Source organism: Pseudomonas cichorii (genome assembly GCF_015471405.1).
Classification (GTDB): domain Bacteria; phylum Pseudomonadota; class Gammaproteobacteria; order Pseudomonadales; family Pseudomonadaceae; genus Aquipseudomonas; species Aquipseudomonas serbiensis.
On record NZ_BLVZ01000025.1, the window covers coordinates 1 to 57,671 of the forward strand.

General features: G+C 57.7%; 45 protein-coding genes (1 of these 45 running past the window's edge). 24 read left to right on the plus strand and 21 right to left on the minus strand.

Features of this window, described 5'->3' with window-relative positions:
* The 5 genes from JL015_RS27030 to JL015_RS27050 all read left to right on the plus strand — a co-directional run.
* Positions 1-1,962 (plus strand): Tc toxin subunit A-related protein (locus JL015_RS27030; RefSeq protein WP_445177113.1); only part of this gene is annotated, 1,962 nt, incomplete at its 5' end.
* Positions 1,963-1,980: 18 nt separating this feature from the next.
* A complete protein-coding gene (locus JL015_RS27035; protein WP_025261655.1) occupies positions 1,981-6,291 on the plus strand; it encodes a SpvB/TcaC N-terminal domain-containing protein in 4,311 nt (1,436 codons plus the stop codon).
* Positions 6,291-9,182 carry an RHS repeat domain-containing protein gene (locus tag JL015_RS27040; protein ID WP_201020626.1) on the plus strand — a complete coding sequence of 964 codons (2,892 nt, stop codon included), beginning with the start codon at positions 6,291-6,293 and terminating at the stop codon, positions 9,180-9,182. The genes JL015_RS27035 and JL015_RS27040 overlap by 1 nt, the downstream gene beginning before the upstream one ends.
* Positions 9,183-9,369: 187 nt before the next feature.
* On the plus strand, positions 9,370-12,147 hold the full coding sequence (locus tag JL015_RS27045; RefSeq protein WP_025261657.1) for an RHS repeat domain-containing protein: 2,778 nt from the start codon (positions 9,370-9,372) through the stop codon (positions 12,145-12,147).
* Between the two features lie 166 nt (positions 12,148-12,313).
* The gene (locus tag JL015_RS27050; RefSeq protein ID WP_201020627.1) at positions 12,314-15,097 is read left to right on the plus strand and encodes an RHS repeat domain-containing protein; all 2,784 of its coding nucleotides are present in this window, start codon (positions 12,314-12,316) and stop codon (positions 15,095-15,097) included.
* A 68-nt stretch (positions 15,098-15,165) separates the two neighbouring features.
* Here JL015_RS27050 and JL015_RS27055 read toward each other — a convergent pair whose 3' ends face one another.
* The 3 genes from JL015_RS27055 to JL015_RS27065 form a co-directional block, all read right to left on the minus strand.
* Positions 15,166-16,323, minus strand: a complete 1,158-nt coding sequence (locus JL015_RS27055; RefSeq protein WP_201020628.1) for a phospholipase D-like domain-containing protein — start codon at positions 16,321-16,323, stop codon at positions 15,166-15,168.
* Between the two features lie 138 nt (positions 16,324-16,461).
* A complete protein-coding gene (locus JL015_RS27060) occupies positions 16,462-16,800 on the minus strand; it encodes an amidase (RefSeq protein ID WP_201020629.1) in 339 nt (112 codons plus the stop codon).
* The gene (locus JL015_RS27065; RefSeq protein ID WP_201020630.1) at positions 16,797-17,903 is read right to left on the minus strand and encodes a serine hydrolase domain-containing protein; all 1,107 of its coding nucleotides are present in this window, start codon (positions 17,901-17,903) and stop codon (positions 16,797-16,799) included. The genes JL015_RS27060 and JL015_RS27065 overlap by 4 nt, the downstream gene beginning before the upstream one ends.
* A 355-nt stretch (positions 17,904-18,258) precedes the next feature.
* On the opposite strand from JL015_RS27065, the gene olsB reads away from it, so the two are divergent.
* Positions 18,259-19,014 carry an L-ornithine N(alpha)-acyltransferase gene (gene olsB, locus JL015_RS27070; RefSeq protein WP_201020631.1) on the plus strand — a complete coding sequence of 252 codons (756 nt, stop codon included), beginning with the start codon at positions 18,259-18,261 and terminating at the stop codon, positions 19,012-19,014.
* Positions 19,014-19,805: a lysophospholipid acyltransferase family protein gene (locus JL015_RS27075; protein WP_201020632.1), complete on the plus strand. Its 792-nt coding sequence runs from the start codon at positions 19,014-19,016 to the stop codon at positions 19,803-19,805. The genes olsB and JL015_RS27075 overlap by 1 nt, the downstream gene beginning before the upstream one ends.
* Here the strand turns inward: JL015_RS27075 and JL015_RS27080 are convergent.
* Entirely contained in the window at positions 19,763-20,362 is a 600-nt protein-coding gene (locus tag JL015_RS27080) for an acyl carrier protein phosphodiesterase (protein ID WP_201020633.1), read from the minus strand. The genes JL015_RS27075 and JL015_RS27080 overlap by 43 nt on opposite strands.
* 156 nt (positions 20,363-20,518) lie before the next feature.
* Here JL015_RS27080 and JL015_RS27085 point away from each other — a divergent pair, with 156 nt between their 5' ends.
* The 3 genes from JL015_RS27085 to JL015_RS27095 are packed head-to-tail and all read left to right on the plus strand — an operon-like array spanning position 20,519 to position 23,097.
* Positions 20,519-20,833 (plus strand): ArsR/SmtB family transcription factor, encoded by a 315-nt coding sequence (locus tag JL015_RS27085; RefSeq protein WP_201020634.1) that lies wholly within the window; start codon positions 20,519-20,521, stop codon positions 20,831-20,833.
* A 26-nt stretch (positions 20,834-20,859) separates the two neighbouring features.
* Positions 20,860-22,026 carry an MFS transporter gene (locus tag JL015_RS27090; protein ID WP_201007200.1) on the plus strand — a complete coding sequence of 389 codons (1,167 nt, stop codon included), beginning with the start codon at positions 20,860-20,862 and terminating at the stop codon, positions 22,024-22,026.
* 21 nt (positions 22,027-22,047) lie between these two features.
* Positions 22,048-23,097: an alkene reductase gene (locus JL015_RS27095; RefSeq protein ID WP_201020635.1), complete on the plus strand. Its 1,050-nt coding sequence runs from the start codon at positions 22,048-22,050 to the stop codon at positions 23,095-23,097.
* Positions 23,098-23,162: 65 nt separating this feature from the next.
* Here JL015_RS27095 and JL015_RS27100 read toward each other — a convergent pair whose 3' ends face one another.
* From JL015_RS27100 to JL015_RS27115, 4 genes are all read right to left on the minus strand, one after another.
* Complete coding sequence (locus JL015_RS27100) at positions 23,163-23,900, minus strand: hypothetical protein (protein ID WP_201020636.1); 738 nt, start codon at positions 23,898-23,900, stop codon at positions 23,163-23,165.
* Positions 23,901-24,174: 274 nt separating this feature from the next.
* The gene (locus JL015_RS27105) at positions 24,175-25,029 is read right to left on the minus strand and encodes an ATPase (RefSeq protein WP_201020637.1); all 855 of its coding nucleotides are present in this window, start codon (positions 25,027-25,029) and stop codon (positions 24,175-24,177) included.
* A 67-nt stretch (positions 25,030-25,096) separates the two neighbouring features.
* Positions 25,097-26,095, minus strand: a complete 999-nt coding sequence (locus JL015_RS27110; RefSeq protein WP_201020638.1) for an NAD-dependent epimerase/dehydratase family protein — start codon at positions 26,093-26,095, stop codon at positions 25,097-25,099.
* A gap of 36 nt (positions 26,096-26,131) precedes the next feature.
* A complete protein-coding gene (locus JL015_RS27115; protein WP_201020639.1) occupies positions 26,132-27,031 on the minus strand; it encodes a LysR family transcriptional regulator ArgP in 900 nt (299 codons plus the stop codon).
* Positions 27,032-27,127: 96 nt separating this feature from the next.
* Between JL015_RS27115 and JL015_RS27120 the strand changes: the two genes are divergently transcribed.
* The 10 genes from JL015_RS27120 to JL015_RS27165 all read left to right on the plus strand — a co-directional run bounded on the left by JL015_RS27120 (position 27,128) and on the right by JL015_RS27165 (position 42,154).
* Positions 27,128-27,730 carry a LysE/ArgO family amino acid transporter gene (locus JL015_RS27120; protein ID WP_201020640.1) on the plus strand — a complete coding sequence of 201 codons (603 nt, stop codon included), beginning with the start codon at positions 27,128-27,130 and terminating at the stop codon, positions 27,728-27,730.
* Between the two features lie 193 nt (positions 27,731-27,923).
* Positions 27,924-28,505, plus strand: coding sequence for a superoxide dismutase (locus JL015_RS27125; RefSeq protein ID WP_201020641.1), 582 nt, complete (start codon positions 27,924-27,926; stop codon positions 28,503-28,505).
* A 242-nt stretch (positions 28,506-28,747) separates the two neighbouring features.
* The gene (gene ptaA, locus JL015_RS27130; RefSeq protein WP_201020642.1) at positions 28,748-29,854 is read left to right on the plus strand and encodes a pyoverdine biosynthesis transaminase PtaA; all 1,107 of its coding nucleotides are present in this window, start codon (positions 28,748-28,750) and stop codon (positions 29,852-29,854) included.
* Positions 29,855-30,185: 331 nt separating this feature from the next.
* Entirely contained in the window at positions 30,186-32,237 is a 2,052-nt protein-coding gene (locus JL015_RS27135) for a putative bifunctional diguanylate cyclase/phosphodiesterase (protein ID WP_201007187.1), read from the plus strand.
* Positions 32,238-32,502: 265 nt separating this feature from the next.
* A complete protein-coding gene (locus JL015_RS27140) occupies positions 32,503-33,855 on the plus strand; it encodes an imelysin family protein (protein WP_201020643.1) in 1,353 nt (450 codons plus the stop codon).
* A gap of 246 nt (positions 33,856-34,101) precedes the next feature.
* The gene (locus tag JL015_RS27145; RefSeq protein WP_201020644.1) at positions 34,102-35,529 is read left to right on the plus strand and encodes a di-heme oxidoreductase family protein; all 1,428 of its coding nucleotides are present in this window, start codon (positions 34,102-34,104) and stop codon (positions 35,527-35,529) included.
* A 30-nt stretch (positions 35,530-35,559) separates the two neighbouring features.
* Positions 35,560-36,624 (plus strand): imelysin family protein, encoded by a 1,065-nt coding sequence (locus JL015_RS27150; RefSeq protein WP_201020645.1) that lies wholly within the window; start codon positions 35,560-35,562, stop codon positions 36,622-36,624.
* Between the two features lie 17 nt (positions 36,625-36,641).
* Positions 36,642-37,739, plus strand: a complete 1,098-nt coding sequence (locus tag JL015_RS27155) for a DUF1513 domain-containing protein (RefSeq protein ID WP_201020656.1) — start codon at positions 36,642-36,644, stop codon at positions 37,737-37,739.
* 177 nt (positions 37,740-37,916) lie between these two features.
* Entirely contained in the window at positions 37,917-39,068 is a 1,152-nt protein-coding gene (locus JL015_RS27160; protein WP_201020646.1) for an efflux RND transporter periplasmic adaptor subunit, read from the plus strand.
* A 14-nt stretch (positions 39,069-39,082) separates the two neighbouring features.
* Complete coding sequence (locus JL015_RS27165; protein ID WP_201020647.1) at positions 39,083-42,154, plus strand: multidrug efflux RND transporter permease subunit; 3,072 nt, start codon at positions 39,083-39,085, stop codon at positions 42,152-42,154.
* A 39-nt stretch (positions 42,155-42,193) separates the two neighbouring features.
* On the opposite strand, the gene JL015_RS27170 is transcribed toward JL015_RS27165, so the two are convergent.
* From JL015_RS27170 to colR, 5 genes are all read right to left on the minus strand, one after another.
* Entirely contained in the window at positions 42,194-42,421 is a 228-nt protein-coding gene (locus tag JL015_RS27170; RefSeq protein WP_201020648.1) for a hypothetical protein, read from the minus strand.
* Positions 42,421-43,116, minus strand: a complete 696-nt coding sequence (locus JL015_RS27175) for a lipopolysaccharide kinase InaA family protein (RefSeq protein WP_374063558.1) — start codon at positions 43,114-43,116, stop codon at positions 42,421-42,423. Before JL015_RS27175 ends, JL015_RS27170 begins: the two co-directional genes overlap by 1 nt.
* Positions 43,117-43,149: 33 nt before the next feature.
* Positions 43,150-43,830, minus strand: coding sequence for a class I SAM-dependent methyltransferase (locus tag JL015_RS27180; protein ID WP_201020650.1), 681 nt, complete (start codon positions 43,828-43,830; stop codon positions 43,150-43,152).
* 132 nt (positions 43,831-43,962) lie between these two features.
* On the minus strand, positions 43,963-45,249 hold the full coding sequence (locus tag JL015_RS27185) for a sensor histidine kinase (protein ID WP_201020651.1): 1,287 nt from the start codon (positions 45,247-45,249) through the stop codon (positions 43,963-43,965).
* Positions 45,239-45,922, minus strand: coding sequence for a two-component system response regulator ColR (gene colR / locus JL015_RS27190; RefSeq protein WP_201007169.1), 684 nt, complete (start codon positions 45,920-45,922; stop codon positions 45,239-45,241). Before colR ends, JL015_RS27185 begins: the two co-directional genes overlap by 11 nt.
* Positions 45,923-46,083: 161 nt before the next feature.
* Between colR and JL015_RS27195 the strand changes: the two genes are divergently transcribed.
* Positions 46,084-46,824 carry a phosphatase PAP2 family protein gene (locus JL015_RS27195; RefSeq protein ID WP_201020652.1) on the plus strand — a complete coding sequence of 247 codons (741 nt, stop codon included), beginning with the start codon at positions 46,084-46,086 and terminating at the stop codon, positions 46,822-46,824.
* On the opposite strand, the gene uvsE is transcribed toward JL015_RS27195, so the two are convergent.
* The 6 genes from uvsE to JL015_RS27225 form a co-directional block, all read right to left on the minus strand.
* Positions 46,821-47,840 (minus strand): UV DNA damage repair endonuclease UvsE, encoded by a 1,020-nt coding sequence (gene uvsE / locus JL015_RS27200; RefSeq protein WP_201020653.1) that lies wholly within the window; start codon positions 47,838-47,840, stop codon positions 46,821-46,823. The genes JL015_RS27195 and uvsE overlap by 4 nt on opposite strands.
* A gap of 99 nt (positions 47,841-47,939) precedes the next feature.
* A complete protein-coding gene (locus JL015_RS27205) occupies positions 47,940-49,223 on the minus strand; it encodes an arsenic transporter (RefSeq protein ID WP_201020654.1) in 1,284 nt (427 codons plus the stop codon).
* A gap of 229 nt (positions 49,224-49,452) precedes the next feature.
* Positions 49,453-51,096, minus strand: coding sequence for a chaperonin GroEL (gene groL / locus JL015_RS27210; protein WP_201007155.1), 1,644 nt, complete (start codon positions 51,094-51,096; stop codon positions 49,453-49,455).
* Between the two features lie 48 nt (positions 51,097-51,144).
* Positions 51,145-51,438 (minus strand): co-chaperone GroES, encoded by a 294-nt coding sequence (locus JL015_RS27215; RefSeq protein ID WP_004881479.1) that lies wholly within the window; start codon positions 51,436-51,438, stop codon positions 51,145-51,147.
* Positions 51,439-51,692: 254 nt separating this feature from the next.
* Positions 51,693-52,184 (minus strand): FxsA family protein, encoded by a 492-nt coding sequence (locus JL015_RS27220; protein WP_025261689.1) that lies wholly within the window; start codon positions 52,182-52,184, stop codon positions 51,693-51,695.
* A gap of 67 nt (positions 52,185-52,251) precedes the next feature.
* Positions 52,252-52,983: a HugZ family pyridoxamine 5'-phosphate oxidase gene (locus JL015_RS27225; RefSeq protein WP_122321383.1), complete on the minus strand. Its 732-nt coding sequence runs from the start codon at positions 52,981-52,983 to the stop codon at positions 52,252-52,254.
* Between the two features lie 125 nt (positions 52,984-53,108).
* On the opposite strand from JL015_RS27225, the gene JL015_RS27230 reads away from it, so the two are divergent.
* Positions 53,109-53,867 (plus strand): SDR family oxidoreductase, encoded by a 759-nt coding sequence (locus JL015_RS27230; RefSeq protein WP_025261691.1) that lies wholly within the window; start codon positions 53,109-53,111, stop codon positions 53,865-53,867.
* Positions 53,868-53,921: 54 nt separating this feature from the next.
* Here the strand turns inward: JL015_RS27230 and JL015_RS27235 are convergent, their stop codons facing one another.
* Positions 53,922-54,929: a DUF481 domain-containing protein gene (locus JL015_RS27235; protein ID WP_025261692.1), complete on the minus strand. Its 1,008-nt coding sequence runs from the start codon at positions 54,927-54,929 to the stop codon at positions 53,922-53,924.
* Between the two features lie 118 nt (positions 54,930-55,047).
* On the opposite strand from JL015_RS27235, the gene JL015_RS27240 reads away from it, so the two are divergent.
* Both JL015_RS27240 and JL015_RS27245 read left to right on the plus strand, forming a co-directional pair.
* Complete coding sequence (locus JL015_RS27240) at positions 55,048-55,428, plus strand: MGMT family protein (protein ID WP_051427746.1); 381 nt, start codon at positions 55,048-55,050, stop codon at positions 55,426-55,428.
* 54 nt (positions 55,429-55,482) lie between these two features.
* The gene (locus JL015_RS27245; protein WP_025261694.1) at positions 55,483-57,036 is read left to right on the plus strand and encodes an AmpG family muropeptide MFS transporter; all 1,554 of its coding nucleotides are present in this window, start codon (positions 55,483-55,485) and stop codon (positions 57,034-57,036) included.
* A gap of 33 nt (positions 57,037-57,069) precedes the next feature.
* On the opposite strand, the gene JL015_RS27250 is transcribed toward JL015_RS27245, so the two are convergent.
* Positions 57,070-57,671: the 3' portion of a permease gene (locus JL015_RS27250; protein ID WP_201020655.1), read on the minus strand. The gene runs 97 nt beyond the window's last position; 602 of the gene's 699 nt are visible here — the last part of the coding sequence; its start codon lies off the right edge, out of view; the stop codon is at positions 57,070-57,072.

Consider the following 57,671-nt stretch of genomic DNA (forward strand, 5'->3'; position numbering starts at 1 on the left):
ATCCTCGACCTGCTCGGCCCGCGGCCCGATGCCGTGATCACCAGCCAGTGGACACCGATCAAACTGGGGGATCTGGCCGGAGCCAGTAACCCTGGCCTGCGCGAGTTCGAGACGCAACTGATCGAACAGGAGCAACAAGTCCGCGCCAGCGCAGCGGCCAACGAAGGCAAGGCAGTGATCAGCTTCACTCAGCCGTCGCTGCGCCTGAGCACCTTTGGCAGCGACCCGACACTGGTGGAGGAAGACAACGGCCACTTCATCGTGCCCATGAATGCCGAGCTGACCAGGTACTGGGACATGGTCGAATCGCGTCTGTACAACCTGCGCCACAACCTGACCCTGGATGGCAAACCCTTGTCTCTGCCGCTGTTTGCCGCGCCTCTGGACCCTCGCGCCCTGCTCGCCGCCTACGCCAATGGCGCCACCGAAGGCGGTGCGGGCAGCCTGCTGGCCCAGGAAACGCCGCACTACCGCTACGCGGTGATGTTCAACCGGGCAAGTAGCGCAGTGGATAACCTGATTCAGTTCGGCAATACCCTGCTGTCGATCATCGAACGCAAGGAACAAGGGCAACTGATAGAACTGCAACAGCAGCAAGCGTGGAAGTTTGCGCAGTACGCCATCGACTTGCAGTTGGAAGCTCAAAAGGTCGAAATCGAAGCGCGCAAGGCGCTGCAAGCCGCCAAGGCCATAGCCGATGCCCGGGCCAGCTTCTACGGCAAGCTGGCGGATGAGAATGTCACTGACATTGAGATCGATGCGGCTGTTTCTCATATGAAGGCCAGAGTGGCAAGCGGCAGCGCATCGGTCTCGAAGGCTGTTGCTGCAGCACTGAAACCCGTCCCCAACCATCTGGGAGTTCATTCAGGCGCAGTTGCCGGGTACGTATGCGGGGCCGCAACCGGCATGGCAGGAGGAGGATTCCAGCTTGAAGGTATTCCTCAAATGGTTGCCATCGGCGCAGAGGGTCTCGCCACACTCGAAGACAGCATCGGCACCGCTCTGGAACATACGGAGTTTTTCCGGCGTCGTTTGCAGGAGTGGGAAAACTCTCGTGATCAGGCCAGGCTGGAATCGGAGCACATCGACACGCAACTGGCCGTGCATGACGCACAGACCCGCATCACCGCCCTGCAACTTCGTCAGGCCCAGGAAGCGAAGAAACAGGCCGAAGTCATTTATGCATTCCTCAACAAGCGCTTCACCCACAGCCAGCTGTACCAATGGCTCAACGGCCAGTTCTCGACCTTTTACTATCAGGCTTACGACGCCACTTTCTCTCTATGCCTGGCAGCCCAAGCCTGTTGGCAATACGAAATTGCCGACTACGCGACCACCTTCATCAAGCCCGCCGCGTGGAAAGACGCCTGGCGTGGCCTGACCGCTGGCGAATCGCTCAAGCTGAACCTGTTGCGCATGGATGCGGCGTATCTGACGCGCAACGACCGCAAGCTGGAAATCATCAAGACGGTTTCAGTGAAGCAATTGCCTGTCTCCACCGAAGAGGCCCCCAGCATCAATCCTGGCTGGGACGCCGTGGTCGCTCGCCTGGCAGAGGAAGGCATCGCCGAATTCGAGATCACCCAGGCGATGCTCGACGCCGACTATCCCGGCCACTACCTGCGCCGCATCAAGCGCGTCAGCGTTTCGCTGCCGGTGACAGTAGGCCCTTATCAGGATATCCGCGCCATCCTCACGCAAACCTACAGCGCCGTACAGATGAATGGTCCGCAAGGGGCGCTGAAGGAAAACATGCGCGCCAGCCAGCAGATTGCGGTTTCAACCGGCGTCGATGACGACGGCATATTCGTTTTCAACTTCGATGACGAGCGCTATCTGCCCTTTGAAGGCACCGGAGCGATTTCCCGTTGGGCCTTGCAGTTCAGTGCCAGCCAGGAGGGCATGATCGCCTCGATCACCGACATCATCGTACACGTGCGCTACACCGCGAAAAGCAGCTGACAACGGAGAGCCAGAGCCATGGACGCTCAAGCACAATCGCAACAACCATCGCAGCCGGCAGTCGCGACGCCCTCGCTGCCCAAAGGGGGTGGGGCCATTCAAAGTATTGGCAAAAGCTGGGGGGCCGTTGGCAGCAACGGTTCGGCGTCTCTGGAAATCGCCTTGCCTGTAAGCCCTGGTCGAGGCTATGACCCTGCGCTCTCGCTCAGATACCAAAGCACCATCGGCAATGGCCTGTTCGGTATTGGCTGGAGCCTGAACCTCGGCTGCGTGGCGCGGCGGGCCAGCAAAGGCGTGCCCGGCTACAACGACGATGATCTGATCCTCGGCCCCAATGGCGAAGCCTGGTTGCCGGAGCGCGACGCCAATGGTGTCATCCAGTTCACCAGTGCCAGCAGCTATAACGGCCATGATCTGGGCAAGACGTATCAAGTGGTTCGCTATTTCGCCAGGATCGAAGGCGCGTTCGAGCGAATAGAACACTGGCGCATCGACCCGGTCGATCCGGGTTTCTGGCTGATTCACGGTGCCGACGGCAGCCTGCATTTCTACGGCAAGAAATCCAGTTCACGCAGCACCGACCCGGCCGACGCCAACCGGGTCGCCGAGTGGCTGCTGGAAGAAAGCATGAATGCCACGGGCGAACATATTCTCTACGAGTACAAGGCCGAGGACGAAGCCGGCCTGCCCGATGATTATCCTCGGGACTTCATTGCCCAGTGTTATCTGTGGCGGGTGCGTTATGGCAACGCCAAGGCCCATCCGGTGCTGTACCTGTGGGACGAAGACTCGCTGGAAAACCTGGAGTGGCACTTCGACCTGCTGTTCGACTATGGCGAACGCAGCATCGATCCAAAGACCATACCGACCTATGCGGAGCAGGCTGAATGGCCGGTGCGCAGCGACCCGCACTCCAGCTTTGCCTATGGCTTCGAGCTGGGCAACCTGCGGCTGTGTCAGCAAGTCCTGATGTTTCATCACTTTGCGGACGAACTGGAGGAGTCACCCTTGCTGGTCCAGCGCCTGCTGCTGGAATACAAACAGACCACTCTCAAATACAACGCGCTGGTCGGTGCGCATTCACAGGCCTGGGACGGGACAGCAATGCATCAACTCCAACAGCAGCCCACCCTGCAATTTACCTACAGCGAATTCGATAGCAAAAACGACATTTACAAACCAATGGATTCGATGCCGGGCCTCAATGACGGCCAGCGCTATCAGATGGCCGATTTGTACGGCGATGGCTTGCCCGGCGTGCTCTATAAAGAGGACAAGAGCTGGCGCTATCGGGAACCGGTACGCGCTGATACAGGCGGTGCGGATGCCGTAGCGTACGGTCCGTGGCAGGAGTTGCCCAAAATCCCGACTGCCGACTCAAACACACCGGTACGCCAGGCGCTCACCGACATGACCGGCGACGGACGGCTGGACTGGATCGTTGCCCAGCCCGGCATGTCCGGTTTCTTCACACTCAAGCCGGACCGGAGCTGGTCAAGCTTTGCGAGCTTCGCGGCCTTCCCGCCCGAGTTCTTTAATCCTCAGGGGCAGATGGCCGATCTGGTGGGTAACGGGCTTTCGGATCTGGCCTTGATCGGCCCACGCAGCGTTCGGCTGTATGCCAATCGCCGGGCGGCGGGCTTCGCAGCACCGACTGACGTCACACATGACGATGACCGCTTGCCACTGCTCAGCGACAGCCCCAATGAACTGGTGGCATTCGCCGACTTGCTGGGCACCGGGCAGCAGCATCTGATCCGCATTCGGCACAATGAAGTCCGCTTCTGGCCAAATCTGGGGCATGGGCGTTTCGGCAAGGGCCAGCTGTTCGCCAGCTTGCCGTTCAGCTATGAAGCATTCGATTCGAGCCGGATTCTACTGGCCGACATGGATGGCTCCGGAGCCAGCGACCTGCTTTACCTTGAACCTGACGGTATTCAGGTTTTCATGAACGAAGGCGGCAATGCTTTTGCAGCACCCTTCCAGCAAGTCTGGCCCGATGGGATGCACTATGACCGCTTCTGTCAGGTCAGTGCCGCCGACCTGCAAGGCCTGGGTTTTTCCAGCCTGGTCATCACCGCACCGCACATGCAACCGCGCCACTGGACCATACACTACGCCGCAAACGCGATGGGCACGCAGCATAAGCCCTACATGCTCAAAGCCACGGACAACCATATGGGCGCGACAGGTGAAGTGACTTATCGCAGCTCGGCCCAGGAATGGCTGGATGAGAAAAAGGACTTGCTTGCGGAAGGCAAGGCCGCTGTCTCGCATCTGCCATTTCCGGTTCATGTGGTGGTCAAACAAACCCAGAAAGACCTGGTGACGGGCAACACACTGACCCAACTGTTCCAGTATCGACATGGCTTTTACGATCCTCGCGAACGGGAGTTCCGTGGTTTCGGCCGGGTCTTGCAGACCGACACCGAAACACCGCCCCAGCAGCAGGAAGGCTTTACCGCGCCAGTACTGAGCAAAACCTGGTTTCATACCGGACGCGACCCACAGCAGTCTTACGACGACTACGACACCCGCGATCCGCAGGCAGTGCCGCTGGGTGAACATCTGCTGTCCCGCTACGACTCTGCGACCCAGACCGAGCAACTGATCAGTGAACCTGACCAGGCCGCTCGCTGGGCAATGGCCCGCGCACTCAGCGGTTCGCCATTGCGCACAGAAGTCTCAAGCACGGACGGCGTGCTGTATTCCGTACAAGCGCAACGCTATCTGGTACGCCAGCTTCAGCCACGATCACCACATCAGCCTTACGCCTTGATGATGCCGATGGCGCTGGAATCCATCACTTATCAATACGAGGCCGAGCAGCTTGATGACCCTATGTGCCAGCATCAGTTGAACCTGGCCTGGGACCATTACGGCACCGTGACTTACGCCGTAACGGTGAGCTATGCACGGCGCAAGAAGCCGCAGGATACGCCACCTTTCGAAGACCCCTGGCAGCAACAATGGTGGCAGGCGTCCCATGACGAAGCGCAGCAGAACTTCTACCTGAACGAGGCTCGCAGCGCAGTCATTCATCTGGACAGCCCGCAAAGCTGGCGCCTGGGGTTGCCCTACAGGATGCGCGGCAACGCCATGGTCGTTCCGGCAAGCGTACTGGCACCGTCGCAGATCAGCTACGAGCACTTCATCGACCCGCAAGGCACATTCGCCGCCCTGCCCCGCACACTCATCGGCCTGTCGGTACAACGCTACATCGGTGCAGGCGATGGGGAGGCGACTTTTCAGGCGCTGGCCGACGCCGTCGAAAACGCAGAACTGGACGATCACGCGCTCAGCGCCTACGAGCGCGTCATGGATGCCGATCAACTGGCCATCAGACTCGCAGAAGTGGGCTACCAACAGATGCCCTCGTTCCTGCCCGATGACGGTTTGAACCTCTGGTCGGTCAAGCAGGGATTCTTCACCTACGCCGGGCCTGAAGCCTTCTATCGCATCACCACATTCAGGCCGACGCGCAGCCATGGCTGGACCAGCGTTGAATACGACCCCTACAGCTTGTTCGTGAACAAGATCACCGACCCGGTGGGTTGCATCACCACAGCGACTTACAACTACCGCGTGCTGCAAGTGTTCCGGATTGTCGATCCCAACCACAACACCCAGGAGGCGGACTACGATGCATTCGGTCGGTTATGGGCCAGCAGTTTCTACGGCACCGAGCTGGGCCAGGAGGTCGGCTTCGATCCGCTCGATCCCGAGACCCGCGTCTGGGGTGGCAGCAACGAGGCAATCAATTCGCCTGCAAGTGCCCTGAGAAATTCGGCAGCCGTTTATTACTACGACGGCAATGTCTCATTTGGTACGGGCAGCATCCCCTTTGCCAGTGCGGTCCTTCAGGCAGACCGCTACCCGGGCGATCCGCAGAAACAGATCCGCATCAGCCTGGTTTCAGTGGATGGCTTCGCACGCACCTTGCAGACCCGGCAACTGGTCGAGGATGGCGACGCCTATGCGGTCGACGAATACGGCAAGCTGATACTGGAAGGCGGCAAACCGAAAATCGTCCACGCCTCGCCCCGCTGGCGGATAAGCGAGCGTGTGGAATACAACAACAAGGGGCTGGCGGTGCGGGTCTATCGCCCATACTTCGCCAACCGTCATGTCTATGTGAAAGACGAATCGTTGCGTGAACATGGTTATTTCGACCGACAGTTCTACGACCCGCTGGGGCGCCCGACCATTACCCTCACCGCCAAGGGCTGGATGCGACGTCAGACTTACCGCACCTGGTACAGCATCAGCGAGGACGAGAACGACACAGCTGAAGAAATGCTGGCATTGAAGGCGTCAGGAGAGCACTGATGAGCAATGCACTGCACTCCCACACCCCGATTGTCACTGCTATTGACGGGCGGGGCCTGACGGTGCGCGCAACCGAATATCGCAAACTTCAGGACCAGGACGAACCGCTCACCCTGACGTCGCGCATGGCCTATGACGCAGCGGGCCGCCTCACTGCGCTCTGGGACCCACGCCTGTGGGCACTCGCGCAACAGGATGCAGCATCACCCACCACCCGTACTTACCGTTACAGCCTTACCAGAGTCCCGCTGTTGACCGAGAGCGTGGACGCTGGCTGGGAACTGACCTTATCGGCTGAGGCCAGCAATGTCGTTGAAAGTTGGGATGCACGCGGCAGCACACGGCAGATCAAATACGACCCCTACCTCAGGCCAGTGGCGACAGTGGAAATCGACGCACAGCAGAATGCCCGCACGATCATCCGCTCGGTGTATGCCGACAGCAGCGATGATTCGGCCGAACACAACCGGTGCGGTCAACTGGCTCGCCTGGATGACACCGCAGGCTCGCTGCATTTTCCCGATTACGGGGTTCTGGGCCAGCTTCTCAGCCAGCCCAGGCAATTCCTGAAAACCCCGGAACTGCCTGACTGGACAGACGCAACGGACTATCTCGACCTGGTGGAAACCGAAGCATTCACCACGCACTGGCAGTACAACGCTGTCGCAGAGCCGACACTGCAAACCGATGCAAGAGGCAATGCCCAACGTGCGGCCTACTCGGTTGCAGGCAACCTGAGCGGCGTCTATCTACAACTGAATTCACAGGACGAAACCACGCTTGTGGATGGCATGGTCTACAACGCATTCGGCCAGGTAGAAAAACAGACAGCGGGAAACGGCGTGGTCAGCCAGATCGTTTATGAGGCATCCACCGGCCTGCTGCAAAGCCTGACCGCTGGCCGCGCAGGCAGTGAAGCCTTGCAGTCGCTGCATTACGGTTACGACCCGGTCAGCAATATCCTGATGATCGAAGACAACGCCCAACCGATTCGCTTCTTCGCCAACCAGCGTATCGAACCCATCAGCCACTACCGCTACGACACGCTTTATCAATTGATCGAAGCCACAGGCCGTGAAGTCAAAACCGGTGCCAGCCATGGCCCCGCCTTGCCCGTCCTGCAAAACCTGCCGCCCGACCCGAATCAGGTCAGCAACTACACCCAGAGTTACAGCTACGACAGCGCCGGCAACCTGTTGCAGATGCGCCATGTCGGCGCACAAGCCTTTACCCGCACCCTGCGCGTGGCACCGGACAGCAACCGCAGCCTGCCCGAAGGTGAAGTGGAGGTGGATTTCGACACCGCCTTCGACGCCAATGGCAACCTGTTGCAACTGGTGCGCGGCCAGACGCTGGAGTGGGATTTACGCAATCAGTTGCAGCAGATCACCACCGTCACCCGCGCCACCGCAGCGAGCGATAACGAGCATTACATCTACGAAGGCCAGGGCCAGCGCTGCCGCAAGATCCACAGCGCCCAGACCTCCAGCCGCACGTTGAGCAATGAAGTGCGCTACCTGCCAGGCCTGGAAATCCGCACTACCGCCGATGGCGAAATCCTGCATGTCATTACGGCCCAGGCCGGTCGCAGCAACGTGCGGGTTCTGCACTGGCAGGCCGGCCAGCCGAACGACATTGACAACGATCAAATGCGTTACAGCCTGGACGATCATCTGGGGTCGAGCACCCTGGAGCTGGACCAGCAAGGAGGCCTGATCAGCCAGGAAGGCTACTACCCGTTTGGCGGCACGGCCTGGTGGGCAGCGCGCAGTGCCGTGGAAGCGAAGTACAAGACGGTGCGTTACTCGGGTAAGGAACTCGATGCCAGCGGGCTGTATTACTACGGTTTTCGCTATTACGCACCATGGTTGCAGCGCTGGATCAATCCGGACCCGGCGGGCGATATCGACGGTTTGAATTTATATCAGATGCTGGGTAACAACCCCATCAGTCGATTCGATCTGGATGGAAGAATGGATTCATCCGGACAGCAAGATCGAAGCAAAGCCAAAAGGAGACTTATCCACAATACGGTTGTTCATCTGGCAGCGCTGAAACTTATTAAAGAGCGGGTCAATGCAGTCATACAGCAGATAGAAAACTATCTGGACCATGAGGAGCGTGGTATCTCGGCTGTCAAACGCAGCACTTCCCTGATGGGCCAGACTACCGCAAAAATGGCCGGCTCTACAGGCGGTGGCGCTGCAGCGGGAGCCTTGGTTGGGGCAATCGCATGCGGAGCATGCGGCCCCCCCGGGTGGGTGGCGGGCGGAGCTGTACTCGTCGGTGGGTTCGCAGCCGCGAAGGCATCAGGGTACATAGCGGAAAAAACCACTGGCAGACTGAAATGGAACACGGCCATCAATTTGAAAAACAGCGAACTGGACCCTGAAAAGATATTTGATGAAGCTTCGCAAACAGCCCACTCACTGCATGGGACGGTGATACATGCGGCCCGTGAATATACCGATCTAAGAGATCAAAAAGCACGCAACAACATGATGAAATTGATGGCTGGAACAGCATTGGAGCAAACACCAGTGGTCGGTATTGCCATAAAACACGCTCCGGAATTCGTGGAGCTGACATACGAAATACAGCACAGCGAAAAACAGATAGAACCTGAGAAATGGGGGGAGCTGGACACCCATCTGAATACACTGGAGACGGACTTGCTAGAAAGGATGAACGCTCTCAAAGATGAGTTTGAAAGAATCGGCATAGAGTCGGTAAAGGTCAGTGTAATACCGTTGAAAGAAAGAGCATCGGTTGAAACCTTGAACAAAAAGATGAGAACGGTAATGGGCATTATTAAAAACGCCCGAGACCTGTCCATTGAAGCAAGGAAACCGAGTCGACAAAACTCAAAGTTCAAGATGACTAGATTGTGAAAACGACAGGTGAAGCGAATTCGCGCAGACCTGCTGATGCTGTAGATACCGCTCGTGGCCAAGGTCCCTCCCATATGGCCCTGTGGGAGGGGCCTTGGCCGCGATCAGGGGGGATGTGACATACGGCCAAACCGGCCAATGTCACTGAACTAAACTCATGTCAGACCGCAAACAGGGACGCTTGCGAATGAACATGGCACTGCACACTCACACACCCAGGCTGCTCGTTATCGATCCGCGTGGATTGGCGCTACGCAGCGTTGAGTTTTGTCGCCGCGAGCAGGATCAGCCTGTCGATGAGCGTGTGACCTGCCAGGCCTACAATGCGGCTGGACATCTGGTCAGCCAGCGTGATCCTCGTCTTGCACTTCCCAACCTCAGCACGGCTTACAGCCTCAGCAATCAGGCGTTGCTGACCGAAAGCGTCGACGCCGGCTGGCGGCTCGGGTTATTGAACGAAGCAGGCTTGCCGGTTGAAGGGTGGGACAGTCGCGGTAGCCAACGCCAGGTTGAATACGATGCTGTGTTGCGTCCGTTGGCAATCACCGAAGACGGGCAAGTAACCGAGCGGCTTGATTACGGTGGGCCAGATGGTTTTGAGCACAACCAGTGTAACCGGCCAGTTCGCCATGACGATACGGCGGGGACTCGCCATCTACCGGATTACGGTGTGCTCGGGGCTGCACTGATCGAAGCCCGGTATTTTTTGCTTGATCCAGAAGCACCGGATTGGCCACTGGACGAAGCAGAGCGCGATGCCCTTCTGGAAAGCAATCGCCTGGAAACACAATGGGCCTTTAATGCCTTGGGCGAGCCTCTTCTACAGACCGACGCCATCGGCAATGCGCAGTCCTTCAAGCAGACCGTGGCCGGGCAATTGAAAGCCGTCGATCTGACGTTATCCGGTGCAACGCAAACGCTGGTCAGCGATATCCGTTACAACGCCTTCAATCAGATCGAGCAGGAAACGGCGGGCAATGGTGTGATCAGCCACTCGATCTACGATCCTCAAGATAGTCGTTTGATAGAAATCCGGGCGGGCAGCCCGGCGTTGCAGCACCTCATCTACGCTTACGATCCGGTCGGCAATATCCAGCAGATCGAAGATGCTGCCCAACCGATTCGTTACTTCGCCAACCAGCGCGTCGAGGCGATTAATCAGTACCGCTACGACACGCTCTATCAGTTGATCGAAGCAACGGGCCGTGAGGTCAATATCGGTGCCAGTCACGGTCCTGCCCTGCCCGGTTTGCAGCCGCTGCCGCCTGATCCGAACCAGATCAGCAATTACACCCAAAACTACGACTACGACGCGGCGGGCAATCTGTTGCAGATGAGGCATGTCGGCGCGCAGTCTTTTACCCGCACCATGCGCGTAGCCCCGGACAGTAACCGCAGCCTGCCCGAAGGTGAAGTGGATGTGGATTTCGACACAGCCTTCGATGCCAACGGCAACCTGCTGCAACTGGTCCGCGGCCAGACGCTGGAATGGGATCGACGCAATCAATTGCAGCAGATCACCACCATCACTCGCGCGGCAAAGGCCAACGATCACGAACGCTATATCTACGACGGCCAGGCCCAGCGCTGCCGCAAGATCAACAGCACCCTGACCTCCAGTCGCATGCTGAATAACGAGGCTCGCTACCTTTCGGGCCTGGAAATCCGCACCAACGCCGATGGCGAGATCCTCCATGTCATCACCGCTCAGGCGGGGCGCAGCAGCGTGCAGGTATTGCACTGGCAGGCAGGCCTGCCGAGCGGCATCGCCAACGACCAGGTCCGCTACAACCTGGGCGATCACCTGGGATCGAGCACTTTGGAACTGGATCAACAAGGCGACCTGATCAGCCAGGAAAGTTATTACCCGTTTGGTGGCACGGCATGGTGGGCGGCTCGCAGTGCATTAGAAGCGAAGTACAAGACGGTGAGGTATTCGGGCAAGGAACGCGATGTCAGCGGATTGTATTATTACGGCTTCAGGTATTACGCACCGTGGTTGCAGCGGTGGATCAATCCGGACCCGACGGGTGATGTGAACGGGTTGAATCTTTTTTGTTTTGTGGGTAATTCCCCCGTCTGTCATAAGGATATGGACGGCAGGATTTATATAGGGGTACGAGACCCAGTCGAAGAAGAGATACTGAACGCCGGAAACGTTATCATGTTTCGGGGCCTGGATGAGTTCCCGGATGATTTAAAAGAAAATATAAAAAGAGCCTTAGTCAGCAATCAAATCACCTACCAGCATGCAGGCGAAATGATAAGGTATTACCCAAACGAAAGCGCCGACATTATGCGCAGCTTCTTTGGCTACCAATATTCTGATGTCGTACACGACGTTACCCACTCGTGGGAATCCTCTTATATACGGGCCTCTGAATACCTGAGCGATGATGGAGAAGGAAAGTTTCTTGGAATTAGAACCCCTAACGAGAAGCTCAGCGCCTTTATTTTCCCCGAAGACCCTCTAGGCCGGATAGCCATAGATACCAGACATGCCTATACAAAAAAGCTGCCTCATACCATAGGCCACGAGCTGACGCACATAGACGACGTACTGGAAAGTGCAGTAAAAGGCCCTTCCTCAACGGACAATTACTATATCTTCGCAGAATACATCTCCCTATTGACAGGGGGAGGAAATATAACCCAGAAACCCCCATACCAAGCCGTTTCCGAAATCATCACCAGTGGAGGTTTGAACTTGAACTATTTCTCATACATCTTACCGGCCGCCAACAATTTCATAGAACGGGTCAAGACTTTTTATCCTGCCCCTGAGTTCATCACAGATTTAAATACTGCAATCACTCAATTTAATCAAAACCCCGGTATTGCTGCCAGGGTTTCCGCCAATAATGCTGACAGCCTAATGCATGCAGCCCATCACTTACACGAGTATTACATGAAAAACATCTTGACGCAGACTGCCCCTACAACACAGAGACGCGGTCAGCCATAAAAAGAGATACGAAGTTGACGGCATTCGCAAAAAAGTATTCCGGCCTGCAAGAATACAGGAGGCCTATTCCCGGATAAATCCGGTCCTACATGATTCGATATATGGACAAGCCATCCAATCGCCTTGAACTAAACTCATGTCAGACCGCAGACAGGGACGCTTGCGAATGAATATGGCACTGCACACTCACACACCCAGGCTGCTCGTTATCGATCCGCGTGGATTGGCGCTACGCAGCGTTGAGTTTTGCCGCAGCAAGCAGGATCAACCTGCCGATGAGCGGGTAACCTGCCAGGCCTACGATGCCGCGGGACGTCTGGTCAGCCAGCGTGATCCTCGTCTTGCACTTCCCAACCTCAGCACGACTTACAGCCTCAGCAATCAGGCGTTGCTGACCGAAAGCGTCGACGCCGGCTGGCGGCTCGGGTTATTGAACGAAGCAGGCTTGCCGGTTGAAGGGTGGGACAGTCGCGGTAGCCGACGCCAGGTTGAATACGATGCTGTGTTGCGTCCGTTGGCAATCACCGAAGACGGGCAGGTAACCGAGCGGCTTGGTTACGGTGGGCCAGATGGTTTTGAGCACAACCAGTGTAACCAGCCAGTTCGCCATGACGATACGGCGGGGACTCGCCATCTACCGGATTACGGTTTGCTCGGGGCTGAACTGACCGAAGCCCGACATTTTTTGCAATCCGTGGAAACACCGGATTGGCCACTGGCCGAAGCAGAGCGCGATGCCCTTCTGCAAAGCGACCGCCTTGAAACGCACTCGGCGTTCAATGCCGTGGGCGAAACGCTTCGGCAGACCGATGCCATGGGGCATGCGCAGTCCTTCAAGCAGACCGTGGCCGGGCAATTGAAAGCCGTCGATCTGACGTTATCCGATGCAACGCAGGCGCAAACGCTGGTCAGCGATATCCGTTACAACGCCTTCAATCAGGTCGAGCAGGAAACAGCTGGCAATGGCGTCATCAGCCACTCGCTATACGACCCTCAAGATGGTCGTTTGATGGAAATCCGGGCGGGCAGCCCGGCGTTGCAACACCTCATCTACGCTTACGATCCGGTCGGCAATATCCAGCAGATCGAAGATGCTGCCCAACCGATTCGTTACTTCGCCAACCAGCGCGTCGAGACGATTAATCACTATCGCTACGACACGCTCTATCAGTTGATCGAAGCAACGGGCCGTGAGGTCAATATCGGTGCCAGTCACGGTCCTGCCCTGCCCGGTTTGCAGCCGCTGCCGCCTGATCCGAACCAGATCAGCAATTACACCCAAAACTACGACTACGACGCGGCGGGCAATCTGTTGCAGATGCGCCACGTCGGCGCGCAAAACTTTACCCGCACCATGCGCGTGGCGCAGAACAGCAACCGCAGCCTGCCCGAGGGTGACGTGGATGTGGATTTCGATACAGCCTTCGATGCCAACGGCAACCTGCTGCAACTGGTCCGTGGCCAGACTCTGGAATGGGATCGACGCAATCAGTTGCAGCAGATCACCACCATCACCCGCGCCACCGAAGCCAGCGATAACGAACGCTACATCTACGACGGCCAAGGACAAAGATGCCGCAAGATCAACAGCACCCTGACCTCCAGTCGCACGCAGAATAACGAGGTTCGCTATCTGCCTGGGCTGGAAATCCGCACCACGGCCGATGGAGAGGTTTTGCACGTCATCACCGCCCGAAACAGTCGGGTTTTGCACTGGCAGGCAGGTCAACCGAGCGGTATTGCCAACGATCAAATCCGCTACAGCCTGAGCGATCATCTGGGGTCCGGCACCCTGGAACTGGACCAGCAAGGCAACCTGATCAGCCAGGAAAGTTATTACCCGTTTGGCGGCACATCGTGGTGGGCCGCGCGCAGTGCTGTGGAAGCGAAATACAAGACAATTAGATATTCAGGTAAGGAACGCGATACCAGCGGGTTGTATTACTACGGATTCAGGTATTACGCGCCATGGCTACAACGCTGGATAAACCCGGACCCGGCGGGTGATGTGGATGGGTTGAATATTTTCCGTTTTTCAAGAAATTCGCCCATGGTGTGGGTAGATCCGTCGGGCTCAATCCCTTTTCATTTTACTGATCTAGAGAATGCACTCCTTAAAAAGGGGGATCCGGTTCAGGCAAAGGGGCTTGAAGGTATTGGCCGGTGGAACCTGACTTTTGGGTCTTCTCTGGCGATAGGGCTGTCGTCCAGCAGAAAGGGACTGGCCTTTGCACATAAAACCATCAATCAACTGATGCTGCCTTTTGCGCCCCAGGCAGATCGCGAAACACTACTGAGTTACTACCGAACCTCGTTTGAAGCCAGCCCTCAGACCGACATTCAAATTCTAAAGATGGCAAGCCAGCGTATCGGCACCCTTTCTTCGTCCCTTCAAACCTGGGACAGCGCCAGACTGGTCGGCATGCGTGAGGACCAGACCACTAAAGAAGTAGCCTGGCAATATATCAATGATCCTGAACACCATTTATTCATGCGGGTCGGCCCTATCAATGAAGTGCCTCATCAGGCAGCCTGGAATATCATTCATGAGGCATCTCATATGTTCCTGGATACAGAAGACCTCTGGTACATAAACATGCCCGGTGCAACGGCTAAACAAGCCATGGGGGATGACTCATACGGCGGAAGAGTCGAGATTCTCGCTCAAGTACAAAGGCTTCAGAGACGTTACGCAAACCTGATATGGGATGGACCTGACGCAGCAAACTTTGACAGCACAGCCTTCAGCGAAGACCCGTTGCAGCGCACCCGGATAATGTTGAAAAACGCCGATTCCATTTCTCTGGCGGTTTCGGTTATCAATCAACAATTCAATGGTCCGATGGCCAGCCTTACCGTGCTTGATGAACCATCATCCCGCATCCAGGCCTTGAATCTCGCCATCACCAAGGCCCCTGTGCGGGTTGAGCGTCGACGTTTATCCCTATGAGAAATAGTCGCCCTTCAATGACTTGAGCTTATGGCCTGTTTGCGAATGAGTTTGCACAACATCATCGCTCAGTTGCGCCGATCCAGCAGATTGACCACCAACCGGTCAATCCAGCCCCAAAGCCGCTGCTTGACCCTGCGCCACAAAGGTCGGGCCTTCCAGGCGTCCAGAGTGATTTCGGTGCTCTGGGCGAAATCCTTGTCGAAGCTGGCAACCACATCACGGGTCAAGGCAGGGTCGATGGCTTCAAGGTTCGCTTCCAGGTTGAAGCGCAGGTTCCAGTGATCGAAATTGCAGGAGCCAATGCTGACCCAGTCATCGATCAGCACCATTTTCAGGTGCAGGAAGCGCGGTCGGTACTCGAAGATTTTCACCCCGGCCCTGAGCAGACGCGGGTAATAGCGATGCCCGGCGTAACGCACCGAGGGGTGATCGGTGCGCGGGCCGGTAAGCAGCAAGCGAACATCAACGCCCCGCAAAGCCGCCTTGCGCAGTGAACGGCGAACTTTCCAGGTGGGCAGGAAATACGGCGTCGCCAGCCAGATACGTTTCTGGCCACTGTTCAGCGTACGAACCAGAGACTGCACGATATCGCGATGCTGACGCGCATCTGCATAGGCGACGCGCCCAAGGCCTTGCCCGGACTCAGGGGCTCTGGGCAGATGCCTGAGGCCAAAGTCTTCCATGGGCCGCCATGCCGTGCGACGCAGGTTGGCGTGGAACTGGCGATCAAACAGCGCCTGCCAGTCGATCACCAGCGGGCCAGTGATTTCCACCATCACTTCATGCCACTGGCTGACCGGATGACTCGGCTCCCAGAACTCATCCGTGACACCCGTACCGCCCACTACCGCCAATGCCTTGTCCACCACCAGCACCTTACGATGATCGCGGTAAAAATTGCGGATACCCCGTCGCCAGCGAATGGGGTTGTAGAAACGCAGGATCACTCCGGCGTCGGTCAGTTGCCTGCGTAATCCAGTGCTGAAAGCCTGAGAGCCGAAGTCGTCAAACAGGCAGCGCACGATCACACCGCGTCGTGCGGCTTCGGCCAACGCTCGAACGATGGCGTCCGCACAGGCGCCTGCTTCGACCAGATACAGCTCCAGATCGACCTGCTGCTCGGCGCGGTCGATGGCGGCGATCATGCGCGGGAAAAATGTCGGGCCATCAATCAGCAGTTGAAAGTGATTGTCCGGGCGCCATGGAAAGATCGCTCCCGCCACGTCAGCGTGCCGTGAAGATCAAAACAGCGATAGCGAGAGTGGCGCGGGCCAGCAGCGTGGGCATGAAAACTCCGTATGCACATTCGAGGACAACCTTATCCGGCTGTCAGACCGCTGGCAAACGACTCCGTTCGTCCATCAAGGCTCCTCAGGCAATAAACGACAGCCCTGACGTGCGCCCTGCCACGCCGCAACGCTGCTGCGTCCCAACCCGCTGGCACTGACCGATTTGTTGAGGGTGTCGTCCGTAAAGGTTGCAGGAATGTATTGCTTGACGTAACTGCGGCAGTAATCGGCAGGGTTGTTCATCACATAACGACACGAACAATATTCCTTGGCCGTGTAGGCACTGATGATGATGGGGAACGCCTGCAAGGCAACACGGTATTGCCAGGCCAGTACCGCGATCATGAAGACCACCAGCAAGAGCAGGCTGCTGAAAGGACGACGCAGGATAAACATTCGACGTTCGCTCATTGCCCGCCCTCCTTGCCGAAGGCCACTCGCAGCAGTTTGAGCATCCGGTTGTGATCGTAGCTGCCGTCGCGGTCATCGGCATAGCGCACGATCACCAGCCTTTCAGCAGGAATCACATACAGCGCCTGCCCCCAGTGCCCGAGCGCCGCGAAGGTATCGGGCGGCGCATCCGGCCACGGGCCATGGCCACCGTCATGGGTCCGATTGAGCCACCAGTGTCCGCCCGGCACCTCGGCGTTCGCTTGCACGTTCTGGCCAGCAAAAGGAGTCAGGACAAAATCCATCCAGGCAGTTGGCAGCAACTGCTTTTGCTGCCAGCGCCCGCCACGCTGCATCAACAGGCCTATACGCGCCAGATCACGGGCGGTCATGTAGGTGTAGGAAGAGCCGACGAAGGTGCCGCTGCCATCGGTTTCCCATGTGGCACTGCCAATGCCAAGCGGGTCGAACAGCGCGGTCCATGGGTAGTCCTTGTAAGCCTGTTCACCCACCATGTTTTTCAAGGCGGCGGACAGAACATTGCTGTCGCCGCTGGAATATCGATACGACGTGCCCGCAGCGCTGGCAATCCCATGGCTGGCCGTAAAACGGGCCATATCGTCACGACCTCGGGTGTAGAGCATGGCCACGACCGATGAGTTGAGCGGCGCGTATTCATAGTCCTCCTGCCAGTCGAGGCCCGACGCCCAGTGCAGGAAGTCTTGAACGGTAATGTCTGGATGCGTCTTGAGCGGGCTGTAGAACTTCGCGACGGGATCATTCAACTGGAAGCGCCCTTGCCCGAATGCTACCCCCAACACAGTGGCCAACACGCTTTTGCTGATCGACCAGGTCAGGTGCGGCGTCTGGGCGGTGGTAACTCCGGCATAGCGTTCATAGACGATGCGACCGTCACGAATCACCAGCAGGGCATCGCTGCGAATCCCTGTGCGGGCCACATCGTCGCGAGGCGGGAAAGCGTAATCCTCCAATGCTTTGAGAGCACTGGTCGGCCTGGCTGGCTCAACGCTCCATTGCTCATTCGGCCAGTCTTCGGCCAGGGCCGGGAAGATATTCAGGCTCAGCAAACACAACAGGCACAAGCGAACAAAACGGCGGGGCATGGCCAGAGTCTCTGGAGGATAACCGGCCAACATTAGCAGGGATTCATGACAGAACCGGGTAGCCCGGTAGGAGTAATGCTGATCAGTTAAGGCATACACAAAACTTGTGGGAGGCAGCTTGCTGGCGAAAAGGCCTGTGAAGTGCGGAAATTCTGCGCCTGTACGCTGAAGTCGCCAGCAAGCTGCCTCCCACAAAGTGGTTTATGACCTTAACTGATCGGCATTACCCGTCACACAACCATCACCAAAGCTTCACCTCCATGACACGACTGCTCCCTAGCCTGCACATACAGCAAGCGCTTGGACAATTCAGTCAACCGGCCGCACTTGCATGGCTGGCTTATGGAGACTTCGCATGACCCAGATTGCCCGCATCCGTGACAACACTTCTGACCGTCGTCTTCAGGCCGAGCGCCTGATCGGTACACACGCCCTGCAGGAAGCTCAGGCGTTGCGTTTCAGCGTGTTCAGCGAAGAATTCAACGCCCGTCTCAAAGGCGCTGAACTGGGTCTGGATATTGATGACTACGATGTCCACTGCTCGCATATCGGTGTTCGCGACCTCAACACCGGTCGCCTGGTCGCCACCACCCGTTTGCTCGATCACAAGGCCGCAAGCTCTCTGGGCCGTTTCTACAGCGAAGAAGAATTCAGCCTGCACGGCCTGCTGCACCTGCAAGGCCCTATCCTGGAGCTGGGCCGCACCTGCGTTGACCCGGCCTACCGCAACGGTGGCACCATCGCCGTGTTGTGGAGCGAACTGGCAGAAGTCCTCAATGAAGGCGGTTACAGCTACCTGATGGGCTGCGCCAGTATTCCGATGCAAGACGGCGGCATTCAGGCTCACGCGATCATGCAGCGCTTGCGCGAACGCTATCTGTGTACCGAGAACCTGCGGGCTGAACCCAAGAACCCGCTGCCGACACTCGACATTCCCGGTAACGTGATCTGCGAGATGCCACCACTGCTCAAGGCGTACATGCGCCTGGGTGCGAAGATCTGTGGCGAGCCTTGCTGGGATGAAGATTTCCAGGTCGCCGATGTGTTCATCCTGCTCAAGCGCGACGAGTTGTGCCCGCGCTATGCCCGTCACTTCAAGGCAGCCGTGTGATGAGCCGCCTGCGCAGCCATGCGCGTGTTGCACGGGTGTTGCTGGTGATTGCTGTGGGGCTGACAATTGCCGCAGCCTTTGCGGTGATGGAGCGTCTGAAAGTCGGCAGTTCCATGGAGCGCCGACAACGCTGGACTCGCTGGTTCATGGCACGCTTGACCAACGCCCTGCCCTTTCGGGTGACGGTCAGCGGCAAGCTGCCGACTCAGCCAATGCTGTGGGTCAGCAATCATGTGTCATGGACGGATATTCCGCTGCTGGGCATGCTCGCTCCGCTGTCGTTTCTGTCCAAGGCCGAGGTACGGACCTGGCCGGTTGCAGGCTGGCTGGCGCTCAAGGCGGGAACCCTGTTCATTCGTCGTGGCTCGGGCGACAGCCGCCTGATCCAGCGGCAGATGGGCAGCCATCTGCAACACGGCACGCCATTGGTGATTTTCCCGGAAGGCACCACCACCGATGGCCGCGCCCTGCGCACCTTCCACGGTCGCCTGCTGTCCAGCGCCATCGAAACCGGTGTGGCCTTGCAGCCAGTGGCGATTGCTTACTCGCGTAACGGCAAGCCTGATCCGATTGCGCCGTTCATTGGCGATGACGATCTGCTGTCACACTTGCGTCGCCTGTTCGCCAACGATCAGGGTGATGTGCATATCCATCTGCTGGAGCCGATCCCCACTGCCGGCCTGGAACGTGCAGCCCTGGCCTTCAAGGCACAACAGGCGGTTCAAGTGGCGTTGTTCGGTGAGGCCGTTCAGCCGAACGAAGTGGTATCGCGCCCAGCCAGGGCTGCTTGAGCGAAGTCCTGCAACAGCGGATAGAACTCGTCGAAATCCGCACTCAAGGGTTGGTACAGCGCCTGCAATTCCTGCATGGCGCCCGCCAACCCTTCAGGCCGTGACAGACGCCTGGAAATCCCGCCCAGCACTTGTTCCAGCACTTCGAAATCCCGGTATGAGCCCAGCCAGTCCTGTGCCGCCATGCGAGGCGCAATCAGTGCCAGCCGCTCGGGCAATTGGCGCTCGGCGGCCAATGCGCCGTACACCTTGCGGGTGAAGGCTTCCAGAGGAACGTCGGCATAGCGGTGCCAGTCCCGTGCCAGGCAATGGTCGAAAAAGACATCCAGCATGATCCCCGCATAACGCCGCCGCTGCGCCGGGAAACGAGCCATCGCGTCCTTGATCAGCGGGTGGTTGTCGGTGAATGAATCGATGCTGCGATGCAGTCGGATCGAGGCTTCAAGTTCCGCAGGAAAACGCCCCGGCAAAGGCCCTTTGACGAAGTCGCCATACAGGCTGCCGAGCAATTGGGCGGGCCGCTGGCCGCCAAGATGAAGGTGCGCGAGGTAATTCATGGAGCAAAGCCTACGCCGTTTTCAGGGGGCAGGTCCATATATCGTTATAACCCGATATACCGATTCGATCCTTGCTTAGCGCAATTCCATATTTGTATATCGCGAAATACAGATATAAGGTTCGCTCCATCGCGATATACCGTTAGTGAGAACGACATGACCATCGACCTCGACGAAATAATAAAAGCCCTGGCGCACCCCTTGCGCCGCGAGATCCTGACCTGGCTAAAAGATCCACGAGCCAGCTTCCCGACTCAAGAGTACTCCATCGAACACGGCGTCTGCGCCGGTCAGATCGATCAGCGTGCGGGCCTGTCGCAATCCACGGTTTCTGCCCACTTGGCCACCCTGCAACGCGCAGGCCTGATCAGCAGCAAAAAGGTCGGCCAATGGCATTTCTTCAGACGTAATGAAGAAGTCATCGCAGCCTTCGTCAAAGCCCTGGTGCAAGAACTGGACAACCAGCCTTGAAGCCCGGCCCCAACAGGAGAAGCTACGTGCCCTTACCTCTACTTATTCTGGCCCTGAGCGCCTTTGCCATCGGCACTACCGAATTCGTCATCATGGGCCTGCTGCCCAATGTTGCCGCCGACCTGGGGGTTTCGATCCCCGGTGCCGGCTGGCTGGTGACCGGTTATGCCCTCGGGGTCGCCATTGGTGCCCCGTTCATGGCACTGGCCACGGCCAAGCTACCGCGCAAGGCCGCACTGGTCACGCTGATGGGAATTTTCATCATCGGCAACCTGCTTTGCGCTGTCGCCAGCGACTACAACGTGCTGATGTTCGCCCGTGTCGTGACAGCCCTGTGCCATGGCGCATTCTTCGGGATCGGTTCGGTGGTTGCCGCAGGCCTGGTCCCGGCCAACCGCCGCGCCTCTGCCGTGGCCTTGATGTTCACTGGCCTGACTCTCGCCAACGTACTGGGCGTACCGCTGGGCACCGCGCTGGGCCAGTACGCCGGCTGGCGTTCGACCTTCTGGGCCGTGACCGTTATAGGCATCGTGGCTTTCATCGGCCTGATCCGCTTTCTGCCGACCAACCGCAATGAAGAAAAGCTCGACATGCGCGCCGAACTGGCAGCGCTCAAAGGTGCCGGCATCTGGTTGTCATTGAGCATGACCGCGCTGTTCGCAGCCTCGATGTTCACTCTGTTTACCTACGTCGCACCGTTGCTGGGTGATGTCACGGGTGTCTCGCCCAAAGGCGTGACCTGGACCTTGCTGCTCATTGGCCTGGGCCTGACCGTGGGCAACGTCATTGGCGGCAAGATGGCCGACCGTCGCGTCTCGACCACCTTGATCGGCGTATTCATTGCCATGGCCGTGGTGTCCACCGCTCTGAGCTGGACCAGCGTGGCGCTGATCCCGACCGAGATCACGCTGTTCCTCTGGGCGGTTGCCTCCTTTGCTGCGGTGCCTGCCCTGCAGATCAATGTCGTGACCTTCGGCAAGGCCGCGCCGAATCTGGTTTCAACCCTGAATATCGGTGCCTTCAACGTCGGCAATGCGCTGGGCGCCTGGGTCGGTGGCAGCGTCATCGCCCATGGCCTGGGCCTGACCAGCGTGCCACTGGCCGCCGCTGTGCTGGCCGTGCTCGCACTGCTGGTCACCCTGATTACTTTCCGCCAGACCGCCAATCCCGATCTGGCTCCTGCTACCAATTGATCACTTAAGAGGGTTCGACGCATGACAACTATCTTTGACCCGATCACCGTAGGCGATCTGCAACTGCCTAACCGCATCATCATGGCGCCACTGACGCGCTGCCGTGCCGACGAAGGCCGGGTACCAAATGCGATGATGGCCGAGTACTACGTACAGCGCGCCTCGGCAGGCCTGATCATCAGTGAAGCCACTTCCGTCACGCCGCTGGGCGTGGGCTACCCGGACACACCCGGTATCTGGTCCAACGATCAGGTTCGTGGCTGGAGCAATATCACCAAGGCAGTTCATGGTGCTGGTGGCCGTATCGTCCTGCAACTGTGGCACGTAGGGCGTATTTCCCACCCTTCGTATCTGAACGGCGAAACACCTGTTGCGCCGAGTGCGATCAAGCCAGCGGGCCATGTCAGCCTGCTGCGCCCGATCTCCGACTTCGTGACACCACGCGCACTGGAGCTGGCGGAAATCGGTGATGTGATCGAGGCCTACCGTATTGGTGCAGAAAACGCCAAGGCTGCCGGTTTCGATGGTGTGGAGATCCATGCCGCCAACGGTTACCTGCTCGATCAGTTCCTGCAAAGCAGCACCAATCAGCGCAACGATCAGTACGGTGGCTCTCTGGAGAACCGTGCCCGTCTGCTGCTGGAAGTGACCGACGCAATCATCGAAATCTGGGGCGCCGGCCGTGTCGGTGTGCATCTGGCACCACGCGCAGACTCCCATGACATGGGTGATGCCAACCTGGCCGAAACCTTTGGCTATGTGGCGACCGAACTGGGCAAGCGTGGCATCGCGTTCCTGTGCGCACGTGAGAAGGAAGCAGGCGACAGCCTTGGGCCAAAACTGAAGAAAGCGTTCGGTGGCGTGTACATCGTCAACGAAAGATTCACCAAGGCCAGCAGTAATGCGTGGCTGGCAGAAGGCAAGGCCGATGCCGTCGCCTTCGGCGTGCCTTATATCGCCAACCCGGATCTGGTGGAACGCCTGGAAAAGGATGCCCCGCTGAACCCGGCCAATCCGGAAACCTTCTACGGTAAAGGCCCGGTCGGTTATATCGACTATCCGCGCCTTTAACAGCAATAAGCATCACAAGACCCTGACTCGAAAGAGCCAGGGTTTCTTGCATCGAAACACTTTACTTACTTTGTACTTTCAACCACGCCCTGCACATTACCGTCTGCATCCGTGATCGTGCCATCGGCCAACTTCCAGCGGCCATCGGGATACTTCACAGAACCATCGGCCAGTAACCAGGTGCCATCTTTATACAGATAGCTACCATCCGCATATTGTGTGGTTCCATCGGCATGCACGATAGTACCGTCCACTTTCTGCACCGTGCCGTCAGGACTGGTGACCGATTGCCCTTGTGCATCGGCAACACTCCCATTGGGATAAGTGACGGTCCCGTTGGGGTTGAATACGCTATTGAGCGGATGGACCAATTGCAGAACGCCCGTTGCCGTATTGATCACGTTCAATGTTGTTTCCAGACGCGATGGGCGTGCAGGCACAGGCGGCAGACTTGAAGCGCCGACAGTGGGTGCAGAGCCACTGGATACAGGTTTTGGCGGGACAGGCTTTGCAGGTGTCGGCTTGACCGGCGGCTTTGGAGGAAGTACCGGTTTGACCGGTGGTCTGGGAGGTGCCACAGGCTTGACTGGAGGCCGCTGCGGCCGGACGGGAAACTTGGGTGGCTTGGTTGGCGGTATGACCGACTTGGGTGGCTTTACTCCCACGGGCGGCCTTTGTTGCAACTCCGCAAACTTGCCGGAATCCGCGTGTACATCCGCCACATCGCCATAACTTTCGGCACTGTCCTCGACAGCATTGAACATTTCATTCTCTACATCTTTCATATTCTTGATTCCATTCATTATTGAAACTCCTGTTTAAAACCGCACCTCCACAGTAATGCCTGCGCCTGTCTATTTCGTATATTTATTTATCGAGTTAACTTTTATTTAACAGCCTGGAACAGGCTTTATTAAAAAAAAAATCAATCACCTGTAAAAAACAGTCTCATTACAATAGAAACGTGCATGGCAGAGTATCTTTTCGCACTGTCCAGGCGAATATCACTGTACCAAGGCGAGAAACCTGAAAATGGGCCAGCCCGCAACAGAGTTGCTGCGGGCCGGGCTTTACGTCTTACCGACTGGCGTTGATCTGCTGCGACAACGTCTGGATCTGGCTGGTCAGGGTGTTGATGTTGCGGGTCACCTGAGCACGAAAGGCATCGAACTCGGCAGTATTGCCAGCCGCCGAAGGAGCCGGTCGATTTTCCTGCTCGCTCTTGAGCACCACCAGATCCTGCTCAAGACGCTCGATGGCCGCCGAGGGGTTACCCTGTTTTTTCAGGGTCGCCACATCGGTACTCAGGCTCTTGAGCTGGGCATCGAGTCTGGCCTGATCGCTCTGTGCGGCTTTCAGATCCGGCAATGCCGTCTTGAGGGCCGTCAGTTCGATCGCAACGTTCTTGAGCTGCTCCTGCAACTGCGCGTTGTCGTGCTGTTGTTGCGCAGCTTGCGAGGATATCTGCTCCAGGCGCTTGTCCAGGCTGCTTTGCTGCCCTTCGACACCTTCGCGCTGCTTGTCCTGATCTTCCAGTTGCGCCTCAAGCAGCTTGATGCGCTGCTTGAGCGCCTCGCCATCGCTGCTCAGCGATTCGGTCGCAACCACCTTGCCGGAAATGTCCTGCAGGCGGCCTGCCGCTTCTTCACTGATGCGTGCAAAACTTTCCTGGGTGGCGACCAGTTGCTGTTCCATCAGGGAAACCTGCTGGAAACTCCACCAGCCCAGGCCACAGAACGCAATGAACAAGGCGCCCACCAAAGCCCAGAGCGGCCCGGTACTCGGCCCTTTGACCTTGGCCACCGGCGTGCTGCGCGAGTAGACCGTCGTACGCTCACGGGCGCCCTTGGTCGGGACGAAATCATCGTCATCGTCGTCCTTGGCGCTGAGGTTCGGAACGTCATCGACGTCGTCGTATGGATCGTTACGCATGGGTAACCCTTTAAAAGGAAACTGTTGAAACCAAAGGTGCGCAGTATAACCGGGCTCTGTTGCCGTTTCAGCGCGAACCACCTTGCTGAGCCGACCACCAGCCACAGAACTCATCCAGCGCAGCCCAGAGGCTGACCTTCGGCTGGTAATCCAGATAATGCCTGGCACGGCTTATATCAAGCGTGAAGTCCTTGTTCATGACCTGCATTCCCAACCTCGACAGGGTGGGTTCAGGTCGGCCAGGCCACAACAGGCATGCGCCCTCGTTGATAGCAGCTGCGGCATACGCCAGCCGGTATGAGCGATAGCGCGTGACCTGCGGCAACTGCATCTGACGCATGACATAGTTGATGGCATCCCACAGCGGAACCGGCGCGCCATTACTGATGTTGTAGGCCTTGCCCAGCGCCGAGCCCGTTACCAGCAAACTGCTTGCCATGGCCTCGTTGAGATTCTGCATGCTGGTGAAGTCCACCACGTTCAAGCCATTGCCCACGATTGCCAGGCGTTTCTTGCGTTGCATGTGCAGCAGGCGCGGGAAAATGCTGGTGTCGCCCGCGCCCGTTACAAAACGCGGCCGCAAGGCGATGACTTCAAGCCCGAACTCTTCAGCGCCAAACACCTTTTGTTCAGCCAGATACTTGGTGCTGGCGTAGTGATTGTGCAAGCGCCTTGGCACTTGCTCTTCCTTGATGTCGCGGTGCGAACGTCCGTCGAAATAGATCGACGGTGACGAAAGATGGACAAGCCTGCGCACTCTTTGTTTCAGACAGGCCTCGACAATGTTCTCGGTGAGCTGCACATTGCCCTGGACAAAATCCTGCCGAGTGCCCCATACACCGACCGCGCCGGCGCAATGCACCACGGCTTCCACGTCATGACACAAGGCCTTGACCAGTTCCGGGTCCGCCAGATCACCCTGAATGAATTCGGCTCCGCGTCGTACCAGATGCTCGACACCTGTGGCCCGACGACCATTGATGCGCACGCTCATGCCCTGCTCCAGAGCAAAACGCGCAAAGCGTCCGCCGATGAAGCCGCTTGCGCCGGTGACCAGAATCTTCATTTACCGCTCCCACATTTCATATGTCTTCACTGACGCTCACTTGTCGTCCAGCGGCACCAACCACTGGCTCGCCTGTTGCGCCAGATGCGCCGTGAGGCGGGTCAGCAATTGCCCGCCATTACGCCAATGGTGCCAATACAAGGGCACGTCGATGTAGCGATCAGGCACCAGCTCGCGCAACGACCCTCGCTGTAATTGCGCCTGCACCTGCAACTCGGGCACCAGCCCCCAGCCGACTCCAGCCTCAATCATCCGCACAAACCCGTCGGACGAGGGGCACAGATGATGCTCGAAACCGCCCTCGCCCCCAAGCAATGCAAGGTAGCGATGCTGCAAAAAGTCATCGGGGCCAAATACCAGCGCAGCAGAGTGCATCAGCTTTTCGGGGCTGATGCACTCGGCAAAATGCCGCTCGATAAAGGCCGGGCTGGCCAACGCACGATAACGCATGGCACCGAGCAACTGACTGCGCGCACCGGCCACCGGTCGCTCGCTGCCACACAGGCAGGCGGCCACCTCACCGGCACGCATACGTTTGAGGCCCACGTCCTGATCCTCGACCACCAGATCCAGCAACAGACGCTGCTCGGCACAGAAAGCCCCCACCGCCGGAGCCCACCAGGTCGCCAGGCTATCGGCGTTGAGCGCGATGCGCAGCCGCTCGGGCATGCCTTCTTCGTCCAGCGCGGGCACCTGACTTTGCAGATCGCGCTCCAGCAGACGCACTTGCTGCACATGGTTGAGCAAGCGTCTGCCGATATCGGTCGGCGTGGGGGGCGTGGCCCGAATCAGCACCGGCTGGCCGACCCGGGCTTCAAGCAGCTTGATCCGTTGCGAGACGGCGGACTGGGACAACCCCAGAACCTGTGCCGCACGTTCAAAACCGGCTTGTTCAACAACAGCCGCCAGGGCTGAGAGTAATTTGTAATCGAACATCAGTTTTCCTAATGAGCAATCAGGAATATTGGTTTTTCTTATACACCCACAGCTCAGACAATCGCCACCTCTCCCCTGCATTCTGGAATTCATTTCATGTGGCACAGTTATTTCAACGGCCTGTTGGTCGCAGGCGGCCTGATCATGGCCATTGGTGCGCAGAACGCTTTTGTCCTGGCCCAAGGCCTGAGACGCGAACATCACGTGCCGGTGGCGATGCTGTGTATTGTCTGCGATGCAATTCTCGTGGCCGTTGGTGTGTTCGGCCTGGCCAATATCCTGGTACAGAATCCGGCCTTGCTGGCGGTCGCACGCTGGGGCGGCGTGATCTTCCTGACCTGGTATGGCGTGCAGGCACTGCGCCGCGCCTGCTCGCGCCAAAGCCTTGAGCAAAGCGCAACGGCGGGCCAGAGGTCGCGTCGTGCGGTGCTGCTCAGCGCCCTGGCGGTCACGCTGCTCAACCCGCATGTCTATCTCGACACGGTCTTGCTGATCGGCTCGCTGGGGGCGCAACAAAGCGTACCCGGCGCCTATGTTGCCGGTGCCGCCAGCGCTTCACTGCTGTGGTTCTCGACTCTGGCTATCGGCGCGGCCTGGCTCGCTCCATGGCTGGCACGTCCCGCCACCTGGAGGCTGCTGGATCTGATGGTGGCAGTCATGATGTTCAGTGTCGCAGCACAACTGATCAGGGCGAGTTGAGAGTTTGTCCCTTTTAATGAGAAAAGGCTTTGGAACCTTTATCCCACACACTTGTTGCGTGGTTAAGGCGCAGGGCCGGTGCTATGATCCGGGGTCTGCGCCGAAAAAGAGTAAAACTCCCGGTGCATGCTGTATCTGGCCGCCCGTGATCGGCCTTGCGATTACCGCAACTGACCTGATAAGGAGATAAACCATGGCTTTTGAATTGCCACCGCTGCCCTACGAAAAAGACGCTCTGGTGCCGCACATTTCCGCTGAGACACTGGAATATCACCACGACAAGCACCACAACACCTATGTCGTGAACCTGAACAACCTGGTGCCAGGCACCGAGTTCGAAGGCAAGACTCTGGAAGAAATCATCAAGACTTCTTCGGGCGGTATCTTCAACAACGCCGCTCAGGTCTGGAACCACACATTCTACTGGGAATGCCTGTCGCCAAAAGGCGGCGGCGAGCCAACCGGCGCTCTGGCCGAGGCCATCACCGCAGCATTCGGCTCTTTCGAGAAGTTCAAGGAAGAGTTCAGCAAAACCACCATCGGCACTTTCGGCGCTGGCTGGGGCTGGCTGGTGAAGAAAGCTGACGGCTCCCTGGCACTGGCCAGCACCATCGGTGCAGGCAACCCGCTGACCAGCGGCGACACTCCGCTGCTGACCTGCGACGTCTGGGAACACGCTTACTACATCGACTATCGCAACATGCGTCCAAAATACGTCGAAGCGTTCTGGAACCTGGTGAACTGGGACTTCGTGGCCAAGCAATACGCTGCCTGATTCCTGCTTCATACAAGAAACCCGGCAATGCCGGGTTTTTTATTGCTCGCCGTTCAGACCTTTGATTTAAAAAGAAATCCTGCACCGTGCCGACACCCCCTCCTGCCCTCCCGAATGCCTCCCGGTAAATATCCTTCGCTTGCTATCGTTTTCATCAACGAAGACCCCGCCACTCAAGGCCTGCATCACATCAATGCGCCATTACGAGTGCAGACGTTCGCAACCAACAAGGGACTTACTCCATGTCATCGGTCAGCCGTCGTTCTTTCGTTACCCTCTCCGCACTGGCATCTGCGAGCCTGGCGCTGCCAGGAATCAGTTCAGCCGCACCACGGACAAACAACCCCGCCAGCAATGACAAGATTCATCTCAACTTCAATGAAAGCCATTTAGGCCCATCTGCTCTGGCCCTGGAAAAGATGCAGGACGGTGCGGCTTCGACAGGACGCTATCACTATGGCGCGCAATTGAAGCTGATCGAACTGTTCGCCAGACAGAATCAGATACCCAGCGATTACGTACATGCTTACAGCGGCTCGCGTGAACCCTTGCAGTACGCGATTGCAGCGTTCACCGATGAGAACCGAAGCCTTGCTCTCGCCACGCCATCCTACGATGCGCCTGTCGAAGCCGCGAACAGTCAGCAGGTCGCGTTCCATGAAGTGCCCCTGCTGCCCGATGGCTCGCATGATGTCGAGGCCATGCTCAAGGTCGACACGACGCCAGGCCTGATTTACATCTGCAACCCCAACAATCCCACCGGAACCGTGACAGCGCAGCATCAGATAGAGAAAGCCATCATCGCAAAACCCGAAGGTTCGGTGGTGTTGATCGATGAGGCGTACATTCATTTCTCGGATGCCCGCAGCCTTATTCCGCTGGCAGCCAAGCGCAAGGATGTGCTGGTTCTGCGAACCTTCTCCAAGCTCTACGGCATGGCTGGAGCCAGGCTGGGTCTGGCAGTGGGGCATCCTGAACTGCTGGAGAAAATCGAAGTATGGGGCGGCAATAATTTTGTCTCGTTGCCTGCCGCCATGGGGGGTATGGCCAGCCTTGAAGACCCCGATCTGGTGAGGCAGCGCAAGCAGCTCAATACCCGGGTGCGCGAACAGACCCGGGCCTTTCTCGCCAGCCATGGATTCACCTGCACGCCTTCGCAGGCCAATTGCTTCATGATCGATACGGGCCACCCGGCCGAGCGTGTCATTGAGGGGTTGGCCAGGCGCAAGATTCTGATTGGCAGGAAGTGGGATGTCTGGCCGACCTGGGTGCGGGTCAGCATCGGCACAGAGGCAGAAATGCAGGCATTTCGCCAAGCCTTCATCGAAGTCGTACAACAACTGGCCTGACTAACTCTGGCAGGCAACGCTCTAGTACGGGCATCTTCCCCCGCTTCGTGCAAGCGGGGGCATTCAATCGTTAACCTGACACTAATGTTTTGTATGTTGCCAGAAAGCAATAGCAGACTAATATTACTTCTTGTATTTACAGAGTCATGCTCAAGTTCCATGCATACTTGTCCGACATAGTAGAATCGCCCCGGATCCAATCTTGCGGGTAAGCAGGACAAGAGAAGCAGAAATCGGCCAGATGAGCGCGCGCTCGTCACGAGGCTGACACAGCTGGTTTTTCGATGGTTGTAGGGTTGCACGCTCCCGGCACGAATTAAGGAATGACCATTTGAAGCTGGAACTCAAACACAGCTTGTCGGTTAAGTTGCTGCGCGTGGTACTACTGTCAGCGCTGTTCGTAGGCGTTGTGTTGAGTTGCGCGCAAATCGTCTTCGATGCTTACAAGACTCGCCAGAACGTGGCCAGCGATGCCGAACGTATTCTGGACATGTTCCGCGATCCTTCGACCCAGGCGGTGTACAGCCTGGACCGGGAAATGGGCATGCAGGTCATCGAAGGATTGTTTCAGGACAACTCCGTTCGCATGGCGTCCATCGGGCACCCGAACGAAACGTTGCTCGCGGAAAAAGAGCGCCCTCTGAAAATCTCTTCCACTCGCTGGCTGACAGACCTCATTCTCGGCCAGGAGCGCAGCTTCACGACCCAACTGGTCGGCCGCAGCCCTTACAGCGAATACTACGGCGATCTGCGCATCACTCTGGATACCGCCAACTACGGCGAGAGCTTCATCATCAATGCCGTGATCATTTTCATCTCCGGGGTGTTGCGCGCACTGGCCATGGGGCTGGTGCTGTATCTGGTCTATCACTGGCTGCTGACCAAGCCGCTGTCCAAAATCATCGAGCATCTGACCAGCATCAACCCGGATCGCCCCAGCGAGCATCAATTGCCATTGCTCAAGGGCCATGAAAAGAACGAACTGGGTATCTGGGTCAATACCGCCAATCAGTTGCTGGCCTCTATCGAACGCAACACGCACCTGCGTCACGAAGCCGAAAACAGCCTGCAACGCATGGCCCAATATGACTTCCTGACCGGGTTGCCCAACCGCCTGCAATTACAGACTCAACTGGACAAGATTCTGGTGGATGCCGGGCGCTTGCAACGTCGCGTTGCGGTGCTGTGTGTCGGCCTGGATGACTTCAAGGGCATCAACGAACAATTCAGTTACCAGACGGGCGACCAGTTGCTTCTGGCTCTGGCGGACCGGCTGCGCGCCCACAGCGGCAGGCTCGGCGCTCTGGCGCGACTGGGTGGCGACCAGTTCGCTCTGGTTCAGGCCGATATCGAACAGCCTTACGAGGCCGCGGAACTGGCGCAGAACATTCTTGATGATCTCGAAGCGCCGTTCGCGCTGGATCTTCAGGAGATCCGCCTGCGCGCGACCATCGGCATCACGCTGTTCCCGGAAGACGGCGACAGCACCGAGAAGCTGCTGCAAAAAGCCGAACAGACCATGACCCTGGCCAAGACGCGCTCGCGCAATCGTTACCAGTTCTATATAGCCAGTGTCGACAGCGAAATGCGCCGTCGCCGCGAACTGGAAAAAGACCTGCGCGAAGCCCTTCCCCGTGGCCAGTTCTATCTGGTCTATCAGCCACAGATCAGCTATCGCGACCATCGCGTGATGGGCGTCGAAGCGCTGATCCGCTGGCAACACCCGGAGCACGGTCTGGTACCGCCCGATGTCTTCATCCCTCTGGCGGAACAGAACGGCACCATTATCGCCATCGGGGAATGGGTGCTCGATCAGGCCTGCCGCCAACTGCGCGAATGGCACGATCAGGGCTTCACCGAATTGCGCATGGCGGTCAACCTGTCCACCGTGCAACTGCACCACTCGGAACTGCCGCGAGTGGTGAACAACCTGCTACAGATCTACCGCCTGCCGCCACGCAGCCTGGAGCTGGAAGTCACTGAAACCGGCCTGATGGAAGATATCAACACTGCCGCTCAACACTTGCTCAGCCTTCGCCGCTCCGGGGCGCTGATCGCCATTGACGACTTCGGTACCGGCTATTCGTCCCTGAGTTATCTCAAGAGCCTGCCGCTGGACAAGATCAAGATCGACAAGAGCTTTGTGCAGGACCTGATCGACGACGATGACGACGCGACCATCGTGCGCGCCATTATCCAGCTGGGTAAAAGCCTGGGCATGCAGGTCATTGCCGAAGGTGTGGAAACCAGCGAGCAGGAAGCCTACATCATTTCCGAAGGCTGCCACGAAGGTCAGGGCTACCTCTACAGCAAGCCCCTTCCCGGCCGTGAAATTCTGCCTTACCTGAAACAGGCCCAACGCAGCCAGGCAGAAGCCCTGTAGGTAGTTGCGCGGCACAAGGCAGGAGCCAATTCATACGCGAAAGCAGCAGGCGATGCATTTCCATTGCATGTGCCGGCCTCTCGCGAATGAATTCGCTCCTACGATCAATATCCGGTTGTCTTGAAACCGACAGTTACACGTCGTCGAATGCTCGTTCACGACTTTAAGGGCGTTATGCCTTTACACCGAATGCAAATCTTTCGCATTATGTCGCAGTTTTTCTGGGCGCTCGGCGCCATAAATCCCCTAGACGCAGGAATTCGTCATGATTCGTATGCCTCTGGCAACAGCTAGTCTGCTGGCCATAGCTATCTCCCTCGCCGGTTGCGGCGAAGGCAAGGACAAGGCAGCCGCTCCCGCCCCTGCTGCAGCTCCTGTGACTCCGGCAGCAGCGCCTGCCGCACCTGCTCCGGCAGCGGCAACCCAGACCGATGACGCCGCCGCCAAGGCCGTGGTCGCCAACTACACCAATATTGTCTTTGCCGTGTTCAGCGATGCCGAAACCGCTGCCAAGAACCTGCAGACCGCAGTCAATGCATTCCTCGCCGCACCGAGCGACCAGACCCTCAAGGCCGCCCGTGATGCCTGGGTTGCCGCCCGCGTGCCTTACATGCAGAGCGAAGTCTTCCGCTTCGGCAATACCATCATCGACGACTGGGAAGGTCAGGTTAACGCCTGGCCCCTGGACGAAGGCCTGATCGACTACGTGGCCAAGGATTACCAGCACGCGCTGGGCAACCCGGGCGCTACTGCCAACATCATTGCCAACACTGAAATCCAGGTCGGCGAAGACAAGGTCGACGTCAAGGACATCACGCCCGAGAAACTCGCCAGCCTAAATGAGCTGGGCGGTTCCGAGGCCAACGTCGCCACCGGCTACCACGCCATCGAATTCCTGCTCTGGGGCCAGGACCTGAACGGCACCGGCCCTGGCGCCGGCGCACGTCCTGCCAGCGACTATCTGGAAGGTGCCGGCGCAACCGGCGGCCACAACGATCGTCGTCGCGCCTACCTCAAGGCGGTGACCGACCTGCTGGTAACCGATCTGGAAGAAATGTCGGGCAACTGGAAAGCCGGTGTCGCCGATAACTATCGTGCTTCCCTGGAAGCGGAGTCCGGCGAAAACGGCCTGCGCAAAATGCTGTTCGGCATGGGCAGCCTGTCGCTGGGCGAACTGGCCGGCGAGCGCATGAAAGTGGCTCTGGAGGCCAACTCCAGCGAAGACGAACACGATTGCTTCAGCGACAACACGCACAACTCGCACTTCTACAACGGCAAAGGCATCCGCAACGTCTACCTGGGCGAATACACCCGCACCGACGGCAGCAAGATCACCGGCCCAAGCATCTCGTCTCTGGTCGCCAAGGTTGACCCGGCCACCGACGCCACACTGCGCGCCGACCTGGACGACACCCAGGCCAAGCTGCAAGTGATCGTCGATCATGCCAACAAAGGCGAACACTTCGACCAACTGATCGCTGCGGGCAACACCACAGGCAATCAAGTGGTACGTGACGCCATTGCAGCACTGGTCAAACAGACCGGCGCCATCGAGCAAGCCGCTGGCAAGCTCGGCATCACCGACCTGAACCCGGACAACGCCGATCACGAGTTCTGATCCGTGATGTAACCGGAGGCTCAGAGCCTGCAATACCGAATGCCAGTCAGACCTTCTGACTGGCATTTTTCATGCCTTTCTCCTGCAAAAAAACAAAGCAGTCGCGTCGCCTTTCAAAAGCCGCCCAGCCCGCGATTTAGTAACAATACGTTGCCTCAGCCCGAGCAAACGATAACTTTTCTTATTCCAAACCCATCAGGCTGATAAGCTTGCTCGCCCTGATTTTCAGCTCGTTGCAGAATTCGTATGAGTATGCCGCTGCGCCTGTCCCTTGTTTTGTTCTCGGCTCTGGTCCTGATTGCGTGCGATGACGCGCCGCGTTTCACTCAGGCAGAACCGGGGGAAGCTCTGTCTGGCGGTGCTGCTACGGTAAAGAAAAGCGATCAGAACGCCTTCTCCATGCCGTCGGCCAATCTCTCGCCGGTGCGCAGGCTGGACTTCAGTGTCGGCAACAGTTTCTTCCGCAACCCCTGGGTAATCGCGCCCTCGACCACCACTGCCCGTGACGGGCTGGGTCCGTTATTCAATACCAATGCCTGCCAGAACTGCCATATCAAGGATGGTCGCGGCCATCCGCCAGAGCCCGGCGACACCAATGCCGTGTCGATGCTGGTAAGGCTTTCGATTCCGAACAGCCCGGCGTATGCCGAGGTCATCAAGCGCAACGGTGTGGTGCCCGAGCCGAGTTATGGCGGACAGCTACAGGACATGTCGATCCCTGGTATCGCGCCGGAAGGCAAGGTGCGGGTCGAGTACGATCCTCTGACCATTCGCTTTCGCGATGGTATGACTGTCGAGTTGCGTCAGCCGACCTTGCGTATCACGCAACTGGGCTATGGCCCCATGCACCCCGACACCCACGCTTCGGCGCGCATTGCCCCGCCCATGATCGGTCTGGGACTGCTTGAGGCGATTCCCGAAGCGGCGATCCTGGCCAATGACGACCCTGACGACAAGAATGGCAACGGTATTTCCGGACGCGCCAACTGGGTCTGGGACGATGTGCAGCAAAAGGTCGTCTTGGGACGCTTCGGCTGGAAGGCCGGGCAACCCACGCTCAATCAACAGAATGTCCACGCATTCTCGGGTGATATGGGCTTGACCACCAGCCTGAAAACTTCCGATGACTGTACCCCGGTGCAAACGGTTTGCCGCGATGCACCAAACGGTAATGGCCCCAACGGCGAACCGGAGGTCAGCGACAATATTCTGCGGCTGGTGGAGTTCTATACCCGCAACCTGGCTGTTCCGGCACGTCGCAATGTGGATGATCCGCAAGTACTGGCGGGCAAGAACCTGTTCTTCAAGGCAGGCTGCCAGCAATGCCACACACCGCAATTCACGACCCGCGCCGATGCGGCAGAGCCTGAGCTGGCCAATCAGGTGATTCGTCCCTACAGCGACCTGTTGCTGCACGATATGGGCGAAGGCCTGGCCGACAACCGGACCGAGTTCCAGGCCACTGGCCGCGAATGGCGTACACCGCCGCTCTGGGGCCTGGGCCTGACCGCTACCGTCAGCGGGCACACACAATTTCTACATGATGGTCGCGCTCGCAACGTGATGGAGGCGATACTGTGGCACGGCGGCGAAGCCCAGGCAGCACAGCGACAGGTATTGGCTTTCGACGCCGAGCAGCGTGCGGCGCTGTTGGCGTTCCTGAATTCGTTATAAGCATTCCCTTTTAAAAATAAGGAGCCGGACATGTTCCGACCCAAGTTGTTGTTTACCAGCCTGGCAGCCCTGGCTCTGGGCGCCTGCGCACCATCGGACCCACAAGCCGTCACCTCTGCCGCCATCGCCAAGCAGGTGATCCTGCCGACCTACAGCCGCTGGGTCGAAGCCGATCGCCAGCTGGCCAGCAGCGCAATTGCCTTCTGCCAGGGCAAAACCGATCTGGAAAGCGCACGCGCCGACTTCCTGAAAGCACAGAAAACCTGGGCCGAGTTGCAGCCATTACTGATCGGGCCGCTGGCCGAAGGCAACCGTGCCTGGCAGGTGCAGTTCTGGCCGGACAAGAAAAATCTGGTCGGACGTCAGGTCGAACAACTGGTCAACGCCCAGCCGCAGATCAGTGCCGAAGAACTGTCCAAGGCCAGCGTCGTGGTTCAAGGGCTGTCGGCTTATGAATACATCCTGTTCGATGCCGAAATCGACATGGCCAACGCCGAACAGAAAGCCCGTTACTGCCCGTTGCTGATGGCAATCGGTGAGCGCCAGAAGATCCTGGCCGAGGAAATTCTCAGCCGCTGGAACAGCAACGACGGCATGCTCGCGCAACTGAGCAAGTTCCCGAACACGCGCTATGCCGACTCCCACGAAGCCATCGCCGAAGTGCTGCGTGTACAGGTCACCGCGCTGGACAGCCTAAAGAAAAAACTGGGCACACCACTGGGTCGCCAGACCAAGGGCCAGCCGCAACCGTTCCAGGCCGACTCCTGGCGCAGCAAGTCTTCGCTCAGCAGCCTGGAAGCCAGCCTGATCAGCGCCCAGACCGTCTGGGTCGGCGTGGATAACAAAGGGCTGCGGGGTCTGTTGCCCGCCGAGCAGAAACCACTGGCCGACAAGATCGACGCAGCCTACGCTGCCAGCCGCAAACTGCTGTCGGAACTCAAGCCGCCACTGGCCGACCTGCTGGCCAGCGAAGCCGGCCGTCAGCAGCTCAATGCGTTTTACGACAGCCTGAACGTGGTTCACCGCCTCCATGAAGGCGAGCTGGCAAAAGCTCTGGGTATTCAGTTGGGCTTCAACGCCAACGACGGCGATTGATCGAGAGGTTGTAGATGATGTTGCGACGTCAGGCCCTGGCTCTTGGCAGCCTGTTACTCAGCGCTTGTACGCTGGGCGGCTGGACTCTGTTTCGGCAAAAAGGCAAAAGCCCCCTGCTGCTTTCCGCTCGCGACGATGGCGACGCAAGGCACTACGCAGTGGGCTACCGGCTCGACGGCACGCAGGTGTTCGCAACCCAGGTCGCCCAGCGTTGCCATGACATCATCAATCACCCGTCCTTGCCGCTGGCAGTATTCATCGCCCGCAGGCCCGGCACTGAAAGCTACCTGATCGACCTGCGCGACGGTCGCCTGCTGCAAACCATCACTTCGCAGCAGAACCGGCATTTCTACGGCCACGCCGTGATCCATGGCGATGGCGAGTGGCTGTACGCCACGGAAAACGACACTACCGATCCCGGTCGAGGCCTGCTGGGCGTTTATCGTTTTGTCGATGAACGACTGGTGCATTCGGCAGAGATCCCCACTCACGGCATCGGCCCGCATCAGGTGTCGTGGATGCCGGACGGCGAAACGCTGGTAGTTGCCAACGGCGGTATTCGCACCGAGGCCGAAAGCCGGGTAGAGATGAACCTGCATGCCATGGAGCCCAGCCTGGTGCTGATGCAACGCGACGGCACACTGCTGAGCAAGGAAACCCTCAGGCAACAGATGAACAGCGTGCGCCACATGGGAATTGCCAGCGACGGCACCATTGTCGCCGGGCAGCAATTCATGGGCGATGCCCATGAGTCCTCCGAACTGCTGGCGATCAAGCGTCCGGGTCAACCCTTCCAGGCCTTTCCCGTAGCCGAAGAGCAATTGCGGGCGATGGGGCATTACACCGCCAGCGTTGCGGTACACAGCGACCTGCGACTGGTTGCACTGACAGCGCCCCGTGGCAACCGGTTCTTTATCTGGGATCTGGACAGCGGTGCAGTGAAACTCGACGCGCCTCTGCCTGACTGTGCAGGCGTGGGTGCGGTTGCCGATGGCTTTGTCGTGACCTCCGGTCAGGGCCGCTGCCGCTTCTACGACTGCCGCCAGCCCCAATTGCTGGCTAAACCTCTGGATCTGCCGGCAGGGCTCTGGGACAACCATTTGCATCTGGTGTGATTGTCTGTGGGACCGGATTCATCCGGGAAGGCGTTTTGAGAATGTACTGGCCTCTTCTCGGATAAATCCGGTCCTACGACCATAAATAAAGAAATGTCCTACGCCCTGCCGGTTTGCAATATCCGGCGCTGGAGCTAGCCTGCTTCTCAGGTTAAATATCTCCAAAGGAAGTGCAGTATGGTGCGTCGGCGCATGCTGATCATGCTGGGCTTTGTTCTGCTTGTAGTGCTTTTACTGGCGGGCTACAAGGCCCTCTCCATTTATCGGCAGATTCAGCAATTCAGCGCCCCAAAACCACCGGTCAGCGTGGCTGTGGCCACTGCCAGCGAACAACCGTGGCAAAACCTTCTACCCGCCATCGGCACCCTCAAGGCCTTGCAGGGCGTCGACCTGAGCCTGGAAATCGCCGGCACGGTAAAGGCCGTGCAATTCGAGTCAGGACAAAAGGTCAGGGTTGGTCAGCCCTTGCTGCAACTGGACAGCGATGTCGAAAAGGGCCTGCTGGGCACTGCCGAGGCGGATCTGGGGCTGGCACAGGTTGAACACGGTCGCGGCAGCAGGCTGGTGGGTGATCAGGCGATTTCCAGAGGGGACTTCGACAAGCTCGCCGCACAACTGAAAAAAGCCGGCGCAACCGTCGCCCAGCTCAAGGCCTCTTTGGCCAAGAAACAGATACTCGCGCCATTCAGCGGCACCATCGGCATTCGTCAGGTGGATGTGGGCGATTACCTGGCCAGCGGAACGGTCATCGCTACCCTGCAGGACCTGAGCAGCCTCTATGTCGACTTCTACGTGCCGGAGCAGGCCCTGCCGAAGATCGCCATTGGCCAGACAGTCCGGCTCAGTGTCGCGGCCTATCCGGAGCAGCAATTTGAAGCCAGGGTCAGCGCCATCAACCCCAGGGTCGATGAGACCACCCGCAACGTGCTGATTCGCGCCACCCTGCCCAACCCTGAAAGCAGGCTGCTGCCGGGCATGTTCGCCAGCCTGCAGGTCGTATTGCCCAGTGCTCCAAGCCAGATCGTGGTGCCGGAAAGTGCAATTACCTACACCCTCTATGGCAACTCGGTGTTTGTCGTCGTACCGAAGAAAAACGACAAGGGCGAACCGGAAAAAGACGCCGCAGGCCAGCAACAACTGGCGGTCGAACGACACTTCGTCGAAACCGGTGAACGCCGCGCCGGGATGGTCATCATCGTCAGAGGGATCAAGGCTGGCGAGCAGGTTGTCAGCGGCGGGCAGCTCAAGCTCGACAACGGAACCCATGTGGCCATCAGCGCCGACAAGACCTTGCCGGCCGATCCGAACAGCCAGCCACGCGCTGACTGATCAAGGAATTTCTCATGGCATTTACAGATCCGTTCATTCGCCGCCCGGTACTGGCGACCGTGGTCAGCCTGCTGATCGTGCTGCTGGGTTTCCAGGCGTTCAGCAAGCTGACCATCCGCCAGTATCCGCAGATGGAAAACGCCATGATCACCGTGACCACGGCGTATCCCGGCGCCAATGCCGAAACCATTCAGGGCTACATTACTCAGCCGCTGCAACAGAGCCTGGCCAGCGCCGAAGGCATCGACTACATGACGTCGGTCAGCCGCCAGAACTTTTCGGTGATCACGATCTATGCACGCATCGGTGCCGACAGCGACCGCCTGTTCACCGAGCTGCTGGCCAAGGCCAACGAGGTCAAGAACAAACTGCCGCAGGACGCCGAGGACCCGGTACTGAGCAAGGAAGCAGCCAACGCTTCGGCGCTGATGTACATCAGCTTCTACAGCTCCGAACTGAGCAATCCACAGATCACCGACTACCTGTCACGGGTCATCCAGCCCAAGCTGGCCACGTTGCCCGGCATGGCCGAAGCAGAAATCCTCGGCAATCAGGTCTTCGCCATGCGCCTCTGGCTGGACCCGGTACGGCTGGCCGGCTTCGGGCTGACGGCCGCCGATGTCACCAATGCAGTACGCCGCTATAACTTCCTGTCGGCGGCCGGTGAGGTCAAAGGCGAATACGTGGTCACCAGCATCAACGCCACCACCGACCTCAAGTCCGCCGAAGCCTTTGCCGCGATTCCACTGAAGACCGATGGCGACAGCCGGGTGCTGCTGGGGGATGTAGCGCGGGTGGAAATGGGCGCAGAGAGCTACAACGCGGTCAGTTCCTTCGATGGCATACCCTCGGTCTATATCGGCATCAAGGGGACTCCCAGTTCCAACCCGTTGGATGTGATCAAGGAAGTGCGGCGCATCATGCCGGAGCTGGAAAGCCAGTTGCCGCCCAGCCTGAAGGTGTCCATCGCCTATGACGCAACGCTGTTCATCCAGGCTTCGATTTACGAGGTCGTGAAAACCCTGATCGAGGCAGTACTGATCGTGGTAGTGATCGTGTTCCTGTTCCTCGGCGCACTGCGTTCGGTGCTGATTCCGGTCATCACCATTCCGCTGTCGATGATTGGCGTGTTGTTCTTCATGCAGTTGATGGGCTACTCGATCAACCTGCTGACATTGCTGGCGATGGTGCTGGCCATCGGTCTGGTGGTCGACGATGCAATTGTGGTGGTGGAAAACATCCATCGCCATATCGAGGAAGGCAAGACTCCGTTCGAGGCCGCCATTGAAGGGGCGCGGGAGATCGCCATGCCGGTGGTCTCGATGACCATCACACTGGCCGCGGTGTATGCGCCTATCGGTTTTCTGGAAGGCCTGACCGGCGCGCTGTTCAAGGAGTTTGCCCTGACGCTTGCCGGGGCGGTGGTCATTTCGGGCATCGTGGCTCTGACACTCTCGCCAATGATGTGCGCCCTGTTACTGCGCCACGATGAAAACGCCAGCGGTCTGGCCCACAAGCTCGACAAGCTTTTCGAGCGTCTGAAAGTACGCTATCAGCGCCTGTTGCACGGCACCCTCGACACCCGCCCGGTGGTGCTGGTGTTTGCCTTGATCGTCCTGTTCCTGATTCCCGTGCTGCTCAAGTTCACCCAGTCGAACCTGGCGCCGGACGAAGATCAGGGCATCATTTTCATGATGGCGACCTCGCCGCAGCCGACCAACCTGGATTACATCAACACCTATACCGATGAGTTCGTACAGATATTCCGAGAGTTTCCCGAGTATTACTCCTCGTTCCAGATCAACGGTTTCAATGGTGTACAGACCGGCATCGGTGGTTTCCTGCTCAAGCCATGGGACGAGCGCAGCCGTACCCAGATGGAAATCCTGCCGCAGGTTCAGGCACGGCTGGCGCAGATACCGGGCCTGCAAATCTTCGGCTTCAACCTGCCCTCGCTGCCGGGTACCGGTGAAGGTCTGCCGTTCCAGTTCGTCATCAATACCCCGAACGATTATGCCGCGCTGCTGGAGGTCGCAGAGCGGATAAAGAAACGTGCTGTGGAGTCCGGAAAATTCGCATTCATGGATATCGATCTGGCCTTCGACAAGCCTGAAGTGGTGGTTGAGATCGACCGGGCCAAGGCAGCCCAGATGGGTGTTTCCATGCAGGACCTGGGCAGCACGCTGGCGACTCTGCTGGCCGAGGCGGAAATCAACCGCTTCACCATCGAAGGTCGCAGCTACAAGGTCATTGCCCAGGTAGAGCGAGCCTATCGGGACAATCCTGGCTGGCTGAACAACTATTACGTGAAGAACAGCGAAGGCAAACTGTTGGCTCTGTCCACACTGATAACGATCAGTGACCGGGCCAGACCCCGTCAGCTCAACCAGTTTCAGCAGCTCAACTCGGCAATCATCCAGGGTTTCCCCATCGTCAGCATGGGCGAGGCCATCGAGACAGTTCGCCAGATCGCCAGCGAAGAAGCGCCTGCCGGGTTTGCCTATGACTATGCGGGCGCTTCACGCCAATACGTGCAGGAAGGCAGCGCTCTGTGGGTGACCTTTGCGTTGGCGCTGGCGATCATTTTTCTGGTGCTGGCAGCACAGTTCGAAAGTTTCCGCGACCCGCTGGTGATTCTGGTCACCGTACCGCTGTCGATCTGCGGGGCATTGATCCCGCTGTTCCTCGGGCTGTCGAGCATGAATATCTACACGCAGGTAGGGCTGGTGACACTGATCGGTCTGATCAGCAAGCACGGAATCCTGATCGTCGAGTTCGCCAATCAGCTACGTCACCATAAAGGGTTGTCGGCACGTGAGGCGGTAGAGGAAGCCGCTGCGATTCGCCTGCGCCCGGTGCTGATGACAACGGCTGCAATGGTCTTTGGCATGGTGCCACTGATATTCGCGACAGGGGCCGGAGCCGTCAGTCGTTTCGATATAGGGATAGTGATTGCTACGGGGATGTCGGTGGGAACCCTGTTTACCCTGTTTGTACTGCCTTGCGTGTATACGGTTCTGGCTGCACGGGACAAAGCGGCTGATGCTGCACTCTCACAGACAGCAGAAGCAAAACCCACACACTAGAAAGCCCCGAAAAGGGGCTCTGGAAAGTTGAAGATCATTTCAACCTTTGGGGCCGGAGCCCTGAACAAGACCGTACATCAATAGCAACAGATCATGATCAGGCTTGACTGCCTGCATGCTCTTTACGACTCGCGGCAAAGGACAATGCCCTTCACCACTCTGGACACTGAGTATCTTTGTCGAGGGCTGCTCCCAGGCAGCCACGGCAACGGTTGCAGTTGCCAAGGCACCGACTACAAACAGACCTCTAGCCATTTCAAGTTTCATCACTCCAAACCTTTGATAGTGCTGCCAAACACTGAATGGTAAAAGTAGACAAGCTTTTGCCAGTCTGCTGCTTCGAGTGACGAATGGCGTCGAAACTGTTTCATGTCATGCTGGGCAGCGCCATAAGCAGTCCAGCGACGGCGGGCTTTCTCCAGGTCAAGCAGCGCAACTTCCACCCGAGCCTGCGAGCCTTCGCCAGTCACACGCACGAATATGTGCTTGCTGTACAAGCAACTATGCTGCCAGCGCGCAAGATGCATACGGGCCAGAGTGGAACCTATTTCCTTGAGCATGCGCTCATGCAGCAACTCACCGCAACGCTCACGCCCACCATTGGCATACCACTGGGCAAGATCCTCGAAACCCTCAAGTGCCTCCGTGACCAGCAAGGCGCGCCATTGATTGTTTTCGTCTCGCTCGGCACCGCAGAACATTATCTCAGGCACGCCGACGTTGATCTGGCGCAGACCTTCGATGGCATCGCGCTCACGCAGAACGGTCGGACGCCCCAATGGATACAAAAAACTACGATAGGTATGGCCAATCTGACGCTTGCTGTAAAGCATCGGACCTTCGTTGCCATAAATCCGCTGAACACCGCTTTCACCACCACGACGAACATTCGGCTCTTCTACCCACTCACCGCGCAAGTTCCAGAAATGGCTGAAGCGGCTCTCTTTTTTGGAGGTACGCATCGCTTTTCCTAAAGTCTGAACACTCATCCAAAATTACCTTTTACGCAGTAAATAGACGCGCCACATGGCATAAAACGGTAAGAAATCCATGCGTTCCTGAATCCGGAAACCCGCCTGTTCAAACTCGGCCTCGACAGTTTCAACGGGTAACACAAAACGATTCTGGTAACCTTCAGCCCCACTTTTTTGCTGCCTGTGTTGCTCAAGGCGCTTGCGTTTCCAGGCCTTGAAATTGCCATCGACCCAGAGCGAAACAATCACGCTGTCACGGGTGACACGCTGAAACTCCCGTAATAGAGACATTCGATGTTCAGCCTGCCCAACATGGTGCAAAAGACGCATACAGAAAATACTGTCCACGGCGTTTTCGGGCAGATTGATTGCGAAAGCAGATGTCTGCAAAGGTTGTACCCTTTTCACAACATCTTCAGGCTGAGACTCCAGAGCGGTCTTGAGCATGTCCTCGGAATTGTCGGCGCCGATGATAGAGCGATTGGCTTTTTCAGCCAACAAAGACCAGAAACGGCCAGCACCGCAGGGCAGGTCGAGTACCAGCCCGGGGTCACCGGCAAGGTGCAAGGCCTTTCGGGCAAGTTGCTCGTCACGATAATGAGAAAGTTTGCGCCACAGGCCGTCCTGATGCTTGTCCAGATACTGCCGGGCGTGATCTTTATCGTATTTGCGCGAGAACTCAAGCTCGGTGCGCTTGCTCATGTGGGGGCATCTCATGATTCTGATTGAGGCCAGCCTACTCAAGGCGCTGTCATCGTCAGGTCATGCAGATGTGAAAAAAATGTTCTCTGGGAGCAGAGAACATTTCAAGATATTACAGGCACTTCCGGAGACTCAGGTTTTGCTGACAAGACTCACCTTGAACCGGCAACCATTTGGCTCCATCGGTGTGAGCCCTACACTCCAACCCTGATTCGCACAGATCCGTTGCACCAGCGAAAGCCCAAGACCAAGCCCTTCTCCACGCTGCTCATTGCCTCGCACAAAAGGCTCGAACATGGCTTCGCGTTTTTCTTCGGGAATGCCCACGCCGCTGTCTTCAACCAGAAAGCCGTCTTCCAGCAGGGTCAGGGCGATAAAGCCATGATCGGTGTAATGCAGCGCATTGCGCAGCAGGTTGCCCATCACCGCATGCAGAAAGGTGGCGTTGTAGCGCACATCGGTCGACAGGTCGGCCTCTGGCGGGTTGTAGATCAGTTGCAGGCCCTTGCCTTCGATCGGGCCACGCCACAAGGCAACCAGTTGCTCGGCAACAGCACCAAGAGTGGCGCGTGGCGTCATGGCCGGATCTTCGCGCTGGGTTCGGGCCAGCATGAGGAAGGTCTGCACCAGATCGCGCATTTCTTCACAGGCCCGGGCAATACGCTCTACCTGCCTTCTGGCACGCTGGTCGAGGGCCGGGTTTTCAAGCAGCAGTTCGCAGGAGCTGGCGAGCACCATCAAGGGTGTACGCAGTTCATGGCTGACATCGCTGGTAAACATCCGCTCACGTATCAGCGCCTGCCTGAGACGGCCAAGCGTGGCATCGAACGCGACGGCCAGCTCACCGACTTCGTCGGCGGCATAATCAGGGGCCAATGGCGGCGCCAGCCCCAGTAGCTGGTCACGATGGCGAACCTGTCGAGCCAGACGTACCACGGGAGCCATGACACGCCGGGCCAGAACCCAGCCCAGGAATACGGCGAGCGCCAGGGCCAGCACGAACCCCACCAGTACAACGGCGAACAGAACACGCTCGCGCTCTTCAAAGTCGCTCTGATCCTGCAGCAAGGCGTAATGCCTGCCATCCACCACCTCGATCATGGCGTGGTAGGACAAGGGCCCGCGAAACACTTCATGAAAGCCCGGCTCAAGATGGCGCAAGTCCTTGGGCAGGTCGAAATCGCCCGGACCATTGGTGAAGTAGAACAGTTGGTCCGGCTTGGGGCGATGGCTCCAGTCACTGACACTGTCCATCAGCATCAAACGATTGAGGTCGCCTCCCAAGCCCGCGGAAATCAGTTTTTCCTCGACCAGATGAACCGTGGAAATGATTCCCATGGCAAAAGAGCCAGCGACCAAGGCACTCATCAAGGCAAAGGCAATGATGATCCGCTGGGCAAGGCTCTGTTTAAACTCCATCCTTGCCCTCGGCCAGACGGTAGCCAACACCATGTACGGTTTGCAGCAGAGGTTTCGGGAAAGGTTTGTCGATCACCTGACGTAACTGATGCACATGGCTGCGCAGGCTGTCGCTGTCAGGGCAATCATCGCCCCACAACGCTTCCTCAAGCACCTCGCGACGCAGCACATGCGGGCTCTTCTGCATAAGAACCGCCAGGAGTTTCAAACCGACCGGGTTGAGTTTGAGCAGGCGACCGTCGCGTGTGACTTCCAGGGTATCGAGGTCATAGACCAGGTCAGCGACCTGCAGGGTACGACGCCCTCCTCCCTGAGCACGACGCAACACCGCTTCGATACGCGCCGCCAGTTCGGACAGCGCGAAAGGCTTGAGCAGGTAGTCGTCGGCACCGGAGCGGAAACCCTGCAAGCGATCATCCAGTTGATCACGGGCGGTGAGCATGATCACCGGCGTGTCACGCCGCGCATCTTCGCGCAGGCGCTTGCAGAGGGTGTAGCCGTCGATGCCGGGCAGCATGATGTCGAGCACGATCAGGTCGTAATGCTCGGTTGCAGCCAGATGCAGTCCAGAGAGGCCATCCTGTGCGCAATCGACTGTATAGCCTTTCATACCCAGGTAATCAGCCAGGTTCGCCAGGATGTCACGGTTATCTTCGACCAGAAGAATTCGCATGTGGGACACTCTCATATGCAATTTGGGCTGGCGCAGCTTAAGGCGAACTCAGCCTAAGGGCCAGTACCACATAGCTTTACGTTTTTTTCACCAGAGGTGGCAGAAACTGCTGCGTCCCCCGTAACAGCCGTCGGGGCCTTTGTAATAGAACTGGATTCGACATGCCGACACCCGCAACCCTGCCCGGCTCACGCCCGCTAAATCCGTGGATATATCTGGGTATTCCTGCTGTAACCGCTCTGATCCTTATCCTGCTGGAACTGACGTCACTGGACATGAGCCTCGCCCACCTGGCTTATGACCCGATCGCGGGCGACTTCATCGGCAAGCACAGCTATTTTCTCGAAGACATCCTGCACGACCGCGCCAAACAGGTCGTCATTGGCCTGGCTGTCGTGTCCATGCTTGTTTTCGCCGCCTCGTTCAAGGTCAAGCGCCTGATGCCGTGGCGCCGCGAACTGGGTTGCCTGGTGCTTTCCATGGCGCTTTCGACAGGTTTCGTGACTCCGCTAAAAGTCGTCACTTCAGTGCAATGCCCATGGAGCCTTACCGAGTTCGGCGGCAAGGAAACCTACAGCGAACTGCTCGCTTCGCGTCCTGAAACGGACAAACCGGGCCGCTGCTGGCCGGGCGGTCATGCGGCGACCGGCTTCTCCCTGCTCGCCCTGTTTTTCATGTTCCGTGACCGCAAGCCACGGCTGGCAAAGGCTGGGCTGATACTCGCTTTCAGCCTGGGCTCCCTATTTTCTCTGGGCCGTATGCTGCAAGGCGCTCACTTCTTCTCGCACAACGTCTGGACAGCGGTGTTCTGCTGGTTGATCTGCCTGGGCGCGTATTACTTCATCCTGTACCGACCGGATAAAAACGTCCAGGCAGAGCAAGGTCTGCTCGTGAAGCCTTAAACCATGTATTGGTGGTAATACTCCAGCGTGGCCACGTTCTTGTGCTTGGATTCGAACATGACGTCGAACCGGTCAAGAAACCCGGTCACGTATTCGTTGGTCCAGCGGTTCCACATCATGTCGCTGTGGCCATAGAGGTCGCGCTTGGAGAGGACGTGCAGCAGCGCGTCCATTTCCAGCTTCTGGTCAGCGGTAAAACCCAGCTCCTGCAAACGCTCCTGGGGCTGAGAGTAATGCATGGTCGGACGCACGCCACGCCAGCTTTCAATAACCCGCTCGACGCGAGGCGACTGCGCAGGCATGTAGTCATCTTCATGGATCCAGCAATGGTGTACGTCCAGAACCACCGGAGCCAGATCGGCTAACCCGAGGCAATCGTCCACGCCGTAGGTTTTTTCGTCGTTCTCGAAAGTGATGCAGTTCTGCGCCTCTTTCGACAGACGCGACCAGATAGAGCGAATACCCTCGGCGCCCAGACGACCGGCAATGTGGATATTGCATTTGAAATCCTGGAACTCACGCCCGTAGCCCATCATCCGGATCATGTCAGCGTGATACTCGAATTCGGCCAGGCTGTTCTCCACCACTTCAGGCTTGTCGGAACCCAGCACGCAATATTGGCCAGGATGCATGGACAGCCGTATTCCGGCAGCACGCGCCGCCACACCAATGGCGGCAAAGCCCTTGATCAGCATCGACTGAATGACCGGCTGCCGGTAGAACGCGCTGACTTTCGGGTGGCTGTAGAACGGCAGCAGATCACTGCTCAGACGCAACATTTTCAGTGCATCAGGCAAGGTCGCCACATAAGCCAGCAAACGCAACTGGGCTTCGAGGTTGTGCTCGATGATCTCCACCAGTCTGGCATGAGCGACTTCGGTGGAAACGCTCTCCATCCAGCGCAAAGTGGTGGTGCGCGGATTCAAGGCCGCCTCAATGGTTTTCAACTCGCCAGGGGACAGGTTGCGTTGAGGGTGTCGATACTGGCATGCAAAACCGATCCGGGCAGTGGACATGGCAATCCTGAAATCAGAAGGAATGGTGATCAGACTATTGAACGGATAGACCGTTCGCTATTGTGTAATTGCATCAATGGTCCAGCGTTTGACTCCGGCTCATATGCTCAGGCGAACAGCCAGAGCGCTCAAGGTGACGACAAGAATGGGAAGAGTCAGCACGATGCCGGTCTTGAAGTAGTAGCCCCACGTGATGGTGATGTTTTTACGGGCCAGTACATGCAACCACAGCAGCGTCGCGAGACTGCCGATCGGGGTGATCTTGGGTCCCAGGTCGCAGCCGATGATATTGGCGTAGATCATGGAGTCACGAATGACGCCATCGACCTCGGCAGCATGAATGGATAGAGCGCCCACCAGTACGGTTGGCATGTTGTTCATGACCGACGACAACAGCGCGGTGAGCAGCCCGGTACCCAGCGAAGCCCCCCATACTCCATACCCGGCGAACAGGTTGAGAATCCTGGCTATATGATCGGTCAGGCCTGCGTTCTTCAGGCCATACACCACCAGATACATCCCAAGGGAAAATACCACCACCTGCCATGGCGCGCCCCTGAGCACCTTGCCGGTTTCGATCACATGCCCCCGTGCAGCGATGGCGTAGAGCACAAGGGCACAGACAGCGGCGATTGCACTGACCGGGATGCCAAGGGGCTCGATCACAAAGCAGCCCACCAGCAGCAATACCAGCACCCACCAGCCAGCGATAAACGTCGCACGATCACGAACCGCTTCATTAGGACGCTGGAGATGGTTCACGTCGTAGGTCGCGGGCAGATCCTTGCGAAAAAACCACAACAGCATGCCCAGCGTGGCCGCAATACTGACGAAATTGACTGGCACCATGACCGAAGCGTAACGGCTGAAACCAATATCGAAGTAGTCGGCCGAAACGATATTGACCAGATTCGAGACCACCAGCGGCAAGCTTGCGGTGTCGGCAATAAACCCGGCCGCCATGACGAACGCCAGGGTTGCTGCCGGCGAGAATCGCAACGCCAGTAACATTGCGATCACGATGGGCGTAAGAATCAGCGCTGCACCGTCATTGGCAAATAATGCCGATACAACAGCCCCCAGCAGGATGATGAAAGCAAACAACTTCCGGCTGCTGCCACCGCCCCAACGCGCAACGTGTAGAGCAGACCATTCGAAGAAGCCCGCCTCATCCAGCAACAGACTGATGATGATTACCGCAATGAAGGTGCCAGTGGCGTTCCATACGATATGCCATACCGCAGGAATATCACTCAGGCTTACCGCTCCGGTCAGCAGGGCTAGAACGGCACCGAAAGTCGCGCTCCACCCTACGCCCAACCCCTTGGGCTGCCAGATGACCAAAACGATAGTGACGACGAAAATCAACAGTGCAATCAGCATGGGGACAACTCAATGGCAGGGCTGGATCAATCGCAAATGGATTCGGACACCTTGAAACATGCCGATCACCCACACTGGCAACTCAGGATGAAGACGATGGGCATAAAAAAATCCGATGCCAGTATCTGACATCGGATTTTCTAGAAAAAACCTGCCTCGACTCAAATGCTCAGGTAAACAGCATTACGCTTGGCAGGGCTCCTCTGGTGTCGCCTGGGGTAAGGCTGGCTTACATCATGCCGCCCATGCCACCCATGCCGCCCATGTCTGGCATGCCGCCAGCCGCTGGCTTGTCTTCAGCCACGTCAGCGATCATCGCTTCGGTGGTGATCATCAAGCTGGCGATGGAGGACGCTGCCTGCAGAGCAGAGCGAGTCACTTTGGCCGGGTCCAGGATGCCCAGGTCGATCATGTCGCCGTATTCGCCGGTAGCAGCGTTGTAACCGAAGTTACCCGAACCCTGCTTGACCTTGTCGACAACAACGCTTGGCTCGTCACCGGAGTTGGCAACGATCTGGCGCAGTGGAGCTTCTACAGCGCGACGCAGCAGAGCGATACCGACGTTCTGATCGGCGTTGTCGCCTTTCAGGTCAGCGATTGCCTGCAGGGAACGAACCAGAGCAACGCCACCGCCAGGTACCACGCCTTCTTCAACGGCTGCACGGGTAGCGTGCAGGGCGTCTTCAACGCGGGCTTTCTTCTCTTTCATTTCAACTTCGGAACCGGCGCCGACCTTGATCACTGCAACGCCGCCAGACAGCTTGGCCAGACGCTCTTGCAGTTTTTCCTTGTCGTAGTCGGAGCTGGTGTCACCGATTTGCTGGCGGATCTGAGCGATGCGCGAGTCGATATCGGTCTTGACGCCGGAGCCGTCGATGATGGTGGTGTTTTCTTTGTTCAGAACAACGCGCTTGGCATTACCCAGGTGTTCCAGGGTAGTGCTTTCCAGGCTCAGTCCGATCTCTTCGGAGATGACGGTACCGCCAGTCAGGACAGCGATGTCCTGCAGCATTGCCTTGCGACGGTCGCCGAAACCTGGAGCCTTGACGGCTGCAACTTTCACGATACCGCGCATGTTGTTCACAACCAGAGTCGCCAGGGCTTCGCCTTCAACGTCTTCGGCAACGATCAGCAAAGGACGGCCAGCTTTTGCGACTGCTTCCAGAACCGGCAGCATTTCGCGAATGTTGGAGATCTTCTTGTCGACCAGCAGGATCAGCGGGCTGTCCAGCTCGGCAACCATGGTGTCCGGCTTGTTGATGAAGTACGGGGACAGGTAGCCACGATCGAACTGCATGCCTTCTACGACCGACAGTTCGTTTTCCAGGCCAGTGCCTTCTTCAACGGTGATAACGCCGTCTTTGGTCACTTTTTCCATGGCTTCGGCAATGATGTCGCCGATGGAGTTATCGGAGTTGGCGGAGATGGTGCCAACCTGAGCGATAGCCTTGGTGTCGGTGCATGGCTTGGACAGCTTCTTCAGCTCGGCAACGATGGCGATGGTCGCCTTGTCGATACCGCGCTTGAGGTCCATAGGGTTCATGCCGGCAGCGACGGCTTTCAGGCCTTCGTTGACGATAGCCTGAGCCAGAACGGTAGCGGTGGTAGTACCGTCACCAGCGTCATCGTTGGCACGGGAAGCAACGTCTTTGACCAGTTGCGCGCCCATGTTTTCAAAACGGTCTTTCAGTTCGATTTCCTTGGCAACCGAAACACCGTCTTTAGTGATCAGAGGAGCACCGAAGCTCTTCTCGATGATGACGTTACGGCCTTTCGGGCCCAGGGTCGCTTTTACTGCGTCAGCCAGGACGTTTACACCAGCGAGCATTTTCTTACGGCCAGCGTCGCCGAATTTAACTTCTTTAGCAGCCATGATCTTTATTCCTTCGATACTTTGTAGTGACGGAAATCAGCGGTTTTCTCAGCCTTCGATGACAGCGAGGATTTCGTTCTCGCTCATCACCAGCAGGTCTTCGCCGTCTACTTTCACAGTGTTGCTACCGGAGTAAGGGCCAAACACTACTTTGTCACCCACTTTCACGGCCAGCGCACGTACTTCACCGTTATCCAGCACACGGCCGGTACCTACAGCGACGATCTCGCCACGGTTAGGCTTTTCAGCAGCCGAACCTGGCAGCACGATACCGCCGGCAGTTTTCGTTTCTTCTTCGCTGCGACGGATTACGACGCGGTCATGCAGAGGACGAAGCTTCATTGTCGATCTCCTGATTATGGTTTTAGAGCGCCCGGTGAACACACCGGCGGGGGTTAAAAATCCGGTCTTGCCGGTTACGGTTCGGCGAGCGAACCGCAGAATACGGTCTGGCAAATGGGCCAGAAACCTTGCGGTGACCCATACATAAGGGCGAGCAAGGTGATTACAAGTCTTGGCCAGGATTTTTTTTCGCACAGACAGGCACTTGAAACGAACACGGCACCCGAAGGTGCCGTGCAGACGAGTCATGCCGATTACTTGTCGCGATGCTCGAATTCACCTTCGATGACATCGGGTTCGCGGGTAGGCTGATGAATCGCGCCAGGACGGCTGCTTGCCGGCCCCTGACTGGCCTGGTGAAGATCCTCGGAGAACGCACGCTGCCGCGTGGCCTGAGCTTCGGCACGCTGGCGAAGCTTGCCGGCCAGCAGGCGGCGAGTGAACGGCAGAAGGCAGATCACACCCAGGATGTCGCTGATGAAACCGGGCAGCAGAAGCAGCCCGCCACCGACCGCAATCGTCAACCCTTCCAGCATCTGCTGCGCGGGAAGCTCGCCACGCGACAGGCTTTCACGGGCACGCAACGCGGTGGCCAGACCGGCCACACGCATCACGAACAGGCCGAGCACCGAAGTACTCAGCACAAGAAGGAAGGTCCACAGGAAGCCGATGGACATACCGACCCGAACCAGAACGAACAGCTCCAGCACCGGAAAAAGCAAAAAGAGCAGCAGAAAAACGCGCATCAAATCAGTTCCTCTAAGGAAGAATGCCTTCCAAGTAGACCGTATGTGATGTCAGAAGATCGTTAATTCAAGCTTTTTGCTCTTCAGATGAAGGCCATTTTTGCACGCGAGCCAAATGAACCAAGGCTTCGCGCACTTGTGTCGGCGTATTGCAAGGCTCACCGAATGCCAGCCAGTGGATGCCACGGCCGATCCTCAGGTGCATGCCTTCACTGTCGAGACCGACCATCTGCGCAGGCTCGGTCTGCGGCAGGCCGGACAGTGCCACGTAATGCGCAATGGCATTGGCGTGGTCGTCATTCATGTGCTCGACCATGCGGGTTTCGACTTCCCCGGCGAACGGGTTGGCCAGAGCAACGTCATCGAGCCAGTGAATGGCGCCAAAACCGCCAATGTAGCGATAGCGCACCGGAGTCAGCACCCAGAAATCGAAATCATGGGCGCTGTGATAACTCTGCGACTCTGGGAAATAGCGGTAATAACGCTGGGCGGCCGCTTCGATGGCTTGCGGGTCGCTCAACTTCACGGCCTCAGCCAGCACCGTGATACGCCCGACGGCCTGCACGTCATCGGCTTCGCGCTCGCCCACCAGCAAGGAACACTTGGGGTCCAGGGTCAGGTTGTGGGTGTGCTGGGCAATCCGGCTTATCAGAATCAACGGCCTGCCCTGCTCATCGAGGCAGTAAGGCACCGCCGAACCGAACGGAAAGCCGGGCATGGACCTGGAATGCGTGGATAGCACAGAGCGATACTCTTTGAGCAATAACTCCCGGGCATTTTTAGAGGCTTTCGCGCTCATCGTGTGGCTCCTTATAACGTTTTCGCCGAGTTAAAGACGAACGCTCTGAAACAGCTTATAACTTGTTGCGAATGGCATCAGCGATCACCGGTGCCACGGCATTGGCTTACAGATTGGGCACGCACATGGAATTGAAAAACAAGTTAATTATTATTACGGGTGGCGGCCAGGGGCTGGGTCGTGCAATGGCCGAGTATCTGGCGACCAAGGGCGTCAATCTGGCGCTGGTGGACCTGAACCAGGAAAAGCTCGACCAGACCGTCGCAGCCTGCAAGGCACTGGGCGTAGAAGCACATGCCTATCTGGCCAACGTTGCCAGTGAAGAACAGGTCACGGACACGATTGCAAAAATAGCCGAAGACTTCGGCGCTATTCACGGCCTGATCAATAATGCCGGCATCCTGCGCGATGGTTTGTTGCTCAAGGTCAAGGATGGTGAAATCACCAAACTGAGCCTCGCGCAATGGCAGGCCGTCATTGACGTCAACCTGACCGGCGTCTTTCTCTGCACCCGCGAAGTGGCCGCCAAGATGGTCGAGCAGAAGAGCCAGGGCGTAATCATCAATATTTCTTCGATATCCCGCGCTGGCAATATCGGGCAAACCAACTATTCAGCCGCAAAAGCTGGCGTGGCTGCAGCAACCGTGACCTGGGCCAAGGAACTGGCGCGTTACGGCATCAGGGTCGCAGGCATTGCACCGGGCTTTATCGAGACCGAAATGACCGCCAGCATGAAACCCGAAGCGCTGGAGAAAATGACTTCGGCCATCCCGCTCAAACGCATGGGCACGCCCGCCGAAATTGCGCATTCGGTGGCTTACATTCTGGAGAACGATTACTACAGCGGCAGGATTCTGGAGCTTGACGGGGCAATGCGGATCTAGTCTGGACTCCCCACGGCATCACTGGACGATTGCCGTGGGGAAGCCTTTCGGTTTTTACCAGCTCACACCAAAGCCTGCGGTGTAGCGAGTCTTGTCGACATCGCCATTATCTGAACCGCTGATGATGTTTTTCTCGGCCTTGAGGTTCAACGATGCCCAGTCAGTGACCTTGTAGCGCAACCCTGCTTCGACATCCATCGAGTAATCAGCCACGCCGCTCAGAGGCTTGCCCACTTCACCGTTTGTGAAGAACTCGAATTTTTTGCCGACCAGATAACGGTTGTAGTCCCAGGTACCGGCAACCGCGTAGAAGTTCTCCTTGTCACCGTTGGAGAACTCGAAGTCGGTGCGGTTGAGCAGAGCACCGACCTTGAATGCACCCAGTTCGTCATCCCAGAACTGATAACCGGGACCGGTACCGACCGTGCGCTGACGGGACAGGTCTTCGATCTTGTCGCGCTTGTAGGTGATGCGCGCATCCCAGAACAGCTTGTCGGTCAGGAAGCGGTCCAGGGAGTATTCGGCGCTCCAGTTATCGGTGCCGACGGCATCGTCCGTCGTCTCGCGGTTGTAGTCGCCCTTGGCGTTATGACGCCACTGACCATGGCGCGCCGAGGTCTTGAACGCCACGTTGTAGTCGTTGGTATCGTTCTCGGCCTGCTGGAAATCCAGGGCTGCATCGATATTGCCCTTCCAGACCATGTCGGTGATGACCGGTTTGGGCTTGATGAGCTGCTGAATGCTGGCCAGTTCCACTGTCTTCGGAGTCTCGCCATTGACCAGCACGACCTTGCCGTCATCGGCAGCCTTCAAGGATTTGGCAACCTCGCCGGTGAACTGATCCTGCTTGACCAGCAACGGCTGGTCACTTTCAAGGGTCTTGACCTGCTTCCAGTCCAGAGGCACAGAACCACCATATGGCGTCTCAATGAGCAATTTACCGCCATCGAACAGCTTGATCGTGCCGCTCAACCGGTCACCGTTCTTCAACCAGACGGTATCGGCAAGCAGTGGAGTGGAGGCAGTGGTTATTGCAAGGCACAACAGGGTTCTGGACAACATAAGCGACTACTAGGCTCTGTTAAGCGGAAAATCGGGCATTATCCTGCCAGCCTGCTGGATAACGTCAGGTATCAATGACAGTAGGATCTTTCCGTAGTTCCGGTAACAAAACACATACATGCCTTTAAACAGGAATAAAACCGTGACCCACCCCGCGTCAGAACATGACGATCCTGGCGGGCTTTCCCCCGCAGAGGCCCGACGCACAGCGCTCTACCTCACACTTGAGCAGATACCGGAAGGCAAAGTTGTCAGCTATGGGCAATTGGCCGATCTGGCAGGGCTTGGAAGAGCCGCGCGCTGGGTCGGGCGAACCTTGAGCCAGTTGCCCGAAGGCACTTCGCTGCCCTGGCATCGGGTATTGGGGGCCGGCGGCAGGCTCAGTCTGCCGGCAGGAAGCATTTCAGGTGACGAACAGCGTGCCCGCTTGCGTGCAGAAGGCCTTACCATCCGTAACAATCGGGTCGATATGCAGCGCCATGGCTGGCGTCCCATGTAGCACAGCGGTTAGAGTGCGCCCTTTGTTTTCGCAACCTGAGGCAGTTTCCAGCCCATGCCCCGTAAAACCTGGCGCGCCGCGCTCGCCGCTTATGCCAGCCCCTCGACATTAGTACTGTTGCTGCTTGGATTCGCCGCGGGCATGCCTTACATGCTGGTCTTCTCAACGCTGTCGGTCTGGTTGCGTGAAGCCGGTGTCGCTCGCGAGACCATTGGTTATGCCAGCCTCATTGGCCTGGCCTACGCCTTCAAATGGGTCTGGTCGCCCCTGCTCGACCAATGGCGTCTGCCACTGCTCGGAAAACTGGGGCGTAGACGCTCCTGGCTGGTCCTCTCACAGGCACTGGTGATGCTCGGCCTGATCGGCATGGGCTTTTGCGACCCGCAGCAGCATCTATCGTGGTTGATCGCCATTGCGGTAGTGGTGGCCTTTTCCTCTGCGACGCAGGATATCGCCATCGATGCCTACCGCCTGGAAATTGCCCAGGACACCCAGCAGGCGGCCCTTGCTGCCAGCTACATGTCCGGTTATCGGGTCGCGGCGCTGCTGTCCACAGCCGGGGCGTTGTATTTCGCCGAAGGTTTTGGCTCGACGGGCTTCTCTTACAAGCACTCGGCATGGACCGGCACGTATGTGCTGTTCGGGCTGTTGATGCTGCCAGCGCTGGTTACCACGTTCATCATGCGTGAACCGCCAGTACCGTTACGCACCCAGTTGTCAGCGGCTCGCTATGGTTTTGTGCACCAACTGGCCTCCGTATTCGTACTCATTGTGCTGCTGGTTTCAGTGCCAGCGATGTTCACCCAGCTCTACAACACAGACTTCGCGAGTGTTCTGTTCGAGGGCAGCAGTTGGATGAGCCTGCTGCTGGAAGACCGGGCCTTCCTGCGCTCCATTCTGTATATCGTGCTCACCATAGCCTGCCTGTCCTCCATGGGGCGACGCGGCCTCGCTCCCGTGCTGACGCCCGTCAACGACTTCATCATGCGCTACCGCTGGCAGGCCTTTATCCTGCTGGGCCTGATCGCGACCTATCGCATGTCAGACACGGTGATGGGCGTGATGGCCAATGTGTTCTACATCGATCAGGGCTTTACCAAGGACCAGATTGCCAGTGTCAGCAAGATCTTTGGCCTGATCATGACGCTGCTGGGCGCGGGCGTTGGCGGTCTGTTGATCGTACGCTTCGGCATCATGCCGATCCTGTTCATCGGCGGCATGAGCTCGGCAGCGACCAATATCCTGTTCCTGCTGCTGGCCGACATGGGGCCGAACCTGAAGATGCTGGTGCTGACCATTTCCCTGGATAACCTGAGTTCCGGGCTGGCCACATCCGCCTTCGTAGCCTATCTGTCGAGCCTGACCAACCTCAAGTTCTCTGCCACCCAATACGCCCTGCTCAGCTCGATCATGCTGCTGTTGCCACGCTTGATCGGCGGTTATTCAGGGGTCATGGTGGAGAAATTCGGCTACCACAACTTCTTCCTCATTACCGCGCTGCTGGGCGTGCCGACCTTGCTGATGATCATTTTGCAGTGGAGCAAGGAAATTCGTACCGCAGACAAACAGGATGAGCCCGACAAGACCGTGGCTGACAAAGCGCATTAATCAAAATGCCCGGTGCATCAAGCACCGGGCTTTTCACCACTCCCAGTCTTTCTCCATGAACTCGGCCGTGGGTGGCAGGACCGAGTTCAGGAGTTGCAGGAATTGCTCGAATAACTCTTTGTTGGGAAAGCGAAATTCAAACCCCACCGTGATATCAGTTCGGTGAGTGATGATCATGGAGCGTTTGCGATCCACCGTGACAAAGTTGTACTCGTTCCAGGGCAAGCTTTGTTCATTATTGATTTTATTCTCCCAGTTCAGTAAAGAGCGTGCTGCCCCGAGTGAAATGGCGGCGGGGCCAAGCAGAAATAGCAGAGAGCCTGTGACAAGGGCGACGCCGAGAAATAGCAGGATGGTGAAGATGGCGATGCCCTTGAAGAAGGGACCTGCAAAATTTGGATAGTAGTCGTAGTATTCGACAGAGCCTGCCTGGAGATCTATATGGTAATTGAATATGGTCTTTTTTCTGGCGACAAGCATAATCATATAAGTCGCGGACACCACTGCCGCACAACCGAACCCTATAAGTAACTCCACATCCTCAGGGAGCGTATCCCACATCATCCATAGGCAATAAAGAAAAAGCGCAAGGCTTGAGCCTATAATGATAAGCTGAAATTTAATTAATTCCTTTG

Excerpts from the sequence above, each read along its gene's own strand:
- JL015_RS27035 (WP_025261655.1), top strand. The coding sequence starts at position 1,981 with ATGGACGCTCAAGCACAATCGCAACAACCATCGCAGCCGGCAGTCGCG.
- JL015_RS27040 (WP_201020626.1), top strand. The coding sequence starts at position 6,291 with ATGAGCAATGCACTGCACTCCCACACCCCGATTGTCACTGCTATTGAC.
- JL015_RS27045 (WP_025261657.1), top strand. The coding sequence starts at position 9,370 with ATGAACATGGCACTGCACACTCACACACCCAGGCTGCTCGTTATCGAT.
- JL015_RS27050 (WP_201020627.1), top strand. The coding sequence starts at position 12,314 with ATGAATATGGCACTGCACACTCACACACCCAGGCTGCTCGTTATCGAT.
- JL015_RS27060 (WP_201020629.1), bottom strand. The coding sequence starts at position 16,800 with ATGAGCGAACGTCGAATGTTTATCCTGCGTCGTCCTTTCAGCAGCCTG.
- JL015_RS27065 (WP_201020630.1), bottom strand. The coding sequence starts at position 17,903 with ATGCCCCGCCGTTTTGTTCGCTTGTGCCTGTTGTGTTTGCTGAGCCTG.
- olsB (WP_201020631.1), top strand. The coding sequence starts at position 18,259 with ATGACCCAGATTGCCCGCATCCGTGACAACACTTCTGACCGTCGTCTT.
- JL015_RS27075 (WP_201020632.1), top strand. The coding sequence starts at position 19,014 with ATGAGCCGCCTGCGCAGCCATGCGCGTGTTGCACGGGTGTTGCTGGTG.
- JL015_RS27080 (WP_201020633.1), bottom strand. The coding sequence starts at position 20,362 with ATGAATTACCTCGCGCACCTTCATCTTGGCGGCCAGCGGCCCGCCCAA.
- JL015_RS27085 (WP_201020634.1), top strand. The coding sequence starts at position 20,519 with ATGACCATCGACCTCGACGAAATAATAAAAGCCCTGGCGCACCCCTTG.
- JL015_RS27095 (WP_201020635.1), top strand. The coding sequence starts at position 22,048 with ATGACAACTATCTTTGACCCGATCACCGTAGGCGATCTGCAACTGCCT.
- JL015_RS27100 (WP_201020636.1), bottom strand. The coding sequence starts at position 23,900 with ATGAATGGAATCAAGAATATGAAAGATGTAGAGAATGAAATGTTCAAT.
- JL015_RS27105 (WP_201020637.1), bottom strand. The coding sequence starts at position 25,029 with ATGCGTAACGATCCATACGACGACGTCGATGACGTTCCGAACCTCAGC.
- JL015_RS27110 (WP_201020638.1), bottom strand. The coding sequence starts at position 26,095 with ATGAAGATTCTGGTCACCGGCGCAAGCGGCTTCATCGGCGGACGCTTT.
- JL015_RS27115 (WP_201020639.1), bottom strand. The coding sequence starts at position 27,031 with ATGTTCGATTACAAATTACTCTCAGCCCTGGCGGCTGTTGTTGAACAA.
- JL015_RS27120 (WP_201020640.1), top strand. The coding sequence starts at position 27,128 with ATGTGGCACAGTTATTTCAACGGCCTGTTGGTCGCAGGCGGCCTGATC.
- JL015_RS27125 (WP_201020641.1), top strand. The coding sequence starts at position 27,924 with ATGGCTTTTGAATTGCCACCGCTGCCCTACGAAAAAGACGCTCTGGTG.
- ptaA (WP_201020642.1), top strand. The coding sequence starts at position 28,748 with ATGTCATCGGTCAGCCGTCGTTCTTTCGTTACCCTCTCCGCACTGGCA.
- JL015_RS27140 (WP_201020643.1), top strand. The coding sequence starts at position 32,503 with ATGATTCGTATGCCTCTGGCAACAGCTAGTCTGCTGGCCATAGCTATC.
- JL015_RS27145 (WP_201020644.1), top strand. The coding sequence starts at position 34,102 with ATGAGTATGCCGCTGCGCCTGTCCCTTGTTTTGTTCTCGGCTCTGGTC.
- JL015_RS27150 (WP_201020645.1), top strand. The coding sequence starts at position 35,560 with ATGTTCCGACCCAAGTTGTTGTTTACCAGCCTGGCAGCCCTGGCTCTG.
- JL015_RS27155 (WP_201020656.1), top strand. The coding sequence starts at position 36,642 with ATGTTGCGACGTCAGGCCCTGGCTCTTGGCAGCCTGTTACTCAGCGCT.
- JL015_RS27160 (WP_201020646.1), top strand. The coding sequence starts at position 37,917 with ATGGTGCGTCGGCGCATGCTGATCATGCTGGGCTTTGTTCTGCTTGTA.
- JL015_RS27165 (WP_201020647.1), top strand. The coding sequence starts at position 39,083 with ATGGCATTTACAGATCCGTTCATTCGCCGCCCGGTACTGGCGACCGTG.
- JL015_RS27170 (WP_201020648.1), bottom strand. The coding sequence starts at position 42,421 with ATGAAACTTGAAATGGCTAGAGGTCTGTTTGTAGTCGGTGCCTTGGCA.
- JL015_RS27175 (WP_374063558.1), bottom strand. The coding sequence starts at position 43,116 with ATGCGTACCTCCAAAAAAGAGAGCCGCTTCAGCCATTTCTGGAACTTG.
- JL015_RS27180 (WP_201020650.1), bottom strand. The coding sequence starts at position 43,830 with ATGAGCAAGCGCACCGAGCTTGAGTTCTCGCGCAAATACGATAAAGAT.
- JL015_RS27185 (WP_201020651.1), bottom strand. The coding sequence starts at position 45,249 with ATGGAGTTTAAACAGAGCCTTGCCCAGCGGATCATCATTGCCTTTGCC.
- colR (WP_201007169.1), bottom strand. The coding sequence starts at position 45,922 with ATGCGAATTCTTCTGGTCGAAGATAACCGTGACATCCTGGCGAACCTG.
- JL015_RS27195 (WP_201020652.1), top strand. The coding sequence starts at position 46,084 with ATGCCGACACCCGCAACCCTGCCCGGCTCACGCCCGCTAAATCCGTGG.
- uvsE (WP_201020653.1), bottom strand. The coding sequence starts at position 47,840 with ATGTCCACTGCCCGGATCGGTTTTGCATGCCAGTATCGACACCCTCAA.
- JL015_RS27205 (WP_201020654.1), bottom strand. The coding sequence starts at position 49,223 with ATGCTGATTGCACTGTTGATTTTCGTCGTCACTATCGTTTTGGTCATC.
- groL (WP_201007155.1), bottom strand. The coding sequence starts at position 51,096 with ATGGCTGCTAAAGAAGTTAAATTCGGCGACGCTGGCCGTAAGAAAATG.
- JL015_RS27215 (WP_004881479.1), bottom strand. The coding sequence starts at position 51,438 with ATGAAGCTTCGTCCTCTGCATGACCGCGTCGTAATCCGTCGCAGCGAA.
- JL015_RS27220 (WP_025261689.1), bottom strand. The coding sequence starts at position 52,184 with ATGCGCGTTTTTCTGCTGCTCTTTTTGCTTTTTCCGGTGCTGGAGCTG.
- JL015_RS27225 (WP_122321383.1), bottom strand. The coding sequence starts at position 52,983 with ATGAGCGCGAAAGCCTCTAAAAATGCCCGGGAGTTATTGCTCAAAGAG.
- JL015_RS27230 (WP_025261691.1), top strand. The coding sequence starts at position 53,109 with ATGGAATTGAAAAACAAGTTAATTATTATTACGGGTGGCGGCCAGGGG.
- JL015_RS27235 (WP_025261692.1), bottom strand. The coding sequence starts at position 54,929 with ATGTTGTCCAGAACCCTGTTGTGCCTTGCAATAACCACTGCCTCCACT.
- JL015_RS27240 (WP_051427746.1), top strand. The coding sequence starts at position 55,048 with ATGCCTTTAAACAGGAATAAAACCGTGACCCACCCCGCGTCAGAACAT.
- JL015_RS27245 (WP_025261694.1), top strand. The coding sequence starts at position 55,483 with ATGCCCCGTAAAACCTGGCGCGCCGCGCTCGCCGCTTATGCCAGCCCC.